Annotated in this window: 24 protein-coding genes and 3 tRNA genes; 6 read left to right on the top strand and 21 right to left on the bottom strand. The window is 70.0% G+C overall.

The features are described 5' to 3' along the window. The 9 genes from AC07RV_RS44475 to AC07RV_RS44435 form a co-directional block, all read right to left on the bottom strand. A partial coding sequence (locus AC07RV_RS44475) for a condensation domain-containing protein (protein ID WP_492716423.1) occupies positions 1–1,559 on the bottom strand: 1,559 nt, incomplete at its 3' end. An 8-nt stretch (positions 1,560–1,567) separates the two neighbouring features. After that, positions 1,568–8,116, bottom strand: coding sequence for a non-ribosomal peptide synthetase (locus tag AC07RV_RS44470; RefSeq protein ID WP_296778948.1), 6,549 nt, complete (start codon positions 8,114–8,116; stop codon positions 1,568–1,570). Positions 8,117–8,186: 70 nt separating this feature from the next. Further along, a complete protein-coding gene (locus AC07RV_RS44465) occupies positions 8,187–11,282 on the bottom strand; it encodes a non-ribosomal peptide synthetase family protein (protein ID WP_296778946.1) in 3,096 nt (1,031 codons plus the stop codon). Next, the gene (locus AC07RV_RS44460; protein ID WP_366928992.1) at positions 11,279–18,364 is read right to left on the bottom strand and encodes an SDR family NAD(P)-dependent oxidoreductase; all 7,086 of its coding nucleotides are present in this window, start codon (positions 18,362–18,364) and stop codon (positions 11,279–11,281) included. The genes AC07RV_RS44465 and AC07RV_RS44460 overlap by 4 nt, the downstream gene beginning before the upstream one ends. Next, positions 18,364–23,640 carry a non-ribosomal peptide synthetase gene (locus AC07RV_RS44455; protein WP_296778942.1) on the bottom strand — a complete coding sequence of 1,759 codons (5,277 nt, stop codon included), beginning with the start codon at positions 23,638–23,640 and terminating at the stop codon, positions 18,364–18,366. Before AC07RV_RS44455 ends, AC07RV_RS44460 begins: the two co-directional genes overlap by 1 nt. Before the next feature lie 54 nt (positions 23,641–23,694). Continuing rightward, a complete protein-coding gene (locus tag AC07RV_RS44450; protein ID WP_296778939.1) occupies positions 23,695–24,435 on the bottom strand; it encodes a thioesterase II family protein in 741 nt (246 codons plus the stop codon). 4 nt (positions 24,436–24,439) lie between these two features. Beyond that, on the bottom strand, positions 24,440–24,679 hold the full coding sequence (locus AC07RV_RS44445; RefSeq protein ID WP_093340196.1) for an MbtH family protein: 240 nt from the start codon (positions 24,677–24,679) through the stop codon (positions 24,440–24,442). 188 nt (positions 24,680–24,867) lie between these two features. Then, positions 24,868–25,101, bottom strand: coding sequence for a FecR/PupR family sigma factor regulator (locus tag AC07RV_RS44440; protein ID WP_093340198.1), 234 nt, complete (start codon positions 25,099–25,101; stop codon positions 24,868–24,870). Between the two features lie 34 nt (positions 25,102–25,135). After that, the gene (locus AC07RV_RS44435; protein WP_093340199.1) at positions 25,136–25,660 is read right to left on the bottom strand and encodes a sigma-70 family RNA polymerase sigma factor; all 525 of its coding nucleotides are present in this window, start codon (positions 25,658–25,660) and stop codon (positions 25,136–25,138) included. A gap of 218 nt (positions 25,661–25,878) precedes the next feature. On the opposite strand from AC07RV_RS44435, the gene AC07RV_RS44430 reads away from it, so the two are divergent. Further along, a complete protein-coding gene (locus AC07RV_RS44430) occupies positions 25,879–26,715 on the top strand; it encodes a plasmid replication/partition related protein (RefSeq protein WP_296778937.1) in 837 nt (278 codons plus the stop codon). 22 nt (positions 26,716–26,737) lie between these two features. On the opposite strand, the gene AC07RV_RS44425 is transcribed toward AC07RV_RS44430, so the two are convergent. Continuing rightward, complete coding sequence (locus tag AC07RV_RS44425) at positions 26,738–27,322, bottom strand: BPSL1445 family SYLF domain-containing lipoprotein (RefSeq protein ID WP_093340203.1); 585 nt, start codon at positions 27,320–27,322, stop codon at positions 26,738–26,740. Between the two features lie 116 nt (positions 27,323–27,438). After that, on the bottom strand, positions 27,439–28,200 hold the full coding sequence (locus AC07RV_RS44420; RefSeq protein ID WP_296778932.1) for an SDR family oxidoreductase: 762 nt from the start codon (positions 28,198–28,200) through the stop codon (positions 27,439–27,441). A gap of 99 nt (positions 28,201–28,299) precedes the next feature. Between AC07RV_RS44420 and AC07RV_RS44415 the strand changes: the two genes are divergently transcribed. Next, positions 28,300–29,196 carry an AraC family transcriptional regulator gene (locus AC07RV_RS44415; RefSeq protein ID WP_296778929.1) on the top strand — a complete coding sequence of 299 codons (897 nt, stop codon included), beginning with the start codon at positions 28,300–28,302 and terminating at the stop codon, positions 29,194–29,196. A gap of 1,439 nt (positions 29,197–30,635) precedes the next feature. Here AC07RV_RS44415 and AC07RV_RS44410 read toward each other — a convergent pair. From AC07RV_RS44410 to folC, 10 genes are all read right to left on the bottom strand, one after another. After that, complete coding sequence (locus AC07RV_RS44410; protein ID WP_366928991.1) at positions 30,636–30,995, bottom strand: Rap1a/Tai family immunity protein; 360 nt, start codon at positions 30,993–30,995, stop codon at positions 30,636–30,638. Positions 30,996–31,159: 164 nt separating this feature from the next. Beyond that, positions 31,160–31,236, bottom strand: a tRNA-Asp gene (locus AC07RV_RS44405). Positions 31,237–31,305: 69 nt separating this feature from the next. Next, positions 31,306–31,381 (bottom strand) — tRNA-Glu (locus AC07RV_RS44400). A 55-nt stretch (positions 31,382–31,436) separates the two neighbouring features. Then, positions 31,437–31,512: transfer RNA gene (locus AC07RV_RS44395), tRNA-Ala, on the bottom strand. Positions 31,513–31,584: 72 nt separating this feature from the next. After that, on the bottom strand, positions 31,585–32,976 hold the full coding sequence (gltX, locus tag AC07RV_RS44390; RefSeq protein ID WP_296778926.1) for a glutamate--tRNA ligase: 1,392 nt from the start codon (positions 32,974–32,976) through the stop codon (positions 31,585–31,587). 11 nt (positions 32,977–32,987) lie between these two features. Continuing rightward, positions 32,988–34,205 carry an O-succinylhomoserine sulfhydrylase gene (locus AC07RV_RS44385; protein ID WP_296778924.1) on the bottom strand — a complete coding sequence of 406 codons (1,218 nt, stop codon included), beginning with the start codon at positions 34,203–34,205 and terminating at the stop codon, positions 32,988–32,990. 44 nt (positions 34,206–34,249) lie between these two features. Continuing rightward, positions 34,250–35,749 (bottom strand): amidophosphoribosyltransferase, encoded by a 1,500-nt coding sequence (purF, locus tag AC07RV_RS44380; RefSeq protein WP_208507909.1) that lies wholly within the window; start codon positions 35,747–35,749, stop codon positions 34,250–34,252. Positions 35,750–35,761: 12 nt separating this feature from the next. Then, complete coding sequence (locus AC07RV_RS44375) at positions 35,762–36,247, bottom strand: CvpA family protein (protein WP_093340212.1); 486 nt, start codon at positions 36,245–36,247, stop codon at positions 35,762–35,764. 22 nt (positions 36,248–36,269) lie between these two features. Beyond that, complete coding sequence (locus AC07RV_RS44370; protein WP_296778918.1) at positions 36,270–37,172, bottom strand: SPOR domain-containing protein; 903 nt, start codon at positions 37,170–37,172, stop codon at positions 36,270–36,272. A gap of 72 nt (positions 37,173–37,244) precedes the next feature. Continuing rightward, entirely contained in the window at positions 37,245–38,564 is a 1,320-nt protein-coding gene (gene folC, locus AC07RV_RS44365; RefSeq protein ID WP_296778954.1) for a bifunctional tetrahydrofolate synthase/dihydrofolate synthase, read from the bottom strand. A gap of 35 nt (positions 38,565–38,599) precedes the next feature. Between folC and AC07RV_RS44360 the strand changes: the two genes are divergently transcribed. The 4 genes from AC07RV_RS44360 to argG all read left to right on the top strand — a co-directional run bounded on the left by AC07RV_RS44360 (position 38,600) and on the right by argG (position 41,568). Continuing rightward, the gene (locus AC07RV_RS44360) at positions 38,600–38,971 is read left to right on the top strand and encodes an ArsC family reductase (protein WP_177239221.1); all 372 of its coding nucleotides are present in this window, start codon (positions 38,600–38,602) and stop codon (positions 38,969–38,971) included. 132 nt (positions 38,972–39,103) lie between these two features. Continuing rightward, positions 39,104–39,748, top strand: a complete 645-nt coding sequence (locus tag AC07RV_RS44355; protein ID WP_296778913.1) for a hypothetical protein — start codon at positions 39,104–39,106, stop codon at positions 39,746–39,748. 129 nt (positions 39,749–39,877) lie between these two features. Continuing rightward, entirely contained in the window at positions 39,878–40,201 is a 324-nt protein-coding gene (ppnP, locus tag AC07RV_RS44350; RefSeq protein WP_093340218.1) for a pyrimidine/purine nucleoside phosphorylase, read from the top strand. Positions 40,202–40,221: 20 nt separating this feature from the next. After that, entirely contained in the window at positions 40,222–41,568 is a 1,347-nt protein-coding gene (gene argG, locus AC07RV_RS44345; RefSeq protein ID WP_093340219.1) for an argininosuccinate synthase, read from the top strand. Positions 41,569–41,700 lie beyond the last annotated feature (132 nt).

The following is a 41,700-nucleotide window of genomic DNA, read 5'->3' as shown; positions in this document are numbered from 1 at the left end:
AGCGCCACCGCATCGGGGTCGCGCCGCGCCTGCGCCTCGATGCGGCGGTGCACCGCACCCTCGTCACCCCACGCCGCAGGCTCCACGCCCCAGCTCCACAGCCGAGCACGCTCCGACTCGTCCAGCAGGTCAAGGTCGCCCAGCGCGAGCAGCGGCGTGTCCGCCAGCCCGCGCAGCACGGCCAGGTAGTGGGCGGCCATGCGCGCGATCGTGGCCGGATCGAACAGCGCCTCCGCATACGAGAAGACGACATGGACGCGGCCCGCCTCCTCCTCGCTCGTGTCCAGCATCAGTTCGAACTGCGCCGACTGTCCTTCGACCTCGTGCGCCTGGACGCTCAGCCCCGGCAGCGCCCGCGCGACCCGCGCATCCGCGCGCTGGTGGTTGTGCGCGACCTGGAACAAGGGGCTCTGGCCCAGGTGACGCGCGGGCTGCAGCGCCTCCACCAACTGCTCGAAAGGCAGGTCCTGGTGCGCCTGCGCGCCGAGCATCGCCTCGCGCACGGCCTCCAGCACCTGGCGCAGCGGCATGCGGTGGTCCATCTCCGTGCGCAGCACCTGGGTGTTGACGAAGAAGCCGACCACGCCCTCGGTCTCCACGCGATGGCGGTTGGCGATCGGTACCCCGACCCGGATATCACCCTGGGCGGTATGGCGGTGCAGCAGCACCTGGAAGCCCGCCAGCAGCGCCATGAACAGCGTCGCGCCCTCGGCCCGGGCGCGCTCGCCCAGCGCCTGCCGCAGCTCGGCCGGCAGCTCGAAGCCATGCCGCGCGGCCCGGTAATGGCCGTCGGGGCGGCGCGGCCTGTCGGTGGGCAGCTGCAGCACCGGATGCTCGTTCCCGAGCCTGGCCGTCCAGTAGTCCAGTTGGCGCCGCGCCTCCCCGGCTTCGAGCCAATGCCGCTGCCACGCGGCATAGTCGGCGTACTGGACCGGCAAGGCGGCCAGCACGGGCTCGCGACCCTGCACGCGGGCTGCGTACTGCGCGACGAGCTCGTCCAGCAGGCATTGCATCGACCAGCCGTCGGACACGATGTGATGCATCACGACCGCGAGCACGTGGTCGTGTTCGCCGAGACGGATCATGCGCACCCGCAGCAGCGGGCCACGCTCGAGGTCGAACGGCGTGTCGTTCAGGCGTCCGATCTCGGCGTCCGCGTCGTCGGCCTCGACCAGCGGAATCTCCAGCACCAGCGAAGGCGCGACCACCTGCCGCGCGACCCCGTCGTCATCGCCCTCGGGCACGAAGGTCGCGCGCAACGAGGCATGGCGCGCGACCAGGGCCTGGAACGAAGCCCGCAGCGCGTCGACGTCCAGCGCGCCCTTCAGGCGCAGCGCCGCCACGATGTGATAGGCCGTGTTCCAGGGGTCCAGCTTCCAGAGGAACCACTGGCGCCGTTGCGCATAGGAGAGCGGACTCGCCCCGGATGCCCCCTCGCCCGCCGGCACGATCGGGAACTGGCCCATGCCCAGGCCCTCGGCGCGGATCTTCAGGTACACCGCCTCGCGCTGTTGCGGCGACAGCTGCGCAAATCGCTCGGCGATGCGTCGGGTCGTCATGCTGTTCGTCAAGCGGGTTCTCCCAAACTGTCGATGAAGGCGTCGATGCTCGACAGCGCATCGTCGCCACGGCCGTCCGGCAACGTCGTGCGTGCCTGCCGTGCCAGGTCCATGAGGACGGGATGGCGGAACACGTCCTGGATCCCGATGGCGGCCTGCGTGCCGTCCTGCAGGCGCGACACCAGCTGGACGGCAAGCAGCGAATGCCCGCCGAGCGCAAAGAAGTTGTCGTGGCGGCCGACCCGCTCCACGCCGAGCAGTTCCGACCACAGGCCGGCGAGCGCGCGCTCCGCGTCGTCCGCCGGCGCCTCGTAGGCCTCGGCGTCCATGCGGCCGGGCTCGGGCAATGCCTTGCGGTCGACCTTGCCGTTCGCATTCAGCGGCAGGCCCTGCGCCATCAGCACCAGGACGCCCGGCACCATGTAGTCGGGCAATGCCAGGCCCAGGCGCGCCTTGAGCTCCTCGAGCTTCGGCGCCTGGCCCGCGCGCGGCGAGACATAGCCCACCAGCCGTGTCCCGCCGGGGCCGTCCCTGGCCACCACCACCGCCTCGCGCAGTTCGGGCTGGGCCAGCAGCCGGGCCTCGATCTCGCCGAGCTCGATGCGCAGGCCGCGGATCTTCACCTGGTGATCGAGCCGCCCCAGGTACTCGAGCTGTCCATCCGGACGCCACCGCACCAGGTCGCCCGTGCGATAGAGGCGTCCACCGCCCGCACCGAGCGGATCGGCCACGAAGCGCTCCGCCGTCAGGCCCGGACGATGCAGGTAGCCGCGCGCGAGACCCACGCCGCCCAGGTACAGCTCGCCGGCCACGCCGGGCAGGGCAAGCTGCAGGTTGTGGTCGAGCACATGGACCTGGATGCCGTCGATCGGCTGCCCGATCGCGACGTGGCTCAGCCCGTCGGCGCGGCACTGCCATTGCGTGACGTCGATCGCCGCCTCGGTCGGCCCGTAGAGGTTGTGCAGCGCCACGCCGGGCAGCCGTCGGAACACCTCGTTCTGGGCCTCGACCGGCAGTGCCTCGCCGCTGCAGACGATGCGCCGCAGCGAGGCGCAGGCCTCGATGCCGCCATGCGCGAGGAAGGCCTGCAGCATCGACGGCACGAAGTGCAGCGTGGTGACACGGTGCCGCCCGATCAGCGCGACCAGCCGCGCGGGATCGCGGTGGTCGCCCGGCCCGGCCATGGCGAGCCGGGCACCGGACATCAGCGGCCAGAAGAATTCCCACACCGACACATCGAAGCCGAAGGGCGTCTTCTGCAGCACGGTGTCCGACGCATCGAGCCCGTAGGCCTGCTGCATCCATGCGAGGCGGTTGAACAGCGCGCCATGGCGATTGGCGGCGCCCTTGGGCCTGCCGGTCGAGCCGGAGGTGTAGATGACGTAGGCCAGGCTCTCCTCGTGCAGCGCGAGCTCGGGATCGTGCGCGGGCCCGCTGCCGAGATCGAGCCGGTCGACGATGCACACGGCCGCGCCGGCCAGGCCGGCGGGAACCGTGCGCTCCTGCGCGAGCAGCAGGCCGACGCCGCTGTCCTCCAGCATGTACGCCAGCCGGTCCGCCGGGTACTCCGGGTCGAGCGGCACGTACGCGCCGCCCGCCTTCAGCACCGCCAGCAGGCTCACCACCATCTCGACCGAGCGCTCCATCGAGACACCCACCCGCGCTTCGGGCTTCACGCCCAGCGCGATCAGCCGGTGCGCGAGCCGATTGGCGCGCGCGTTCAGTTCCGCGTAGCTCAGCACCTCGTCGCCGAACACCAGCGCCGGCGCCTCGGGATGCGCGCGCACCCGGTGCTCGATGGCGCGGTGCACCGGCTGCACCGGCGCATGCCGCTTCGCGTTCACGCCCCAGCCGAGCAGCCGTTGCCGCTCGTGCGGCGCCAGCAGCTCGATCTCGTCGATGCGCTGGCGGGGCCGTGTCTCCATCGCCTCGACCAGCCCTTCGAGCGCGGCCCGCATGGCATCGCACAGGCGCTGCGCACCCACCGTGCGGACCACCTGGCCCACCAGCGCAAAGCCCTCGCCCAGGTCGTCCACCGACATCGTGACCGGGTAGTTCGTGCGCTCCGCGCCGCCGATGAGTTCGACGCCCTCCCAACCCTGCCGTCCCAGCCGCGCCAGTTCCTCATCGGCCTGCTCCGGCGGGCTGTAGCGGTAGTTGAGCAGCGCGGTGAACAGCGGCGTGCCGCCCGCCACGCCGCTGCACTTCTGCGCCAGCGACAGCGTCGCGTGCTCGTGATGCATCAGGTCGGTCAGCGACGCCTGCGTGCGCCGCAGGCCGTCGCCCGCGTCCTGCCCGCCGATGCGCACGCGCAGCGGCAGGGTGTTGATGAACATGCCCAGCGCGCGCCCGGCGTCCTCGCCGCCCTGCATGCGGCCGAACAGCACGGTGCCGAAGACCACGTCGTCGCGGCCCGTGGTCCGCGCCAGGACCAGTGCCCATGCCAGGTGGAACAGCGCGGCGGCGCTCACGCCATGGCCCTGGGCCTGCGCACGGATCCGCGTGGACAGGCCGGGCGCCAGCGGCAGGCGGACCTCCTCGACCCGGGTTCCGTCGCCTTGCGTGTCGAGCAGGCCGAACGGTGCCGTGGCTTCCGTGACGTCCGCGAGCATGGTCCGGAAGAAGGCTTCGTGCGCCTCGCGCGCCACGCCCAGCCGCGCCTGCGCGACGTACTGGCGAAACGGCACCGGCGCCGGCAGCTCGGCCTGCCGGCCCGACTGGATCAACGCGATCTCCTCCACGATGCGCTCGAGCGTCGTGTGGTCCAGCACGAGGTGATGGCTCGGCAGCTGCAGCAGCCAGCGGTTCTGCGCGTTGTCGTGGGCAGCCAGCGCCCTGACCATCGGCGCCTGCCGCACGTCGATGCGATGGTGGCGCGGATCCACGCGGGCCTCCAGGCGCCCGGCCACGTCCAGCGGCGTCGCCGCTTCCGTGGCCAGGGGCGCTTCCAGCCATTCCAGCCGCACCGCCGCCTGGCGCTGCACCACCTGCACGGGCTCGCCGAGCCCTTCCCACAGCACGGCGGTGCGCAGGATGTCGTGGCGCGCGATGACCTGGTTGAAGCTGTCGACGAAGCCGCGCAGCCGCGCTTCGCTGTCGAAGGCCAGCAGGCAGGGCGTGACGTAGGCATCGCCCTGCGCCTGCAGCAGGTGGTGGAAAAGAATGCCCTCCTGCAGCGGGGCCAGCGGATAGATGTCCTGGATGTTGGCAGCGCCGCCCGGCACGGCCGCCTCGACGCGTGCGATCTGCGCGGCGTCGAGCGCCGCGAGCGTGAGCATCTCCGGGCGGATCTTCGCGCACCCCTCGGGGATGCCGTTGGCCGGCACGGTCACCTCGCGCCGCGCGGTGGCCTGGCCGGCGAGCAGCGCCTGCGCGAAATCGGCCAGCACCGGCTTCTGGAACAGCGTGCGCACCTCGGCATGCCAGCCGCCGCGCCGCACGCGCTCGAGCAGGCGGATCGCCAGCAGCGAGTGCCCTCCCAGTTCGAAGAAATTGCTGCGCCGGCCCACGCGCGCGACGCCGAGGACCGAGGCCCAGATGCCGGCGAGCGCCTGCTCCACCGGTTCTTGCGCCTCCTCATGGTCCGCATCGCTTCCATCGGCGGGCGCGGGCACCGGCAAGGCCTTGCGGTCCACCTTGCCGCTGGGATTCAGCGGCAACGATCCGAGCACGACGATGGCCGACGGCACCATGTACTCGGGCAGCCTGCTGGCCAGCGCGTCCCTCAACAGCGAGACCTCCAGTGCCGACGCGTCGGCGGATTCGCCCGCCACGTAGCCGACCAGCCGCGCACCGGCCGCATCGTCCAGCGCCACCACCACCGCCTCGCGCACCCCGGCCTGCGCCAGCAGCGCCGCCTCGATCTCGCCGAGCTCGATCCGGAAGCCGCGCACCTTCACCTGGTGGTCGATGCGGCCCAGGTAGTCGAGCCGGCCGCCTTCGCGCCAGCAGACGAGGTCGCCAGTACGGTACAGCCGCGCGCCCGCCGCGCCGAAAGGATCGGCCACGAAGCGTTCGGCGCTCAGCGCGGGGCGACCGTGGTAGCCGCGCGCCAGCAGCTCGCCGCCGATGTAGAGCTCGCCCGCCACGCCGGGCGGCACGGGCTGCAGCGCCGCGTCGAGCACGTGGAGTCGGCGTCCGCCCAGGGGCCTGCCGATCGGCATCTGCGCGGGCAACGCGACCTCGCCTTCGAGGTAGATGCCGCAGTCGTGCTCGGTCGCGCTCACCACGGCCTCGGTCGGGCCATAGGTATTGAGCAGCCGGATGTGCGACATGCCGGCCTCGCGCCACGACCTGACGCCTTCGGTGGGCATGGCCTCGCCGCCGGCCTGCACCTGGCGCAGCGCGCCGAAGTCGCGCGACGCGCTGCGCGCGAAGTCCTGCACCAGCAGGCTCCAGTAGGCCGTCGGCAGGTCGGCGATGGTGATGCAGCGCTCGATCAGCTCGCGGCGGAAGGTCTCGCTGTCCCACAGCAGCGGGCCGCGCAGCACGATGGCCGCACCGGTCGCGAGCGGCGGAAACACCTGCTCGACGAAGCCGTCGAAGTTGATGGTCGAGAACTGCAGCATGCGGTCGTCGGGGCCGAGGCCGAACAGGCCGGCCGCCACCTGCGTGTGCGCGGCCAGCGCCGCATGCGCGATGCCGATGCCCTTGGGCCGGCCGGTGGAGCCCGAGGTGTAGATGACGTAGGCGAGGTTGCCGCCGTGCACCGGCACCGCGGGATCGTGCGCGGGCAACGTCTGCAGGTCGAGGGTGTCGAGTTCGAGCAGCGCCGGCGGCCGCGCGCCGCCCATGGGCATGCGTTCCTTCAGGTGGCTCTGCGTGAGCAGCAGTGGGATGGCGCTGTCCTCCACCATGTAGGCCAGGCGGTCCGCGGGGTAGCCGGGATCGAGCGGCACGTAGGCGCCGCCGGCCTTCAGGATGCCCAGCAGGCCGACGATCATGTCGACGGAGCGCTCCACCGCCAGGCCGACGCGCACATCGGGCCCGACGCCGAGCGCGCGCAGCCGGTGGGCGAGCCGGTTGGCGCGCTCGTCGAGCTGCGCGCGACTCCAGGCGAGTTCGCCGAAAAGCAGCGCCGGCGCGTCCGGCTGCAGCGCCGCATGGCGCGCGATCAACCGGTGCACCGGTTCGGCCTGCAGCGCGACGGGCGCGCCCTCGCCCCAGCGCTGCAGCAAGGCGTGCTCGGTATCGCCAGACAGTTGCAGTTCTCCCAGCACGCGCTCGGGTTCGGCCACGAAGGCCTCGAGCACGCGGCGGTAATAGCCGCTCAGGCGCAGCGCGGTCGCCTCGTCGAACAGGTCGGTGTTGTATTCGAGGCGGCCGTGCACGCGCTGCGGATCGAGGTAGAAGTCGAGCGACAGATCGAACTTGGCGCCGGCCTCCTCGAACTCCACCGCCTCGGCCCGCAGGCCTTCAAGGTCGAGCGCGGCATCTCCGTCGAGCATCTGGGCGCTGAACATCACCTGGAACAGCGGGCTGCGCGCCGGGTCGCGCCGGTCCTTGCGGCTGGCCAGCAGCAGCTCGAAGGGCAGGTCGGCGTTGTCGAGCGCCGCCAGCGCGTCCGTGCGGACCTGGCGCCAGATCTCGCGCAGGCTGCGCCGCGGCGCCAGGCGCGCGCGGAACACCTGCGTGGTGACGAAGAAGCCCAGCAGGCCATGCACTTCCTCTTGCTGGCGTCCGGCATTGGGCACGCCGACCGCGAAATCGTCCTGCCCGCTGTAGCGGGCCAGCAGCACCTGCCAGGCGGCCAGCAGCATCACGAAGGGCGTGCACTTCTCGGCGCGGCACAGCTTCTGCAGCGCCGCGGCCAGCGCCGGTGGAAGATCGAAGCCGAGCGTGCGCCCGGCGAAGCTCTTCTGCGCCGGCCGCGCGCGGTCGGTCGGCAGGTCGAGCGCGGGCACGTCGGTGCCCAAATGCCGGTTCCAGTGGTCGAGCTGTCGGGCCAGCGCGCCCTGCTCGACGCAAGCGCGCTGCCACACCGCGTAGTCGGCGTACTGCACGGGCAGCGGCGGCAGGTGGACGGCCCCCTCGGCGCGCAGCGCCAGGCGGTAGGCCACGGCGAGGTCGCCCGCGAGGATCGGGTTCGACCACGCATCGGAGACGATGTGATGCAGGCAGACCACCAGCACATGCCGCTGCTCGCCGAGCCGCGCGAGCCGCGCGATCAGCGCCGGCGCCGCCGTGAGATCGAAGACGTGCTCCGCGGTGCGCTGCACCAGCGCGTCCAGTTGCTGCTTCCGCGGCGCGGGCGCCAGCGCCGAGAGGTCGATGCGCTCGAGCGCGAACTCGACGCCGGCCTGCGCTTCCTGCACCATCGCGCCGTCGCGCTCGAAGAAGCGGGTGCGCAGGATCGCATGGCGTGCGATCAGCGCCTGGAAAGCCCGCTCCATCGCATCGGCGTCGAGCGGTCCCTCCAGTTCGAAGACGCGCGGCAGGTTGTAGGCCGTCAGCGTCGGCTCGAGCCGCTGCAGGAAATACAGCTGTTCCTGCGCATGGGACAGGGCCACGGCCTGGCCGTCGGCCACCGTGCGCACGAGGGCGGGAAGCGTTGCCATGATGCTCATTGAAATACCTTCGTGCTTCGCACTGCGGTGCGAGCTTGCTTGGGGCGGCCCGGCGCGGCGCTCATGCCGGTTCGCCTTCGGTCGCGTCGCGATGGGCCTGCGCCAGCCGCTCGAGCGCCTGCGCATCGCCGCTCGCCTCGCGCAGCGCCGCCGCCAGCGCCGCCGGCGTCGGATGGTCGAACACCAGGCCGGCCGCCACCTCCACCTGCAGCAGCTTGCGGATGCGAGCGACCAGCTTGATGACCTGCAGCGAATGGCCGCCGAGTTCGAAGAAGTCGTCCTCCACGCCGATCGGGTCGCTGCCGAGCAAGGTGGCCATGCCCTCGGCCAGCACGGCCTCGAGCGCATCGCGCGGCGCAACGTGGACCTTGCGTTCGGCCGCGGCCGGTGCGAGCGCGCTCAGCGCGAGCCGGTCGATCTTTCCGTTCGGCAGGCGTGCGAAGGCCTCCACCGCGGTCAAGCTGGCCGGCACCATGTGGGCGGGCAGCAGCGCGGCCAGGCGTTCGCGCAGCGCGCGGCCGTCGGTCGAGGCGCCATCGGCAACGAAGAATGCCGACAGCGCGGTCGCGCCCGCCGCATCGGGCGCGGCGAGCACCACGGCCTGCCGCACGCCGGGCTGCGCCAGCAGCACCGCCTCGATCTCGGCCGGCTCCACGCGAAAGCCATGCACCTTGACCTGGTGGTCCGCGCGCCCCGCGAGGCACAGGCCGCCGTCGGCCAGCACATGGGCCAGGTCGCCCGTGCGGTAGAGGCGCTCGCCGGGCGCGAACGGGTCGGCGACGAAGGCATCGCCGGGCTCACGGTTCAGGTAGCCACGGCACAGCTGCGCGCCGCCGACATAGACCTCGCCGAGGCCACCCGCCGGCACCAGGCCCAGCGAGGCGTCGAGCACGCGCACGCGGTTGTTCGCGAGCACGTGGGTCAGCGGCAACTGCGCGGCCAGCGGCGCGCCCGCCGCCACGGCATGGACCATCACGCCGACCGTGGTCTCGGTCGGCCCGTAGTGGTTGTAGATGGCGCAGTACGGCGCGAGCGCCGCGATGCGCTCGACCAGCGCGCGCGGCGCGGCCTCGCCGCCCAGCACCAGGGTGCGCGGCAGCCGCGGCGCTTCGCATTCGAGCAGCGCCTCGAGGTGCGAAGGCACGATCTTGAGCGCGTCGATCGCGTGCCGTTCCATGAAGTCGGCGAAGGCCCGCGCGTCCTTTGCCTCCTCCTCGGACGCCACCACCAGGCAGGCGCCGTTGAAGAAGGCGCCGAACAGCGCGGTGTTGCCCAGGTCGGCCACGACCGAACTCGTGAGCGCCCAGCGGCGGCAGCCGTCGAGCTTCATCGCGGCCGAGGCGACCGCCACGTAGTTCAGCAATTGGCCGTGCTCGATGGCCACGCCCTTGGGCGTGCCGGTGGAGCCCGAGGTGTAGAGCACATAGGCCAGGTCGTTCGGCGCGATGCAGTGCGCGGGTGCATGCGCGGGCAGGCCGTCGAGCGCGGGCAGCGCGCCCTCGAGCACCAGCGCGGGCCGGGCATCGGCGAGCACTGCCGCGCGCCGCGCCTCGGGCCAGCCCGGCTCCAGCGGCAGGTAGGCGGCGCCCGCGCGCCAGGCGGCGAACATGGCCAGCGGCAGGTCGACCGAACGCGGCAGGTTGAACGCGACGAGCGCGCCGGGCGTCACGCCCTGCGCCACGAGCCAGTGCGCAAGGCGGTTGATCCGTTCGTCGAACTCGCGATAGTTCAGGGACTGCGCCCCGGCCTCGAGCGCCGCGGCGTCGGGCGTCGTCCGGGCCCAGTGCGCGACGCGCTCGGCCACGGTCTGCGTGCCGACATCGAGCGGCGGCGTATCGTGCGCAAGCAGCAGCGCGCGTTCGCGCGGTCCGACCAGCGGCAGCATGCCGACCGGTGCATGGGGTTGCGCGACGGCGGCCTCGAGCAGCGTGACGAGCTGCAGCAGCAGGCGCTCGAGCGCGGCACGGCCGTGGCGCGCGGCATCGGCGTGCAGCGACAGCTGCGCGCCCTCGGTGCCCCATGCGGCCTGCAGCGCGAGTTCGAAGCCGGGCATCGGGCCCGGCAATCCGGTCAGGCGCCAGCGCACGGAGGAACCATGCTGCCGCGGCGCCTCGTGCGAGGCGAAGCCGACCGACGCCTGGGCCACGATCGGCGGTGCATCGACCGGCCAGTACTCCTGCGCCTCGACGTGCGCAGCCAGGGCGGCGTCGAGCCGGCCGGTCCAGTTGGCGAAGGACTCGTCCTCTGCCACGTCGACCAGCACCGGCAGCACCTTGTCGAACAGGCCGACCGCCCCCTGCATCGGTGCGTAGTCGCGCCGGCAGTCGTGCTGCCAGCCGCCGACGAAGCGGCCCGCACCGTGCAGGCGCGCCAGCAGCAGCCACCAGGCGGCCTGCAGCAGGGTCTCGGGCTGCGTGCCGAGGGCCTCGGCAAGTGCCGTCACGCGCACCGCCAACGCGGCGTCGATGGCGGCCTCGGCCACGATACGGCGCGCGGCATCGGCCAGGGCACCACCGCGTCCAGTCTGCAGGCGCGGTGGCGCGAGCGCGGCGGCTTCGGTCGCCAGCCGCTGCCAGTAGGCGCGGCCCTCGGCCGCGTCCTCGCCCTCGAGCAGGTCCTCGCGCCACTCGACGAAGCGCGCGTGCTGGAAGATGTCCTCGGGGTCGAGCGCGCCCTCGCCGAGGCTTGCGGTGGCGATCTGGTCGAACAGGTTCTGCAGGCTCTCGCGGTCCGCCACCAGCGGGCTCAGCGACAGCGCCAGCGTGTGGCTCGCCGCGCCTGTGCGTAGCAGCGCGGCGCCGACGAGTTCGCCGCGTTCGATCGCCAGCGGCTCGGCATTGAAGGCCTCGAGCCATGCGTCGAGCGCGCCATCGGCCGCGCCGCCGAGGTCGGCCGCGCGCCATGTCAGCGGCGGCATCTCGTCGAAGTACTGCTGCCGCGGGCCGCGGTAGCCGGGCACCTGCCGGATCGCCGCGCACAGCGCGCCATGGGCGCGCAGCACGCTCTCCACGGCGATGCGCAGGGCCGCGGCATCGATCGTGCCGTCGATGCCCACCGACAGCAGCAGGCGGGTCGCGCCCGCGGGCACGGCCCGCTGCTCGGCGCTCAGCGGGAAGGTGGTGTCGGACGTGGGGGCGATGGTGCTCGTCACGCTCATGCTCCCTGCTCGTCGGCCAGGCGGGTGTCGGCCGTCGCCGGCGGCGCGCCCTCGAGCGCGGCGCGGTCGAACATCGCGCCCATCGCCACCACGATCTTGCGCGGTCCCTCGTAGGGGTCGCGCGCATGGGCCGCGAGCATGTTGTCGAGCATCACGATGTCGCCCTGCCGCCAGTCGAAGCGCACCGCGCACTCCTCGTAGACGCGGCCCACCACGGCCATGGTCTGGTCCGCGATCGGCGAGCCGTCGCCGTACATCACATGGCGCGGCAGGCGGTCGATGCCACCCATGGCGAGCAGGTCCTCGCGCACTTGCGGCTCGAGACAGGCCACGTGGTGCAGCTGGATCTGGTTGAAGAACACCTTCTCGCCGGTGATCGGATGGCGGATCACCGCGGGGCAGCGCGTGCGCGTCTGCAGCGTGTCCTCGTCGAGCCAGCGCCAGGCGATGCCGGCGGCGGCCAGGCGGGCCTCGACCTCCTCGCGGCGATCGGTCTTGTAGAAGTCGCGCCAGCTCACGTCCAGGCCGGGCGTGAAGGTGCGCACGTACAGCAGTTCCTTGCGCTCGAACTCGGCCACCATCTCGGCCGGCAGGCGGCGCAGCATCTCGCGGCAGTCGACGATCGGCGTGGCGCCGCCCACCGGCGAGGGCAGCTCGCAGAAGAACCACTGCTTGCGCGGCCAGCGGTCGAGGTGCGAACTCTCGTTGTGATAGAGGATCATCTGCCGCTCGGGGTACGGTGTGGAGCGGTAGGTCTTCTTGCCGCCCTCCTTCTTCGGCAGGTCGCCATAGCTGCCGTAGAGCTCGGGCTCGATGGCCTCGGCGAAGGCCTCGAAGTCCTGCGGCGTCTTCAGGCCGAAGTCGCGGAACAGCACGCCGCCATGCCTGGCGACCAGCATCTCGATGTAGTCGGCCTGGCTCCGGGCCCAGGCCACGGTGTCGAGGTCGCCGGTGGTGGCCTGCAGCACGATCGGGAATTCCGCGCCGGGTCGCAGGAAGGAGGTCTGGACCACGGGGCGCGCGGCGGCGCGCGGCGCCTCGCGGCCGGCGGCGCCACGGCCGAGCCTGTCCAGCTTGCCGAGCTTGTCCATCTTGCCGGCGGTGCCGGTGGTGACGGTAGTGCCGAGGGGTTTTGCGGTGTTCATGGTGAATCGCTCCTGCATTTGCTTGGGGGCCAGCGCGTCGATGGCCTGGCCCGGTGTTGCGACGATCCGCTCCAGCAGCGCATGCCACGAAGCGGTGAACTGCTCGACGGTCTCGCGCCGGTACAGGTCCGTGGCGTACACCCACTCGACGGCGAGCGCACCGGCCTGTTCCCTGGCGAACACCGCCAGGTCGAACTTGGATTCGTTCATCTGCTGGGGCAGCACCTCGACCTCGGCGCCTTCGATGGCGAACCGGATCTCGGGTGTGTTCTGGAGGACGAAGAGCACCTGCACCAGCGGATTGCGGTCGCGCGCGCGGCGAGCGCCGGCGAGCTCCACGATCTGGTCGAAGGGCACGTCCTGGTGGTCCATGGCGGCGAGCGCCTGCTGCTTCGTCCGCGCGAGCCATTGCCGGAAATCGGTCTTCGGGTCGGCCCTGCGCGAACGCAGCGGCACGACGTTGACGAAGAAGCCCAGCAGTTGCTCGAGGTCGGGATGGCCGCGTCCCGCCACGTCGGTGCCGATGACGAGGTCGTCGGCACCCGAGGCCTGGTGGAAGAACAGGAAGAAGGAGGCGAGCAGCAGCGTAAACAGCGAGGCATCGGATTCGCGCGCCAGCACGCCCAGGGCCTGCGACAGCGCCGGCGACAGTTCGAGCAGCACCGAGTTGCCCGCGTGCGAGGCGGTGGCCGGGCGCTCGTGGTCGGGCTTCAGGCCCGAGACCTGCGGCGCGTCGCGCAGGTACGCACGCCAGAACTCGGCCTTGGGAGCGAAGGCGGGCGAGGCCAACGCGCGGCCGTACCACGCGGCGTAGTCCACGTACTGCACGGGCAGCGGCGCGAGCGCGAGCGGCTGGCCGCGCAGCGCGCGCTGGTAGAACTCGCCGAGCTCGCGCGCGAACACGGCAATCGACCAGCCGTCGAACACGATGTGGTGCACCACGAGGACCAGCACATGCTCGCGTTCGCCCAGGCGCACCACGGTGGCCTTGAGCAGCGGCCCCTCGGCCAGCACGAAGGGCTGGCGCACGAGCGCGTCGAACAGCGCGGCATAGCGCCGCGCACGCACGGCCGGGTCGGCTTCGGCGATCTCGACGAGCGGAATGTCGAGCCGCTGCCCGGCGCGGATCAGCGCGGCGGGCTCGCCCTCCTCGTCCTCGGCGAACACCGTGCGCAGCACCTCGTGCCGCGCGGCGATGGCGTCGATGGCCGCGCGCAGCCGCTCGACATCGAGCGCGCCATGCAGGGCCAGACCGGCCGACATGTTGTAGGCCGCGCGCCCCGTCAGGTTGCCGGCATCGGTGAGCCGGTCGACCAGCCAGAGGCGGCGCTGCATCGGCGACAGCGGCAGCGCGCCGCCGCGCGGCACCGGCGCGATCTCCATCGCGGCGGCCGGTTGCGGCGGGACCGCGGTGTCGCGCGCCGGCAGCTTCGCGATCAGGCCGGCGAGGGTCGGCGCCTTGAAGAACTCGCTGGGATGCAGCTCGACCGTGTAGGCCTTGCGGATGCGCGACAGCAGCTGGATCGCCACCAGCGAATCGCCGCCGAGCTCGAACAGGTTGTCGTCCATGCCGATCGGCGCGATGCCCAGGCGCTCGGTCCACAGCGCGGCCAGCGCGTTCGCGAGTTCGCCCTCGGGCGCGACGAACGGGGTCGACAGCGCGGGGCGCGGATGGCTGCCGCCGATCGCCGCGGGCGGCGCGCCGCTGTCGTCGAGCAGCTCGAGCATGCCTGCGTCGAGCGGGCCGAGGCGCTGCGCGAGGTCGGTGGTCGAGATCACGGTCTGCGGGCGCAGCGGGCCGTTGACGATGCGCTCGAAGGTGCGCGCGCCCTCGGGGCCGTCCATGCCGATGCCTTCGGGCACGACCATGTGCTCGGCCATGCCGAGGCCGCGCCAGGCATCCCAGTTGACCGAGAAGACGGGCCAGCCGCCGACGCGCGCCTGGGCGATCGCCATGGCATCGAGGTAGGCGTTGGCCGCGGCGTAGTCGCTCATGCCGAGGCCGCCGGCCACGCTCGAGATCGAGGAGCAGAACTGCACGAAGTCGAGCGGCTGCCCGCGCAACGCGTCGAGCAGCGCGCGGGTGCCGCGCACCTTGGTCGAGAACACGGTGTCGACCTGCGCGCGCGTGCGCTGCGCCATGAGGCCGCCGCCCGCGTCGCCCGCCGCATGCACGATGCCGTGCAGCGCGCCGAAGCGCACGTGCGCCTGCGCGAGCGCCGCCTGCAGTTGCGCGAGATCGGACACGTCGGCCGACAGGGTCAGCACCTGCGCGCCCAGCGCCTCGAGCGCCAGCAGCTGGCGCAGCCGGTTGCGTTGTGCCTCGGGCTGGCCGGCATCGGCCGCCAGCGCGGCCCACGCGTCGCGCGCCGGCATCGCGGTGCGGCCCAGCAGCACCAGCCTGGCCTGCCAGTGCTGCGCCAGGTGCTTCGCGATGGCAAGGCCGACGCCGCCGAGGCCGCCGGTGATCAGGTAGACACCCTCGCGGCGCAGGCGCGGCTGTGCAGCGGCCGGCAGCGGCGCGGGCTCGTAGGCTTTCACCCAGCGGTGCGCGCCGCGGTAGGCCGAGAGCGGCTCGCCGGGCTCGGCGCGCAGTGCCGCGGCCTCGGCGGCGATCTGCTCGACCAGCAGGGTCTCGGCTTCGCTCTCGGGCGCGGCCAGCATGACGTCGATCACGCGGCAATGAATGCGCGGGCACTCCTGCCCGATCACCTTCGCGATGCCCAGCAGCGTGGCCTTCTCGGGGCACAGCGCCTCGGCGCCGGTGATGTCCTCGATCTGGTTGGCAACGATCGCGATCGGCAGCGTGGTGGCGACCGTGCCGGCGCCGTCGAGCGCCTGCACCAGCGCCAGCAGGCTGAAGAAGCCGCGCTCGAGCAGCTCGGACTGCGGTTGCGCGGCCGGCACCTCGTCGAGGCACCAGAGGTGATGGATGGCGCCGACAGTGCCGAGCTCGGCCTCGACCTCGCGCAGCAATCGCGCATGGTCGTCGCGCTCGCCGGGACGCAAGGTCCAGCCTTCGCGGCCGGTGCGCGCGAACGAGAGGCCGCGCTGCGCCAGCGCCACCGCATGCCCCTGCGCGCGCAGGTGGCGCGCGAGATGGCCCGTGAGGCTGCGCTCGTCGCCGTACAGCAGCACGCAACCCGTGCCGGCCGCGGCGGTGGGCGCCAAGGGCTCGCCGCGCTTCCACACGGGCACGTAGAAGGCATCGGCCGCTGCCGCGCGCGCGGACGGCGCCGATGCGGACGCCTCGACCCAGTAGCGGCGGCGCTGGAACGGATAGGCCGGCAGCGGCACGCGGCGCGGGGCCTGGCCCGCATGGCAGGCGGCCCAGTCGATCGCCACGCCCGCGAGCCACAGGCCGGCGAGCGTCTGCGCGAGCTGCTGCGCATTGCGCGCCTGCTGCTGCGGATGGGCCTGGCTCGCGTACACACCGGCGGCCGATGCCGCCATCGGGTGCTGGCGCGCGAGGCCGGCGAGCGTTTCGCCGGGGCCGACCTCGAGCACCACGCGGCCGGGCCGCTCGAACAGCGTGCGCAGGCCGGCTTCGAACTGCACCGTGCCGCGCAGGTGCTGCGCCCAGTAGTTCGGGCTGGTCGCCTGCTCGGCCGTGATCAGCCGGCCGGTGACGTTGGAGACGAAGGGAATCTTCGGTGCCTGCCTCGGCACCGAGGCGACGAGCCGTTCGAGCTCGGCGAGCAGCGGCTGCGTCATCGCCGAGTGCGAGGCGATCGACACGTGCAGCCGGCGCGGCAGATGGCCCTGCGCGCGCAGCCGTTGCTCGGCGGCCTCGACCGCCTCGATCGGGCCGGACAGCACGCACAGCTGCTCGCCATTGGCGGCCGCGAGGTCGCAGCCGTCCTGCAGAAAAGGCGCGAGCTCGGCCTGCGAGAGCGGCACCGCGGTCATCGCGCCGGGCTGCATCGATTGCAGCAGGCGGCCGCGCAGGGCCGCCACGCGCAAGGCGTCCTCGAGCCGGAACACGCCGGCCAGGCAGGCCGCGACGTACTCGCCGAGGCTGTGGCCCATCATCGCGGCGGGCCGCACGCCGCGGCGCATCCACCACTGCGCCAGCGCGTACTCGACGACGAACAGCGCCGGCTGGGCCATGGCGATGTCGAACAGCCGCGCATCCGCCTCGGTCTCAGCGCCCGGCGCGGGGAACAGCAGCTCGCGCAGGTCGAAGCCGAGCTCGGGGCGCAGCAGCTCGCAGCAGCGGTCGACGTCGGCGCGGAACGCATCGTCGTCGCGATAGAGCGCGAGGCCCATGTTGGCGTGCTGCGTGCCGCCGCCCGGGAACAGGAACACCACCTCGGGCGCTTGCTCGGGCACGGGGGCCGATGCCACGACGAGGCCCTCGCCCGTGGCGAGCATGCGCGCGGCGGCAGCCGGTCCGTCGGCCACCACGGCGCAACGATGCGCGAAGGCACGGCGGCCGGTCTGCAGCGTGTGGGCGACATCGGCCAGCGCGAGCTCGGGATGGCTCTCGAGGTGCGCGCCGAGCCGCTGCGCGGCCTGCCGCGCGGCGGTGGCGCTCAGGGCCGACAGCGACAGCACCTGCCAGTCGGGTTCGCGCCGTGTCGGCACATGCGCGGCAATGGCCGGCGCCTCCTCGAGCACCACGTGCACGTTGGTGCCGCCGATGCCGAAGGAACTGACACCCGCGCGGCGTGGCGCGGCGCCCTGCGGCCAGGGCCGGGCTTCGGTGTTGACGTAGAACGGACCGCTCGCGAAATCGATCTGCGGATTGGGCTGCTCGAAATGCAGGCTCGGCGGCAGCGTCGCATGCCGCAGCGCGAGTGCCGCCTTGATCAACCCGGCCACGCCGGCGGCCGCGTCGAGGTGGCCGATGTTGGTCTTGACCGAGCCGATCGCGCAACTTTGCGGCGTGGTCGCGCCGCCGCTCGCGAAGGCCTGCATCAACGCGGCCATCTCGATCGGGTCGCCGAGCGTGGTGCCGGTGCCGTGCGCCTCGACGTAGCCGATGCTGGCCGCGGGAACGTCCGCCACCATCTGCGCCGCGCGGATCGCGCTGGCCTGGCCCTGCACGCTGGGCGCGGTGAAGCCGATCTTGTCGGAGCCATCGTTGTTGGCGGCCGTGCCCTTGATGACGGCATGGATGGTGTCGCCGTCGCGCAGTGCCTCGGCCAGCCGCTTGAGCACGACGATGCCCGCGCCGCTGCCGATGACCGTGCCCGCGGCCTTCGCATCGAAGGCGCGGCAGTGGCCGTCGGGCGAGAGGATGGCGCCGTTCTGGAAGCGGTAGCCGCCCTCCTGCAGCAGGTTGAGCCAGACACCGCCGGCCAGCGCCATGTCGCAGTCGTGGCTCAGCAGCGCCTGGCAGGCCATGTGCACCGCCACCAGCGAGGTCGAGCATTCGGTCTGCACGCTGACGGCCGGGCCGCGCAGGTCGAGCTTGTAGGCCACGCGCGTGCACAGCGAGCCCGCGGAGTTGCCGCTCATCAGGCCCAGCATGTCGGCGATGCCGGTGCCCGCGTCGACGCCGAAGGCCGGCAGCAGGTGTCGCATCAGGTAGAGGTTGGGGCCGTCGCCGGCATAGACGCCGACCGAGGCGCCGCCCCTGCCGGCCTGCCAGCCGGCGTGCTCGAGCGCCTCCCAGGCGCATTCGAGGAAGATGCGCTGCTGCGGATCGAGGTGCTCGGCCTCGCGCGGCGAGTAGCCGAAGAAGCCGGCATCGAACTGGTCGAAGCCTTCGAACAGCACGCCGGCCTTCACGTAGTCGGGATCGGCCAGGGTGCGCTCGGGCACGCCGCGCGCGCGCAGTTCCTCGTCGCTGAAGACGGTGACCGACTCGACGCCGTCGCGGATGTTGCGCCAGAAGGCATTCACGTCCGGCGCGCCCGGAAAGCGGCCGGCCATGCCGACGATGGCGATCTCGAGGCCCGTGAGTTCGGGCGGCGACACGGAGTCTTGCATCAGAAGCTTCTTTCGGTGGGACGGCGGCGTTGCAGCAGGGCCGTGCGCTGGCGCTGCGCGCGCGCCTGTTCGCTGTCGTCGCTTTCGCCGGCATCGGATGGGGTCGTGCCGCCGCCCTGTTCGATGCGGCGCGCGAGCGCGCCGACGGTCGGGTACTTGAAGAGGTCGACCACCTTCAGGCCCGGGTTCAGCCGGTCTTCCATCAGCCGGTGCATGCGGATCACCAGCAGCGAATTGCCGCCGAGGTCGAAGAAGTTGTCGTTCATGCCGACCTTCTCGACCTTGAGCAGTCCGGCCCAGATCGAGGCCAGGGTCTGGGCCACGTCGCCCTGCGGCGCCTCGTAGCCCTGCGAGGCAGCGGCGAGGGTCGGGGCGGGCAGCGCGCGGCGGTCGACCTTGCCGCCGCTGGTGAGCGGGAAGCTGTCGAGCGCCACGATGGCGGGCGGCACCATGTAGTCGGGCAGCGCGCGGCCCAGGTGCTCGCGCAACGCGGCGGCATCGATGCGCGCGGACGGTGCGACGTAGGCGGCCAGCGACGGGCCGGCCGCGCCGTCGTGCACGAGCACCAGCGCCTCGCGCACCGCCGGGTGCTCGCGCAGCCTCGCCTCGATCTCGCCGAGCTCGATGCGAAAGCCGCGGATCTTCACCTGGTGGTCGAGCCGGCCGAGGTATTCGAGCTGGCCATCGAGCCCCCAGCGCACCAGGTCGCCGGTGCGGTAGAGCCGGCCGCCCTCGGCATCGAAGGGATCGGCGACGAAGCGCTCGGCCGTGAGCGCCGCGCGGCCGAGGTAGCCGCGCGCGAGCCCCGCGCCGCCGAGGTACAGCTCGCCGGCCACGCCCTGGGGAACGGGCTGCAGGTCGGCATCGAGCACATGGGCCGTGCGATGGCCCACGGGACGGCCGATGGGTGCGTAGCCCTGCACGGGATCGTGCGCCGTGCCGCTCCATGCGGTGGGCGTGATGACGGCTTCGGTCGGGCCGTAGGCATTGACGATGCGCGCGGGACGCAGCACGCGGCGGATCAGCGCCAGGTCTTCGCCGGTCCAGGCCTCGCCGCCGAACAGCGCGAGGCGCACGGCATGCGTGAACGGCGGCTGGCCCTGCATCAGCTGGCGCGCATAGGCCGGGGGCAGGTCCACCACGCTGACGCGGTGGCGCTGCAGCAGGGCGTCGAGTTCGCTCGCGAGCGAGCACCACTGCGGCTGCACCACGAGGGCCGCGCCCGACACCAGCGGCAGCAGGCATTGCTCGAGCGCCGCGTCGACGTGCGGCAATGCGAACTGCAGCGAGCGGTCCTCGGCGCGCATGTCGCAGGTCCGCGCCATCGCCTGCAGGTGCATCGAGAGGGCGGCGTGCGACACGGCCACGCCTTTGGGAGCGCCGGTGGTGCCGGAGGTGTAGACGAGGTAGGCGAGATGGCCGTCGTGCAGGTCGATGGCGGGGTCGGTGACGGCTTCGGCCTGGAGCTGCGCGGGGTCGAGTTGAACCCTGGCGATGCCCGGCGGCAAGGTCGACGCCTGCGCGCCGTCCGCGAGCAGCACGCTGGCGCCGCTGTCCTCGAGCAGTTGCGCGATCCGCTGCGCGGGATGCGACGGATCGAGCGGCAGATAGGTGCCGCCGGCCTTCAGCACGCCGAGCAGGCCCGCCACGCGCTCGCCCGCGGCCTCGATGGCCACGGCGACGACGCTGCCGGGCCGCACGCCCTCGCGCAGGAGCCGGTGTGCCACGCGGTTGGCGCGCTCGTTCAAGGCGGCATAGCTCGAGGGCGTGTCGCCATCGATCAGCGCGACGGCCTCCGGGTTCGCGCGCACCCGCGCTTCGAACAGGCGGTGCACGGGTTGCGTCTGCAGCACCTGCCGCTCGCCGACCGACCAGGCGCGCAGTCGCTGCCGCTCTTCCGCGTCGAGCAAGAGGACATCGCCGAGCGGCTGCGCAGGATCGGTCGCCAGCGCCTCCAGCAGCGCCCGGTAGTGCGCGGCCATGCGCTCGATGGTGGCGGGCTCGAACAGTTCGGCCGCATAGGTGAACACCGCGCCGGTGCTGCCATCCGCGCGCTCGCGGATGTCGAGCGCGAGTTCGAACTGGGCGGCGCCCTCGGCCATGCGCTGTTCGCGCGCCTCGAGGCCCGGCAGCAGCCGCAGCGCATCCACGTCTTCGCGCAGATGGTTGAGCATCACCTGGAACAGCGGGCTGTGGCTCAGGCTGCGCTGCAGTTGCAGCGCCTCGACCAGTTGCTCGAACGGCAGGTCCTGGTGGGCCTGCGCGCCGAGCGCGGCCTCGCGCACCTGCGCCAGCAATTGCGCGAGGCTCGTGCGGCCCTGCAGCGTGGCGCGCAGCACCTGGGTGTTGACGAAGAAGCCGATCAGGCCCGCGGTCTCGGGGCGGTGGCGGTTGGCCACCGGAACGCCGACGCGCACGTCCTGCTGGCCGGTGTAGCGGTGCAGCAGCGCCTGGAAGCCGGCCAGCAGCGCCATGAAGAAGGTCGCGCCATGCGACTGCGCGGTGGCACGCAGCCGCGCGACGAGCGCGCCGTCGAATTCGAAGGCATGGCTGGCGGCGCGGTAGCTCGCCACTGCCTGCCGCGCGTGGTCCGTGGGCAGCGCGAGCACGGGATGCTCGTCGCCGAGCTGTACGCGCCAGTAGGCGAGCTGCCGCTCGGCCTCGCCGGCGGCGAGCCAGTCGCGTTGCCACAGCGCGTAGTCGGCGTACTGGATCGGCAATACCGCGAACTGCGGCGCCTTGCCGCCCGCATGCGCCGCATGGGCGGCACCGAGTTCGCCGACCAGCAGCTGCAGCGACGCACCATCGGACACGATGTGGTGCGTGACCACGACGAGCAGGTGCCGCGCGTCGTCGACCTGGATCAGCGCCGCGCGCAGCAGCGGGCCTTCGCCGAGGTCGAACAGTTCCTCCTGGCACTGCCGTGCGTGCGCGGTCGCGGCGGCTTCGCGCGCCGACGCGGGCAGCTCGCGCAGGTCGATCTGCCGCAACGCGAAGCGCGAAGCGGGCAGGATCCGTTGGCCGACCGTTCCATCCGCAGCCGCACGGAACACGGTGCGCAGGCTCTCGTGGCGAGCGACCAGTCCGTCGAAGGCCGCGTTCAAGGCAGCGGCATCGAGCGGGCCCGAGAGGTCCAGCGCGATGCCGATGTGATAGGCCGTGCTCTTCGGATCGAGCTGCCACAGGAACCACTGGCGCTCCTGGGCATGCGACAGCGCGAGCGCTCCGCTCCTGCGCTCGGCCGGCAGCACGGGGATCGGGTTGCGCGGCCTGCGCAGGCCGGTGGCGCGCACGCGGCGCACTGCCGCGGCGAGATCCTGCAGCCGCGGCTGCTCGAACAGCAGGCGCACGGGAAACTCGATGTCCCACGCGTCGGCCACCCGGGCCGCCACCTGCGTGGCGGCGAGCGAGTTGCCGCCGCTGAGAAAGAAATGGGCATCGCGTGCCAGCGCGGGCTGCTGCGCGCCGCGGCGCAGCACCTCGCTCCAGATGGCGGCCATGGCCTGCTCGAGCTCGTCCAGCGGCAGCGCCGCCGCGGGCGCCTTCGCGGCGGTGCCGCCGAGCACGAAGGCGCCATGCGCATGCATCGCATAGGCATCGGCCGTGCGATCGATCCAGCCCTGGCGGCAGGCGCCGCGCTGCAGCTTGCCGCTGGTGGTCTTGGGCATGCCGCCCGGATTGAGCAGCATGACGACGGACAGCGGCTCGCCGAACTGTTCGCTCACGGCGGCGCTGAGCGTCTCGACCAGCGCCTCGGGACCGACCAGCTTCTGCACGCTGCGCGACACCTCGGCGGCCAGGCCGATGCCCTCGCCAGCAGGGCCATCGACGGCGAACGCCGCCACGCGGCCCTTGCGCACCACGTCGACCTCGAGCTCGATCATCCGTTCGATGTCCTGCGGGTACAGGTTGTGGCCGCGCACGATGATCATGTCCTTGATGCGGCCTGCCACGTAGAGTTGGCCGTCGTGCACGAAGCCGAGGTCGCCGGTGCGCAGCCAGGTGGCGCCGTCGCGATCGACGAAGGTCTGCCGCGAGACCTCGGGCTTGTTCCAGTAGCCGCTTCCGATGCTCGGGCCGGTGGCCCAGATCTCGCCGACGCGGCCGGCATCGCACACCGACAGCGAGGCCGGGTCGACGATGCGCACGGCATGGCCGGTGACGGTGCGGCCGCAGCCGACCAGGACCGCGCCGTCGGCCTGCGTCAAGACCTCGCCGCGCGCCAGGCCCTGGCTCGAGAAGCCTTGGGCGACCATGCCGGCGCCGCGCCAGCCGCCCGTCACGAACAGCGTGGATTCGGCCAGGCCATAACAGGGGTAGACCGCGCCGGCGGCGAATCCCGCGGGCGCGAACTGGCGCTTGAATTCATGCAGCGTGTCGGCGCGCACCGGCTCGGCGCCGGAGAACGCGAGCGCCCAGCTCGACAGGTCGAGCTTCTGCAACTGCGCCTCGGACACCCGTTCGAGGCACAGGCGATAGGCGAAGTCGGGGCCGCCGCTGATCGTCGCGCGGTGGCGCGAGATGGCTTCGAGCCAGCGCACCGGCCGCTCGAGGAAGTAGCGCGGCGACATCAGCACGACCGGGATGCCGCGGTGCAGCGGCTGCAGCAGGCCGCCGATCAGGCCCATGTCGTGGTTGAGCGGCAGCCAGGTCGCGAAGATGTCGTCCGGACCGACCGACAGGCCCTCCTCGATCGCGCGCATGTTCGCCATGAGGTTGGCATGCGTGACCATGACGCCCTTGGGCGCCGAGGTCGAGCCGGAGGTGTACTGCAGGAAGGCGATGTCGGCGGCCGAGGGCTGGTGCGGCGCCCAGCGGTCGGCGTCGTCGGTACCGATCGCGTCCACCGCGATCAACGGCACGTCGGCGAAGGCCTCGGCCGCGGCGATCGAGGCCTTGATGTCGGCATGGGTCAGCACGCAGCAGGCGCCGGCATCGGCCGCGATGCCCTCGAGCTTGCCGAGGTGCCGCTTGCGCGTGGACTCGGGCGGGAACACGGGCACGGCGACCAGGCCCGCGTACAGGCAGGCGAAGAAGCTCACGACGTAGTCGTCGCCGTTGTCCAGCATGATCAGCGCGCGTTCGCCGCGGCCGAAGGATTGCTGCAGGCGCGCCGCCAGGCCGCGCACGCGCGCATCGAGCTGGCGATAGCAGAGGGGCGTGTCGAGCGCCGCGCCGTCGCGGTCGGTCACGCCGACCAGCGCGGTGTCATCGGGCCGGCGCGCGGCCAGGTCGCGCAGGTGGCTCACGAAGTCCACGGGGTGCGTCGGGGTCACATCGATTCCTTGAATGGCGAAGCCGGCTCGGCCACGAGACCCGGCGATGACGGCTCAGGCGATGGCGGGCAGCACATCGGCCTCCCCCGCCACGGATTGGGGCAGGCGCCGCACCAGGGCGGCGAGCACCCGGGCCTCGTGCTGCCGGATGAAGAAGTGGCCGCCCTCGAACCAGTCGAGCGAGAAGCCGGCATTCAGGGTCTCCGCGGACCAGGCCTCCACGCGCCAGGGCTGGATGTCGTCCTCGCGGCCCGCGAACACATGCAGCGGAACGGGCAGCGGCGCGGCGCCGCGATGCGCGAAGCCCTCGCAGACGCGGTAATCGGCCGCCAGCGTGTCGAGCGTCATGCGCAGCAGTTCGGGACTGGCAAACAGCTCCTCGGGCGTTCCGCCCTGCTTGCGCATGTCGGCGATCAGCGCCTCGTCGTCATCCATGTCGACGAAGCGATCGGGATCACGCTGCGAAGGCGCGGCGCTGCCCGAGACGAGCAGGGCCCGCGGCAGGGGCCGACCCGTCGCGCGAAGACGCTGCGCGATGCCCCACGCCAGCAAGGCGCCCATGCTGTGACCGAAGAGCGCGAAGTTGCCGCGCAGCGCGGCCTCGTGCTCGCCGCACAGCAGCGAGACCAGCGCATCGAAGTCCTCGACGAAGTCCTCGCCCAGGCGGCTGCCCCGGCCCGGCAACTCCAGCGGCACGACCTCGATCCAGCGCGGCAGCAAGCGCCGCCAGCGCAGGTACATGGTGGCACTGGCACCCGCGCAGGGCAGGCACAGCAGGGAGAGAGGCGCCGGCATGCGTTCAGGCGGAGGCCGGGGCGCCTTCCTGCTGCGCCATCCAGTCGCGCAGCGACTTGGGACGCATGTCGGTCCAGGTCTTCTCGACGTATGCGAGCACCGTCTTCTTGTCGCCCTGGACGCCGTCGACGGCCTTCCAGCCGCCGGGCACGGCCTTCCATTGGGGCCAGATCGAGAATTGCTCTTCGTGGTTGACGAGCACGATGAAGGTTTCGTCCTCACGGTCGAAGCAGCTGGTAGACATGTGCGGTCCTCTTGGGATGGTGGAGTTCGACGAACGGCAGGCGTCAGGCGCCCGTCCTTGCGATACATGACGGCGCGGGCGGGCGGCTGTTTAGTCGCCGAGGCATTAGCGATCGGCGGGAGGCGGGCATGGCTGCGCCGCCGCGCAATGCGGCACGAGTCGGGAGATGCGGGGGTCAGTGGCCGCGGCTAGCGGCCTGCGATATCGCCCGGCGACGGGACATCGTTGGCGGGCGGAACGAGGCCCACGAGCAGCCAGAGGCGGGCCGCTTCGCCATGGGTCTTGCGATGCACGGGATCCGCGGCCAGCCAGCGCGCGAATTCGTCGCGCGCCGCATCGTCGAGGCCACCACGCTCGTGCTGGCGGCGCACCCAGGTCCAGGCCGCCTGCCAGACCGGGTCGTGCTCCTTGTCCTTTGCCATCGGCCGATCGTAATCGCCGACGCGCCAGCCGGCATCAGTTGCCCTGCACCAGGTAGCGGCAGCTTTCGAGGGCGGCGTCGGCGTCCTTGATCATGAAATTGACCAGCGTGGCGGAACAGCCGAGCCGGGCGGCGATCTCGCGCTGGGTCATGCCGCTCAGGCGGTTGAGCTCGAACGCCAGCCGCGTGCGCGCGGGCAGCGCGCCGAGCACGCGGTCGATCACCGCGAGCGCCTGGCGCCCATCGAGCACGCGTTCGGGCGCATCGTTGCTCGGCGGACTGACGAGCTCGACGTCCTCGCAGTAGGTGCGATAGCTGGCCTCGACCGACTGGTGGCGGTGATAGTCGAAAGCCACGTTGCGCACCACCTGGCAGCAATAGCCCAATGGCTTGCGCACATCGCGCACGGCGGCGCCGTCGGCGAGCTTGAGATAAGCGTCCTGCAACACTTCGTCGGCAAGATCCGCGGTGCGCACGATCTTCTGTGCGACGCGCTGGAGCTGGGCACGGTTTGCGATGAAAACCTCCCCCAGCGTGGGTTCGGATGAGTGCATCAACATGTCCACGGAGACTCCTGGTGTACGGATGTATTCAGTTCGACTGAATGCAAATGAGAACTATTACTACTTTTAGATGAAAGAAATCCGCCCGCGCGGTCGATCCTTTCCTGTTTCTTACCCCTTAGACGTTTGAACGGCCAAAACCGAGACAGGCCGGCGCCATCCAGGACGAGCCGGCCGCACCACTAGAATTTCGCCCCTGCCCTCACCCCGTCTCCATGAACATCGTCGTCAACGAAGAACTCAAAGCCTATATCGATCCCCTCACGCCCGAAGAGCACGAAGCCCTCGAGCGAAGCATCCTGACCGAAGGCTGCCGCGATGCGCTGGTGCTGTGGGGCGACGTTCTCGTCGACGGCCACAACCGCTATGCGATCTGCCAGAAGCACGGCCTGCCGTTCCAGACCGTGCAGAACACGCGCTTCCAGTCGATCGAGGACGTGCACCTGTGGATGATCGACCAGCACCTGGGCCGGCGCAGCATCTCGGACTTCGTGCGCGGCGTGCTCGCGCTGCGCAAGAAGGACATCGTGACGGAACGCCGCGCGCGCACGGCGAATGCGTCGTCCGCCACCGCGGATGCCGATGCGCCCACGAGCTCGGCCGCGAGCAGCGACGATGCAAGCGTGCCGCCGCCCGCGCCGCTCAACAGCCGCGAGGCCATCGCCAAGGCCGCGCGCATCAGCAGCACCCAGGTCCAGATGATCGAGAAGATCCAGAAGCAGGCCGCGCCCGAAGTGGTGGCCGCGGTGAAGTCGGGCACCATCTCGATCAACGCGGCCGCCGCCGTGGCGAGCCTGCCCGCCGAGGAGCAGGTGGCCGCCGCGAATGCGGGCAAGGACGAACTGAAGCTCGCGGCCAAGCGTGCGCGCGAAGCGAAGCGAAAGCCGCGCGAGGACGAAGCCGAAGCCTCGTCCGACAGTGAATCGCCTTTCGAGGCGCCCGATTCCGAGCAGGTTCAGGCGTTGAAGCAGCGCGTGGCGGCGCTCGAAACCGAGAACAAGACGCTGCGCGAGCAGATCGCCACGCTGCAGCTGCAATTGGCCGCCGCCTGAGCGCGCGGCGGCCGGCTTCGCGTCAGAGCGCGATCTCGGTCACCTTCGCGCCCTGCACCGAGACGCCGGCCTCGAGCCCCACGTTCGTCAGCACGAAGCCCACCACGGGCTGACGGATCGTGTTGGTGTCGATGCTGCCGTTGGCGCCGATGGTCGCGACGGCCACCGTGGCATCGGCACCGGCCGTCCATCCCTTGCTGCTGCGGAACTTGTCGAGCGCGGCCTGCGTGGTGAACAGGTAGATCACGGCCTTCGACTGCGCGCCCGCCTGGAAGCCGATCGACCCCGAGGTGGTGCTGTAGTAGGACTGCGTGCGGCCGTTCACGCGCAATGCGCCGCGGCCGTATTCGGCGCCCACGCCCATGCTCGCGCCGACTACCGCCGGAAACACCAGCACGCCGCTCGACTTGGCGACGAGCTCGCGCGAACCGCGCACCGAGTCGTAGAGCTTGGACAGCGAGGCATCGACCTGCGCATCGATCGACGCACGCGAGGACGAACTGCTGGCCTGGTTGTCGGGACGCGTGGTCGTGCAACCGACGAAGGCGATGCTGCTCGCAGCCACTGCACAGACGACGGCCACCGTACGAAGCGAAGAGATGGGCATGGCGAACTCCTTTGCTGAAAACATGACGCAAACCGCGCCCGCGACGATGCGGGCCTGGCCATGCTACGGCGCGCACATCGCCCCATCGCACGCTGTGGAAGACCGCCTACGCCAACTCAAGCCGATGCAGAAGGCGCGCTCGAACGGGCCAGCGCCACCGCGTCGGCGCCCGCGGGGAAGCGCAGTTGCCCCGACTCGTCGTGCGCGGCACGCCAGACGGTCTCGGCCACGTCGGATGCCGTGGTCACTGCCGAGATGTCCGCGAAGGACGCGAAGACCTGCTGCGCATAGGCCCCGTAGGCCGGCGGGATCAAGCCCGCCATGCGCGACTGGCCATTGCTCGTGAAGTTCGTGCTCGGCGCATAGCCGGGCTGCACCAGCTTCACGCGCACGTCGAAGGCCGCGAGCTCGTGCGCCAGCGAACCGGTGAATCCCTCGATGGCCGTCTTGCTGGCCGTGTAGACCGCGACCAGCGGCATCGGTGCCAGCGTGGCGCTCGAAGTCACGTTCACCACCACGCCGGCGCGGCGCGCGCGGAACTGCGGCAGCACCGCCTGCGTCATCGCCATCACGCCGAAGGTGTTGGTCTCGAAGACTTCGCGCGTGGTGCTCATCGGCGTCGCCTCGAAGGCACCGAGCAGTCCGATGCCTGCGTTGTTGACGAGCACGTCGATGGGTCCGCTTGCCTCGAGCGCGGCGGCGATGCTCTGCGGGTTCGTGACGTCGAGGGCCACGATGCGCGGCCGCTCGTCGCGCGGCAGCAGGTCTTCGCGCGGCGTTCGCATGGTGGCGATCACGCGCCAGCCCTGCGACAGGAAATGGCGCGCGGTCTCGAGGCCGTAGCCGGACGAACAGCCGGTGATGAGGACGGTTTTCATGGATGTTTGCTGGGTGGTTGACATGGAAGCGAACGATATCCAGAGAAAACCGGACCATCTACAATGAAAGGTCCACGATTCATTTGCGAGCGTCCATCCATGAACGATCCGCTCTCCGAGGTCATCGCGTTGCTCAATCCGCGCGCCGTGTTCTCGAAGGGCATCAGCGGCGCCGGCCGCTGGGCCGTCCGCTATTCCGATTTCGGCCAGCCCAGCTTCTGCGCGGTGATCAGCGGGAGTTGCCGCCTCGCGGTCGAGGGCGAGGAAGCCATCGCCCTCGAAGCGGGCGACTTCGTGCTCATGCCGGCAACGCCGGGCTTCACACTGTCGAGCTTCGAGGCAGCCGCGCCCGTTCACATCGATCCCAAGCTCGCGCCCGCACCCGAAGGCGAGGTGCGCCACGGCAGGCGCGATGGCCCGCCCGACGTGCGCCTGCTCGGCGGCTACTTCGTGTTCGATTCGCCCGATGCGGCCTTGCTGGTCTCGCTGCTGCCGACGCTGGTGCACGTACGCGGCGTCGATCGGCTCTCGGTGCTGGTGCGGCTGGTCGGCGAGGAATCGAGCGAGGAGCGCTCCGGGCGCGAGCTCGTGCTCACGCGCCTGGTGGAAGTGCTGCTCGTCGAGGCGCTGCGTTCGTCGTCCGGCGAGGATGCGCCCCCCGGCCTGTTGCGCGGACTGGCCGATGCGCGGCTAGCGCTCGCGATGCGCCAACTGCACGCGGATCCCGCGCGACCATGGACCGTGACCCAGCTCGCACAGAAGGCCGCGCTATCGCGCTCGGCCTTCTTCGATCGCTTCACACGCGCGGTCGGCCTGCCGCCGATGGAATATCTGCTGGCCTGGCGCATGGCGCTCGCGAAGAACCTGCTCAAGCATCACGACGTCGCGATCGCCGAGGTCGCCGAACGCGTGGGCTACAGCTCGGCGAGCACCTTCAGCACCGCATTCAGCAGGCATGTGGGAATGCCTCCGGGACGCTACGCACGACGTGCGTGATCCTCGCTTGCGGGATCGCATGCACGGGCCTGCTACAATGCGCCTTCGCTCGGAACGCCCGAGCGTTGCCTGGCCAGGCAAGCTGAATCTCACACCAGCGCGTCGAAGTCACTACGACGAGAAAAACAACAATGACTTCCGCAAAGGAATCTTTGCCGTAGCGTGGACCGCGTAAGAGTTCACGACCATATTTTCAAAGCCCGCCTTGTGCGGGCTTTGTTCGTTTGGGGGCGTCGCTAAGTTGTGGCGAGAGTAACTGAGCCCTGGGCGTTGCGAGAACGTGGCGCCGCTGCTGCGGCCCCGAGCCTGAGTTGTGGCGAGAGTAACTGAGCCCTGGGCGTTGCGAGAACGTGGCGCCGCTGCTGCGGCCCCGAGCCTGATCAGCGAGCTAGGTCGGCGTCGCTGCCGATGGCATCGACGGCACTGCGCTTGACCTCATCGTTGAGGCAACCATAGGCCCATGCAATTAAAGCGAGCGCAAACCAGAAGACCGGGCGAGCTCCATGTGCCTGAAATCCTCGTCGTTCTCGTCGACCTCCCGCTCTTCTGGCGTCCCGCCTTTGAACTGCAGCGGCGCCGGCCAGTTGCCCCACGTTCCTGGAGCGCCACGAACCTTGAGCTAGCTGTGGGTCACATCACAACTCCCCACGGAAAACGGTGAAATTTGTCACGATTACAGAGAAATAATTGGTGCAACTTTCGCACTAATTTTTTGGCTATGTCTGTTTTTCAGGCCTGTGATTGCACCGTCGACCATCTCTACCGCGTCGAGCGCCGACCATGGATGCGACTTCTCCCTTGGCTGCGGTTGTACCAATGCGCAAACTGCAAGAAGCTGCAGTTGCACGCCGAGGACGACGTCACTCGAGCCAAAGTCGAGTTCGCGTCCCGATCGCTCAAGAACTCCCACCGCCGTCCCAAGCCCGGGTGAGGACGAGTCGCGATCGAAGACAGCGGCTACCGCGCCGTCAGCGCGTCACCAGTGGGTTCGGCTCGGATCTCCAAAAGACAAACGGGCCACGCGGTTGCTCGCGTAGCCCGTTGCTTTATGTGGCGGAGTGGACGGGACTCGAACCCGCGACCCGGCGTGACAGGCCGGACTAAAAAGCGAACACTGGCGCGGATTAGGGCCAGTTGGATGTTCCAAACGGCAACCAAGAGGGCACGTGTTTATGCGGCTTTCCCGACCTCTATTACAAAATTCGACACCGGGAGCGCGGATGCCTGACGCACGTCGACCGCATCGATGCGCTGGCGCTGGCCGTCTCGCACCTCCGGAACTCGCTCTAGGTCAACGTCAAGGACGCGGCCAAGGCGATGAAGAAGGCTGAGGAGGAGAACTGGCTACGGCAGCACGAGCATGCGTCCTCAGGAGACCAAAGGGTCTACGGGACCGGCTGGCATGAGTTCGAGGACTACGAGGTCCTCAACGTGGAGATCTAGCGCCCTTGGCGGGGATTTCCAGTTCCTGCCTTGCAGGGCCAGGTCTCGACAAATGCGAGGTAAACGATCGCCCCCGCGTCCAGATGACGATTGGCTGGAGAGCGTTGGAGTTCGTTGATAGCGACATCGGTGATTTGCCCCACCGTGACACCCTCAGGTATGCAAACGAAGTCTCTGCGAGTCGCTATCTGGCTAGACGTTATCCCGTCCACGACCCCGCGCACGTATTGCATCGATCCGACTCTCCTGACCCCCTGGGCTTCAAAGTCCGCAAGTAGTTCATTGCCCGTGTAGGCGTGGACGAACGTGGCACCGAGAAGTCCGAGGGAGGCCAGGAAGTAACGAGGGGTCTTCATGGCGCCCGAGGATACCTAACACCGGCTCAAATTTCTCCCAAACTGGCCGTCGGCAGCTCAAGAAGGCGACCCCAGCGGGGTAGCTCATATTCCAAAGTACCCCGAAACGAATTCCAAAAAGACAAACGGGCTACGTGATTTCTCACGTAACCCGTTGTTTTATATGGCGGAGTGGACGGGACTCGAACCCGCGACCCCCGGCGTGACAGGCCGGTATTCTAACCAACTGAACTACCACTCCTGGTAGACAACGTTCACTCCTTGCGGAGTCGAGTGTTGACGACTCGTGCCTGCTTCACTTGCATGAAACTGGCGACCCTACGGGGATTCGAACCCCGGTAGCCACCGTGAAAGGGTGGTGTCCTAGGCCTCTAGACGATAGGGTCAAAACCTTAGGAACCGTGCTGCGATCAGCACTTCTTCTCTTTTCGACACTTTTGATGGTGGAGGTAAACGGGATCGAACCGATGACCTCTTGCATGCCATGCAAGCGCTCTCCCAGCTGAGCTATACCCCCTCTTTGACATTCCAGTGCTTCTTTTCAGAATCACCTTGTGTCGGTGTCGAGCCTCAAATTATAGACCGGTTTTTAGGCCACTTTCAAACGCTCGATGATTTTTTCTTTAGAAAAAATCGCGAGGACCGCATCGAGCGATGGCGTCTGTGGGGTTCCCATCACGAGAACACGCACCGGCATCGCCAGAGCAGGCATCTTGAGCGAATGCGCAGCCAGGGTTTCCTTGATGGCCGCGGCGATCGTCGCCTTGTCCCACGTCGGAAGGGTGGAGAGTTTATCCGCAAGCGTGGCCACCGCAGGCTTCACCGCATCGGTGATGTGTTGTGCACGATCCGCTTCGCTCGGGTGGACGTCGGCATAGAAGGCCGCGGCCCAATCGGCCAGCGCGACCGTGGTCTCGCAACGGTCCTTGAACAGCGCGCAGATGGCGGCGAGCCGATCGTCGGCTTCGATGCCGCGCTTCTTCAGTTGTGCGGCCACCAGCGGCGCGAGCGCGTCATCGGGCTTGGCCTTGATGTACTGCGCGTTGACCCACGCGAGCTTGGCCGCGTCCCATTGCGCGGGGCTCTTCGACAGGTGCGAACCGTCGAACCAGCTCACCATCTGTTCGCGCGTGAACAGCTCGTCGTCGCCGTGGCTCCAGCCGAGGCGCGCGAGGTAGTTGAGCATCGCCTCGGGCAGGTAGCCGTTGTCCTCGTAGGCGGTCACGCTCACGGCGCCGCGGCGCTTCGAGAGCTTCTGGCCGTCGTCGCCGAGGATCACGGGCACATGGCCGAACTGCGGCAGCGGTGCGCCGAGCGCGTGGAAGATGTTGATCTGCCACGGCGTGTTGTTGATGTGCTCGTCGCCGCGGAACACGTGCGTGATGTTCATGTCCCAGTCGTCGACCACCACGGCGAAGTTGTAGGTGGGCACACCGTCGGGCCGCAGGATGATCAGGTCGTCGATCTCGCGGTTGTTGATGGTGATCTCGCCCTTGACGAGGTCGTTCCAGGTCACGTCGCCCTCGGGCGGATTGCAGAAGCGCACCACCGGCGGCACGCCCTCGGGCACGGGCGGCAGCACCTTGCCGGGCTCGGGGCGCCAGCGACGGTCGTACAGGGTCTTCTCGCCGCGCGCCTTCTGTGCCTCGCGCATCTCGTCGAGCTCGGCGGGCGTGGCGTAGCAGTGGTAGGCCGTGCCGGCCTCGAGCATCTGCGCGATCACGGCGCGGTAGCGCTCGAGGCGCTGCATCTGGTAGATCGGGCCCTCGTCGTAGTCGAGGCCGAGCCAGTGCATCGACGCGAGGATCTGGTCGGTCGAATCCTGCGTGGAGCGCGCGACGTCGGTGTCCTCGATGCGCAGCACGAACTCGCCGCCATGGTGGCGCGCATAGGCCCACGAATAGAGCGCGGTGCGCGCGGTGCCCAGGTGCAGGAAGCCGGTGGGAGACGGAGCGATGCGGGTGCGGACTTTGCCGGTCATGGAGGCGGGATTCAGAAATTCAGGGTGGAAAGGCCGCGCGACAGGTCGGCCTTGATGTCGTCGACGTGCTCGAGGCCGACCGCGAGGCGGATCAGGCCCTGGCCGATGCCGGCCGACTGGCGCTGGTCCTCGGACAGGCGTCCGTGCGAAGTGGTGGCCGGGTGCGAGATGATGGTCTTCACGTCGCCGAGGTTGGTGGCGATGCTCACGACCTCGGTGCTGTTGATGACGTGGAAGGCGTTGGCGCGCGCGGTCTCGGGATCGCCGCCCTTCACGATGAAGGACACGACCGCCCCGCCCTGCCCCGCCTGCTGGCGCATCGCCAGTTCATGCTGCGGATGCGAGGCGAGCCCCGGGTAGTACACGCGCTCGATGCCCGGCTGGGCCTCGAGCCATTGCGCAACGGCCAGCGCGTTCGCGCAGTGGGCCTGCATGCGCACGTTGAGCGTCTCGAGCCCCTTGAGCACGACCCAGGCATTGAACGGCGACAGCACCATGCCCGCGGTGCGCACCACCGGGCCGAACACGTCGACGATCAGCTTCGAGGGACCGCAGATCGCGCCCGCCATCACGCGGCCCTGGCCGTCAAGATGCTTGGTGCCCGAATGGATGATCAGGTCGGCGCCGAGCTCGGCGGGCCGCTGCAGCGCGGGCGAGCAGAAGCAGTTGTCGACCGCGAGCAGCGCGCCCGCCTCGTGCGCCACGTCGGCCAGCGCGCGGATGTCGCAGACCTCGGTCAGCGGATTGGTCGGCGTCTCGGCGAACAGCAGCTTCGTGGTGGGACGCACCGCGGCGCGCCACTCGGCCACGTCGGTCTGCGAGACGAAGGTGGTCTCGACGCCGAACTTGCCGAACTCGCGCCCGATCAGGTTGATGGTCGAGCCGAACATCGAGCGCGAGCACACGACGTGGTCGCCGGCCTTGAGCAGGCCCATGCACATCATGAGGATCGCACCCATGCCGCTGGAGGCGGCGATCGCGGCCTCGGTGCCTTCCATCGCGGCGAGGCGGCGCTCGAAGCTGCTGACGGTGGGGTTCGAGGTGCGCGCGTAGGTGAAGCCTTCCTCGGTGCCGGCGAAGCGGCGGGCCGAGGTCTCGGCGTCGGGCTGCACGAAGCCGCTGGTGAGGTAGAGCGCTTCGGAGTGCTCGCCATGCACGCTGCGTTCGAGCGCGGTGCGCAGGGCCAGCGTGTCGCGGTGCAGGCCGGGAGGCAGGGGTCGATCGGTCACGGAAACTTTCGGGCGCGAGGCCAACGAGGAATGTCGGAAGAAGATCAGCTCAGGTTGGGCAGCGCGAGGCGCGAGGAATCCTCTTCGGTCTCCTCGATGCGCGGGCGGTTGCCGTTCATGCGCGAGATGGCTTCGGTGTCGATGTCGCCGGTGACATAGACGCCGTCGAAGCACGAGGCATCGAAGCCGTCGAGCTTGCCGTTGAGCGAGCCGATGGCGCGCTTCATCGCGTCGACGTCCTGGTAGATCAGCGCGTCGCAGCCGATCAGCTCTCGGATCTCTTCCACGGTGCGGTCGTGCGCCACCAGCTCGTCCTTGGTCGGCATGTCGATGCCGTAGACGTTGGGATAGCGCACCGGCGGCGCGGCGCTCGCGAGGTAGACCTTGCGCGCGCCGGCATCGCGCGCCATCTGCACGATCTCGCGGCTGGTGGTGCCGCGCACGATCGAGTCGTCGACCAGCAGCACGTTGCGGCCCTTGAACTCGCTCGCGATCACGTTGAGCTTCTGGCGCACCGACTTCTTGCGCACGCCCTGGCCCGGCATGATGAAGGTACGGCCCACGTAGCGGTTCTTGACGAAGCCCTCGCGGTACGGAATGCCCAGCAGGTGCGCGAGCTGCGTCGCGCTCGGGCGGCTCGATTCGGGGATCGGGATGATCACGTCGATCTGGTTCGGCGGCACGGTCGAGACCACGCGCTTGGCCAGCGTCTCGCCGAGGTTCAGGCGCGCCTGGTAGACCGAGATGCCGTCGAGCACCGAGTCGGGACGCGCGAGATACACGAACTCGAAGATGCAGGGATTGAGCGTGGGCGCCTCGGCGCACTGCATCGAATGGAGCTGGCCCTGCATGTCGACGAACACCGCCTCGCCCGGCAGCACGTTGCGTTCGAAGGTGTGGCCCGAGCCCTCGAGCGCCACCGATTCGCTGGCCACCATCACGGTGCCGTCGGCGCTGCGGCCGATGCACAGCGGGCGGATGCCGTAGGGATCGCGGAAGGCCAGCAGGCCATGGCCCGCGATCAGCGACACCACGGCGTACGAACCGCGCAGGCGCTTGTGCATGCTGCGCACCGCGGCGAAGACCTCGGCCGGGTTCAGCGGCACGCCGTGCGAGGACTGCTCGAGCTCGTTGGCGAGCACGTTGAGCAGCACCTCGGAGTCGCTGTCGGTGTTGGTGTGGCGGTGGTCGGTCGAGAACAGCTCGGCGCGCAGCGCATGGGCGTTCGTCAGGTTGCCGTTGTGCACCAGCACGATGCCGAAGGGCGCGTTGACGTAGAAGGGCTGCGCCTCTTCCTCGCTGTAGGCGTTGCCGGCGGTCGGGTAGCGCACCTGGCCCAGGCCCACGCTGCCGGGCAGCGCGCGCATGTTGCGGGTGCGGAACACGTCGCGCACCATGCCCTTGGCCTTGTGCATGAAGAACTTGCGTTCCTGCAGCGTGACGATGCCGGCCGCATCCTGGCCGCGGTGCTGCAGCAGCAGCAGCGCGTCATAGAGCAGCTGGTTGACGGGTGCGTTGCTGACAACGCCGACGATTCCACACATGAAGCGATCCTCTCAGGGCAGGTAGCTTGCCAATTTTTCGGGCAATGCAGGCTTCAGGCTCTGCAATGCCGCGTCGAGAACAACGGCGCTGCGCGATTCGTGCCACCAGGCACTGTCGCTCAACGCCAGCAAATGAACAACCACTGCCAACACCAGCAGCGCCACCGCGCCCCGGGCCGCGCCGAAGGCACCGCCCAGGATCCGGTCGACCGGACGCAATCCCACGGCGGCGATCAGCTTGCGCGTCAACGAGGCCATCAGGCCCACGCCGAACGCGACCGCCACGAACAGCAGCACGAAGGCCAGCGGATAGCGCCAGGAGGCCTGCGGATCGCCGGCCGGCAACCAGGCCGCCACATCGGACGCGAACCACTGCGCCACCACGAACGCCACCACCCAGCCGATCAGCGAAATCACTTCGAACACCAGCCCGCGCACGAGGCCGAACAGCATCGACACCACGATGAGTGCGACGGCGATCCAGTCGAGCAAGGCCACGGCGACTACAGGCGGTGGCGAATTACAAGGTGAGGATCGCGGCAGACAAAGACAAGGCCTTCACCCGCTCGGCGGCCTTGTCGGCCTCGGCGCGTGAGCCGAAGGGACCGACACGCACACGCGTGCGTTCGCCGTCGGCCGTCTTCGCCACGTTCACATAGGTCTTGAGGCCGGCCTTCTCGAGCTTCTGCCGCACCTCGCGGGCCTTGTCGGCATCGGCGAAGGCGCCGACCTGCACCACGAAGCGGCCGTTGTCGTCGGACGCGGCGGCGGGCTTGGGCGTGGCCGGCGCGGCGGCGATGGGCTTGCCTTCGAGCAGCGCGCGGGCACGCGCGCCGTCGTCGACCGCGGCGGGCTTGGGCGCGGGCTTCGGTTCCGGCTTGGCCTCGGGCTTGGGTTCGGGCTTCGGCTTGGGCTCGGGTTTGGCTTCGGGCTTGTGTTCCGGCTTGGGCTCCGGTTTCGGCTCGGGCTTGGGTTCGGCCGGCTTGGCCGGCGCGGGAGCCGGCGCCTGTGCGCTGTTGACTGGCTTGCCCGAGGCATCGATCTCGGTGCCGTCGGCGGTCTCGGTGATGATGCCGCCGCTCGACGCGGCCGGGGGCCGCGACGGCGTCGCGGCGGCCACGCGGGTGTCGCCGTTGTCGCTGCCGCTGGTGGCGGCCGGCGCGGGTGCCTGCGGCACCGGCAGCGGCTTGACCTTGTTGCGGTCTGGAATCTCGATCGGGATGTCGACCGATACCGGGCGCGGCTGGGTGTCGAACAGCAGCGGGAAACCGATCACGCCCAGCAGCACCAGCACCGCGGCGCCCAGCAGGCGGTGGCGGGCGCGACGGCGCATGGATTCGACACTTTCCGCCGGCACCGCAGCCGGTGCGCTGCGTCCTTCGTTGCCTTGTGGGCCGCGCGCGCGGAACTTGAAAAACGCCATGAAGTTCGGTCCCTGAAGGAGTGCTGCGAGTGATGCGGGAAGCTGCGGAATCCGGCGCGATCGACCTGCGAATCAGCCGCCGGGCGACAAGGTTGAGGACAGGTGTTTGGCTTGCAGCCGGGGGGTGCCATGCTCGAGCACGCCGCCCACGGTGAAGAACGATCCGAAGACCACGATTCTATCAGCGGGGTCCGCGCGCTCGATGGCCGCCTGGAGCGCCTGCATGGGGTCGGCGAAGACCTCGCCGGCGGCGTCCTTGCGCGTGTTCTGCGCCTGCCATGTTGCCAGCAGGTCGGCCGCCTTGGCGGCGCGCGCGGTCGGCAGGTCGGTGAAGTACCAGCGGTCGATCAGCGGCCCGATGCGCGCGAGGATCGGCGCCAGGTCCTTGTCCGCCATCACGCCGAACACGGCATGGGTGGTCGGGTAGAAGCCCATCGCGTCGAGGTTCTCGGCCAGCGCGGCCACCGCGTGCGCGTTGTGCGCCACGTCGAGCACCAGTACCGGCTGGCCCGGCACGATCTGGAAGCGCCCCGGCAACTCGACCATCGCGAGGCCGCTGCGGATCGCCTGCGCCGTCACCGGCAGCTGCTGGCGCAGCGACTCGAGCGCCGCCAGCACGCCGGCCGCATTCACCAACTGGTTGGCGCCGCGCAGCGCCGGATAGGCCAGCCCGCTGTAGCGCCGGCCGCGGCCGCTCCAGCCCCACTGCTGCTTGTCGCCCGAGACGTTGAAGTCGCGCCCGAAGCGCCAGAGGTCGGCGCCGATGGCCTCGGCATGGTCGATCACGCTCTGCGGCGGCATCGGGTCGCTCACGATGGCCGGCTTGCCGGCGCGCAGGATGCCGGCCTTCTCGAAACCGATGCTCTCGCGGTCGGGGCCGAGGAACTCCATGTGGTCGAGGTCGATGCTGGTGATCACCGAGCAGTCGGCATCGATGATGTTGACCGCGTCGAGCCGGCCGCCGAGGCCGACCTCGAGGATCGCCACGTCGGGCTTCTCCTCGATCATGCAGCGCAGGATGCCGAGCGTCGTGAACTCGAAATAGGTCAGCGGCATGTCGCCCCGGGCCTTTTCCACGGCTTCGAAGTTTGCTATCAGTTTGGAAGCATCGACCGATTGGCCCGACAGGCGCAGCCGCTCCTCGAAATGCACCAGGTGGGGCGAGGTGAAGACCGCCGTGCGATAGCCGGCGTGCATCAGGATCGACTCCAGCATGGCGCAGGTCGAGCCCTTGCCGTTGGTGCCGGCCACCGTGATCACGGGGCAGCCGAAGCGCAGCGCCATGCGCTGGGCCATCTCGCGCGCGCGCTCGAGTCCGAGCTCGATGTTCTTGGGATGCAGTCGCTCGGCGCGCTCGAGCCAGTCGTTCAGGGTTTCCATGGAGGCCGGGATTGTCGCCCACCCGCCGCTCGCGCATCATCGGCGCCATGACAACCCCTTCGACCACTCTGTACGGCATTCCAAACTGCGACACCGTCAAGCGCGCCCGCGCCTGGCTAGCCGACCACGACATCGCCTACGGCTTCCACGATTTCAAGAAACAGGGCGTGCCCGAGGCCGAGCTCGACCGCTGGCTAGCCGCGCTGGGCTGGGAAACGCTGGTCAACCGCCGCGGCACCACCTGGCGCAAGCTCGACGACGCCACGCGCGAATCGGTGGTCGACGCCGCCTCGGCGCGCGCCGTGCTGCTCGCCAATCCCAGCCTGATCAAGCGGCCGGTGGTGGACTGGCACCAAAAGGCGCGCCAGGCCGACATCACGGCCGGTTTCGACGCCGAACAATGGGCCAGGACGCTGTAAGCGACTGTGAAAACCGTGCTGTGAACGCCGTGTAAATGCCGGAACCCGCCTGGCGGGCCGGCGTCGAACCCGGACCGGGCGCAGCCGGGCTCCCTCCCAGCGCACAGCATCCGACCCGTAGGAGTCTCCAACATGAATACCCAGACCATCCGTACCGTCCTCGGCCTCTCGCTGGCCGGCGTCCTCGCCGCCAGCGCGGGCCTGGTCCATGCCCAGTCGGGCCAGACCGTGCAGGCGCGCGTGCTCTCGGCCACGCCGGTGCGCGACGGCGCCGGCACCAGCTACAACGTCACCTACGAGTACAACGGCCGCCGCTACACCACGCGCACCGACTACCAGCCGGGCGCCACCATCCCCGTCGAGGCCAATGCCTACGGCGTGACCACCGCGCCGGTGACGCCGCAGAACCAGCTCACGCCCTACCCGGTCGAAACCGACAACCGCGGCTATGCGCAGCAACCGCCGCAGCAGCAAGGCCAGCAGTACGCCACGGGCTCGCCCTGGGACGACGTCGTGCCCGAGCCGGGCGTGGTGGTGTCGGGCGCGCAGCCGGCCCCGGTCTATGCCCAGCCCGCCTACCCGGCCGCGGTCTATCCGGCGCCGGTCTACGTGCAGCCGGCCTATGCCTATCCGCAGCCCTACGTCTACCCGCCGGTCGGCATCTCGCTGAACCTCGGCTACTCGCGCGGCTGGGGCGGCGGCTACCGGGGCTATGGCGGTTACCGCGGCGGCTACGGCGGCTGGCGCGGCGGCGGCTACCACGGCTGGCACCGCTGAGGCGGCCGGCCGGCCAGGCGCCGCCGGCCAAGCCCCTAAAATCGAGGACTTCTCCAACCCCTGAGGGGTGCGCCGCCTGCGCGGTGCCGTCCTCGACCAGCCGAACGCCCCCGGCGCCGGCGCCATTCCATGACGATTACCGACACCCTGAACAGCGCCGCTGTGGCCACCAAGGCCAATGTCTACTTCGACGGCAAGTGCGTGAGCCACAGCCTCACGCTGGCCGACGGCACGAAGAAATCGGTCGGCGTGATCCTGCCGTCCACCCTGACCTTCAACACCGGCGCCCCCGAGATCATGGAAGGCACCGCCGGCAGCTGCGAATACCAGCTCGCGGGCACCACCGAGTGGATCGCCTCCGGCCCCGGCCAGAAGTTCGACGTTCCGGGCAACTCCAGCTTCCAGATCCGCGTGAGCGGCGAGCCCTACAGCTACATCTGCCACTTCGGCTGAACCGCACGGAGCCTCCCAGCATGTCGACCATCCTCCAAAACGTTCCCGCCGGCCAAAAGGTCGGCATCGCCTTCTCGGGCGGTCTCGATACCAGCGCGGCGCTGCACTGGATGCGCAACAAGGGCGCGATCCCCTACGCCTACACCGCCAACCTCGGCCAGCCCGACGAGCCCGACTACGACGAGATCCCGCGCAAGGCGATGCTCTACGGCGCCGAGAACGCGCGCCTGATCGACTGCCGCGCGCAGCTCGCCAACGAAGGCCTGGCCGCGCTGCAGGCCGGCGCCTTCCACGTCACGACGGCCGGCGTCACCTACTTCAACACCACGCCGCTGGGCCGCGCGGTCACCGGCACGATGCTGGTGTCGGCCATGAAGGAAGACGACGTCCACATCTGGGGCGATGGCAGCACCTACAAGGGCAACGACATCGAGCGCTTCTACCGCTACGGCCTGTTGACCAATCCGAGCCTGAAGATCTACAAGCCCTGGCTCGACCAGGTCTTCATCGACGAGCTCGGCGGCCGCGCCGAGATGTCGGCCTTCATGCAGCAGGCCGGCTTCGCCTACAAGATGTCGGCCGAGAAGGCCTACTCGACCGACTCCAACATGCTCGGCGCCACGCACGAAGCCAAGGACCTCGAGCACCTGAACAGCGGCATCCAGATCGTGCAGCCGATCATGGGCGTGGCCTTCTGGAAGGACGAGGTCGAGGTCAAGCGCGAAACCGTCTCGGTGCGCTTCGAGGAAGGCGTGCCGGTCGCGCTCAACGGCGTGAGCTACCCCAACCTGGTCGAGCTGATCCTCGAGGCCAACCGCATCGGCGGGCGCCACGGCCTGGGCATGAGCGACCAGATCGAGAACCGCATCATCGAGGCCAAGAGCCGCGGCATCTACGAGGCCCCCGGCCTCGCGCTGCTGTTCATCGCCTACGAGCGCCTGGTGACCGGCATCCACAACGAGGACACCATCGAGCAGTACCGCGACCACGGCCGCCGCCTGGGCCGCCTGCTCTACCAGGGCCGCTGGTTCGACCCGCAGGCCATCATGCTGCGCGAAACCGCCCAGCGCTGGGTGGCGCGCGCGATCACCGGCGAGGTCACGGTCGAGCTGCGCCGCGGCAACGACTACTCGATCCTCAACACCGAGTCGCCGAATCTCACCTACAAGCCCGAGCGCCTGAGCATGGAAAAGGTCGAGGGCGCGTTCACGCCGCTGGACCGCATCGGCCAGCTGACGATGCGCAACCTCGACATCGTCGACACGCGCGAGAAGCTCGGCATCTACACCAAGACCGGCCTGCTGGCCTCGAGCCAGGGCGCGGCGCTGCCGAAGCTCACGAACGACGACAGCGGCAAGGGCGAGTAAGCCTTTCCAAGCCCCAACGAAAAAGCAGGCCTCGCGCCTGCTTTTTTTCTTTGGTGTGACCCGTCCTGCCCAGGGTTGACACCTTTTCCTTCGAGAAAAGGCGAGTCAATGGAATCAGGCGTCAAACGCACA

It is taken from the genome of Variovorax sp. GW821-FHT09B01 (assembly GCF_059418345.1).
The sequence above is the reverse complement of the archived record's forward strand: the minus strand, read 5'-3'. Positions and strand labels throughout refer to the sequence as shown.

Excerpts from the sequence above, each read along its gene's own strand:
- AC07RV_RS44445 (WP_093340196.1), bottom strand. The coding sequence starts at position 24,679 with ATGTCTACCAGCTGCTTCGACCGTGAGGACGAAACCTTCATCGTGCTC.
- AC07RV_RS44440 (WP_093340198.1), bottom strand. The coding sequence starts at position 25,101 with ATGGCAAAGGACAAGGAGCACGACCCGGTCTGGCAGGCGGCCTGGACC.
- AC07RV_RS44370 (WP_296778918.1), bottom strand. The coding sequence starts at position 37,172 with ATGGCGTTTTTCAAGTTCCGCGCGCGCGGCCCACAAGGCAACGAAGGA.
- AC07RV_RS44460 (WP_366928992.1), bottom strand. The coding sequence starts at position 18,364 with ATGCAAGACTCCGTGTCGCCGCCCGAACTCACGGGCCTCGAGATCGCC.
- AC07RV_RS44425 (WP_093340203.1), bottom strand. The coding sequence starts at position 27,322 with ATGCCCATCTCTTCGCTTCGTACGGTGGCCGTCGTCTGTGCAGTGGCT.
- purF (WP_208507909.1), bottom strand. The coding sequence starts at position 35,749 with ATGTGTGGAATCGTCGGCGTTGTCAGCAACGCACCCGTCAACCAGCTG.
- gltX (WP_296778926.1), bottom strand. The coding sequence starts at position 32,976 with ATGACCGGCAAAGTCCGCACCCGCATCGCTCCGTCTCCCACCGGCTTC.
- AC07RV_RS44415 (WP_296778929.1), top strand. The coding sequence starts at position 28,300 with ATGAACGATCCGCTCTCCGAGGTCATCGCGTTGCTCAATCCGCGCGCC.
- ppnP (WP_093340218.1), top strand. The coding sequence starts at position 39,878 with ATGACGATTACCGACACCCTGAACAGCGCCGCTGTGGCCACCAAGGCC.
- AC07RV_RS44470 (WP_296778948.1), bottom strand. The coding sequence starts at position 8,116 with ATGGCAACGCTTCCCGCCCTCGTGCGCACGGTGGCCGACGGCCAGGCC.
- argG (WP_093340219.1), top strand. The coding sequence starts at position 40,222 with ATGTCGACCATCCTCCAAAACGTTCCCGCCGGCCAAAAGGTCGGCATC.
- AC07RV_RS44420 (WP_296778932.1), bottom strand. The coding sequence starts at position 28,200 with ATGAAAACCGTCCTCATCACCGGCTGTTCGTCCGGCTACGGCCTCGAG.
- AC07RV_RS44360 (WP_177239221.1), top strand. The coding sequence starts at position 38,600 with ATGACAACCCCTTCGACCACTCTGTACGGCATTCCAAACTGCGACACC.
- AC07RV_RS44435 (WP_093340199.1), bottom strand. The coding sequence starts at position 25,660 with ATGTTGATGCACTCATCCGAACCCACGCTGGGGGAGGTTTTCATCGCA.
- AC07RV_RS44465 (WP_296778946.1), bottom strand. The coding sequence starts at position 11,282 with ATGAGCGTGACGAGCACCATCGCCCCCACGTCCGACACCACCTTCCCG.
- AC07RV_RS44355 (WP_296778913.1), top strand. The coding sequence starts at position 39,104 with ATGAATACCCAGACCATCCGTACCGTCCTCGGCCTCTCGCTGGCCGGC.
- AC07RV_RS44430 (WP_296778937.1), top strand. The coding sequence starts at position 25,879 with ATGAACATCGTCGTCAACGAAGAACTCAAAGCCTATATCGATCCCCTC.
- AC07RV_RS44410 (WP_366928991.1), bottom strand. The coding sequence starts at position 30,995 with ATGAAGACCCCTCGTTACTTCCTGGCCTCCCTCGGACTTCTCGGTGCC.
- AC07RV_RS44450 (WP_296778939.1), bottom strand. The coding sequence starts at position 24,435 with ATGCCGGCGCCTCTCTCCCTGCTGTGCCTGCCCTGCGCGGGTGCCAGT.